67 protein-coding genes (1 of these 67 cut by a window edge) are annotated in these 53,164 nt (G+C 64.4%); 48 read left to right on the top strand and 19 right to left on the bottom strand.

Going from position 1 to position 53,164, the window contains the following annotated elements; translation table 11 throughout:
* Positions 1-166: the 5' portion of a hypothetical protein gene (locus I6F24_RS08205; protein WP_035999655.1), read on the bottom strand. 233 nt of this gene lie to the left of the window's left edge; the window shows 166 of its 399 coding nt (coding positions 1-166); it begins with the start codon at positions 164-166; its stop codon lies beyond the left edge, outside the window.
* 182 nt (positions 167-348) lie between these two features.
* Here I6F24_RS08205 and I6F24_RS08200 point away from each other — a divergent pair, with 182 nt between their 5' ends.
* Positions 349-843, top strand: a complete 495-nt coding sequence (locus I6F24_RS08200) for an Lrp/AsnC family transcriptional regulator (RefSeq protein ID WP_035999653.1) — start codon at positions 349-351, stop codon at positions 841-843.
* A 45-nt stretch (positions 844-888) separates the two neighbouring features.
* Here the strand turns inward: I6F24_RS08200 and I6F24_RS08195 are convergent, their stop codons facing one another.
* Entirely contained in the window at positions 889-1,917 is a 1,029-nt protein-coding gene (locus I6F24_RS08195; protein WP_036027957.1) for an AraC family transcriptional regulator, read from the bottom strand.
* Between the two features lie 111 nt (positions 1,918-2,028).
* On the opposite strand from I6F24_RS08195, the gene I6F24_RS08190 reads away from it, so the two are divergent.
* Genes I6F24_RS08190 through I6F24_RS08175 form a run of 4 tightly spaced genes read left to right on the top strand, consistent with a single transcriptional unit; the run spans position 2,029 to position 7,751 of the window.
* Positions 2,029-3,201: an isovaleryl-CoA dehydrogenase gene (locus I6F24_RS08190; RefSeq protein ID WP_057029139.1), complete on the top strand. Its 1,173-nt coding sequence runs from the start codon at positions 2,029-2,031 to the stop codon at positions 3,199-3,201.
* 24 nt (positions 3,202-3,225) lie between these two features.
* Positions 3,226-4,830, top strand: coding sequence for a carboxyl transferase domain-containing protein (locus I6F24_RS08185; protein WP_225149586.1), 1,605 nt, complete (start codon positions 3,226-3,228; stop codon positions 4,828-4,830).
* A 4-nt stretch (positions 4,831-4,834) separates the two neighbouring features.
* Positions 4,835-6,838, top strand: a complete 2,004-nt coding sequence (locus I6F24_RS08180) for an acetyl/propionyl/methylcrotonyl-CoA carboxylase subunit alpha (protein ID WP_225149587.1) — start codon at positions 4,835-4,837, stop codon at positions 6,836-6,838.
* A gap of 1 nt (position 6,839) precedes the next feature.
* The gene (locus I6F24_RS08175; protein WP_225149588.1) at positions 6,840-7,751 is read left to right on the top strand and encodes a hydroxymethylglutaryl-CoA lyase; all 912 of its coding nucleotides are present in this window, start codon (positions 6,840-6,842) and stop codon (positions 7,749-7,751) included.
* Positions 7,752-7,856: 105 nt separating this feature from the next.
* Here the strand turns inward: I6F24_RS08175 and I6F24_RS08170 are convergent, their stop codons facing one another.
* The 4 genes from I6F24_RS08170 to I6F24_RS08155 form a co-directional block, all read right to left on the bottom strand.
* Positions 7,857-8,783: a dihydrodipicolinate synthase family protein gene (locus I6F24_RS08170; protein WP_036027961.1), complete on the bottom strand. Its 927-nt coding sequence runs from the start codon at positions 8,781-8,783 to the stop codon at positions 7,857-7,859.
* Positions 8,784-8,856: 73 nt separating this feature from the next.
* Positions 8,857-9,840: a TRAP transporter substrate-binding protein gene (locus tag I6F24_RS08165; protein ID WP_225149589.1), complete on the bottom strand. Its 984-nt coding sequence runs from the start codon at positions 9,838-9,840 to the stop codon at positions 8,857-8,859.
* A gap of 18 nt (positions 9,841-9,858) precedes the next feature.
* Entirely contained in the window at positions 9,859-11,124 is a 1,266-nt protein-coding gene (locus tag I6F24_RS08160; RefSeq protein ID WP_225140745.1) for a TRAP transporter large permease, read from the bottom strand.
* Positions 11,124-11,732, bottom strand: a complete 609-nt coding sequence (locus I6F24_RS08155; RefSeq protein WP_225149747.1) for a TRAP transporter small permease — start codon at positions 11,730-11,732, stop codon at positions 11,124-11,126. Before I6F24_RS08155 ends, I6F24_RS08160 begins: the two co-directional genes overlap by 1 nt.
* Before the next feature lie 231 nt (positions 11,733-11,963).
* Here I6F24_RS08155 and I6F24_RS08150 point away from each other — a divergent pair, with 231 nt between their 5' ends.
* Positions 11,964-12,647, top strand: a complete 684-nt coding sequence (locus I6F24_RS08150) for a GntR family transcriptional regulator (RefSeq protein ID WP_225149590.1) — start codon at positions 11,964-11,966, stop codon at positions 12,645-12,647.
* A 103-nt stretch (positions 12,648-12,750) separates the two neighbouring features.
* On the opposite strand, the gene I6F24_RS08145 is transcribed toward I6F24_RS08150, so the two are convergent.
* The 3 genes from I6F24_RS08145 to dctP are packed head-to-tail and all read right to left on the bottom strand — an operon-like array spanning position 12,751 to position 15,679.
* The gene (locus I6F24_RS08145) at positions 12,751-14,109 is read right to left on the bottom strand and encodes a TRAP transporter large permease (protein WP_225149591.1); all 1,359 of its coding nucleotides are present in this window, start codon (positions 14,107-14,109) and stop codon (positions 12,751-12,753) included.
* A complete protein-coding gene (locus I6F24_RS08140) occupies positions 14,106-14,660 on the bottom strand; it encodes a TRAP transporter small permease (protein ID WP_035999618.1) in 555 nt (184 codons plus the stop codon). The genes I6F24_RS08145 and I6F24_RS08140 overlap by 4 nt, the downstream gene beginning before the upstream one ends.
* A complete protein-coding gene (gene dctP, locus I6F24_RS08135; protein WP_225125469.1) occupies positions 14,657-15,679 on the bottom strand; it encodes a TRAP transporter substrate-binding protein DctP in 1,023 nt (340 codons plus the stop codon). The genes I6F24_RS08140 and dctP overlap by 4 nt, the downstream gene beginning before the upstream one ends.
* 325 nt (positions 15,680-16,004) lie before the next feature.
* Between dctP and I6F24_RS08130 the strand changes: the two genes are divergently transcribed.
* The gene (locus I6F24_RS08130; protein ID WP_035999609.1) at positions 16,005-16,250 is read left to right on the top strand and encodes a pentapeptide MXKDX repeat protein; all 246 of its coding nucleotides are present in this window, start codon (positions 16,005-16,007) and stop codon (positions 16,248-16,250) included.
* Positions 16,251-16,370: 120 nt separating this feature from the next.
* On the opposite strand, the gene I6F24_RS08125 is transcribed toward I6F24_RS08130, so the two are convergent.
* Positions 16,371-16,718 carry a DUF6481 family protein gene (locus I6F24_RS08125; protein WP_036027966.1) on the bottom strand — a complete coding sequence of 116 codons (348 nt, stop codon included), beginning with the start codon at positions 16,716-16,718 and terminating at the stop codon, positions 16,371-16,373.
* Positions 16,719-16,982: 264 nt separating this feature from the next.
* Here I6F24_RS08125 and I6F24_RS08120 point away from each other — a divergent pair, with 264 nt between their 5' ends.
* The 3 genes from I6F24_RS08120 to I6F24_RS08110 all read left to right on the top strand — a co-directional run bounded on the left by I6F24_RS08120 (position 16,983) and on the right by I6F24_RS08110 (position 18,466).
* Positions 16,983-17,219 (top strand): hypothetical protein, encoded by a 237-nt coding sequence (locus I6F24_RS08120; protein WP_035999592.1) that lies wholly within the window; start codon positions 16,983-16,985, stop codon positions 17,217-17,219.
* Positions 17,220-17,295: 76 nt separating this feature from the next.
* Positions 17,296-17,532 (top strand): hypothetical protein, encoded by a 237-nt coding sequence (locus I6F24_RS08115; protein WP_057029336.1) that lies wholly within the window; start codon positions 17,296-17,298, stop codon positions 17,530-17,532.
* 172 nt (positions 17,533-17,704) lie between these two features.
* Positions 17,705-18,466: a hypothetical protein gene (locus tag I6F24_RS08110; protein ID WP_225149592.1), complete on the top strand. Its 762-nt coding sequence runs from the start codon at positions 17,705-17,707 to the stop codon at positions 18,464-18,466.
* A 284-nt stretch (positions 18,467-18,750) separates the two neighbouring features.
* Here I6F24_RS08110 and I6F24_RS08105 read toward each other — a convergent pair whose 3' ends face one another.
* Positions 18,751-18,912 (bottom strand): hypothetical protein, encoded by a 162-nt coding sequence (locus I6F24_RS08105; RefSeq protein WP_225149593.1) that lies wholly within the window; start codon positions 18,910-18,912, stop codon positions 18,751-18,753.
* A 163-nt stretch (positions 18,913-19,075) separates the two neighbouring features.
* Here I6F24_RS08105 and I6F24_RS08100 point away from each other — a divergent pair, with 163 nt between their 5' ends.
* Positions 19,076-19,267 (top strand): hypothetical protein, encoded by a 192-nt coding sequence (locus tag I6F24_RS08100; RefSeq protein WP_074447952.1) that lies wholly within the window; start codon positions 19,076-19,078, stop codon positions 19,265-19,267.
* Between the two features lie 282 nt (positions 19,268-19,549).
* Here I6F24_RS08100 and I6F24_RS08095 read toward each other — a convergent pair whose 3' ends face one another.
* The gene (locus I6F24_RS08095) at positions 19,550-19,777 is read right to left on the bottom strand and encodes a DUF2171 domain-containing protein (RefSeq protein WP_025036201.1); all 228 of its coding nucleotides are present in this window, start codon (positions 19,775-19,777) and stop codon (positions 19,550-19,552) included.
* Between the two features lie 114 nt (positions 19,778-19,891).
* Here I6F24_RS08095 and I6F24_RS08090 point away from each other — a divergent pair, with 114 nt between their 5' ends.
* Positions 19,892-21,175: a hypothetical protein gene (locus I6F24_RS08090; RefSeq protein ID WP_035999576.1), complete on the top strand. Its 1,284-nt coding sequence runs from the start codon at positions 19,892-19,894 to the stop codon at positions 21,173-21,175.
* A 21-nt stretch (positions 21,176-21,196) separates the two neighbouring features.
* Here I6F24_RS08090 and I6F24_RS08085 read toward each other — a convergent pair whose 3' ends face one another.
* Positions 21,197-21,415, bottom strand: coding sequence for a hypothetical protein (locus tag I6F24_RS08085; protein ID WP_225112821.1), 219 nt, complete (start codon positions 21,413-21,415; stop codon positions 21,197-21,199).
* Between the two features lie 226 nt (positions 21,416-21,641).
* A complete protein-coding gene (locus I6F24_RS08080) occupies positions 21,642-21,854 on the bottom strand; it encodes a hypothetical protein (RefSeq protein WP_225149594.1) in 213 nt (70 codons plus the stop codon).
* Positions 21,855-22,064: 210 nt separating this feature from the next.
* On the opposite strand from I6F24_RS08080, the gene I6F24_RS08075 reads away from it, so the two are divergent.
* From I6F24_RS08075 to I6F24_RS08065, 3 genes are all read left to right on the top strand, one after another.
* Positions 22,065-22,853 (top strand): TIGR04255 family protein, encoded by a 789-nt coding sequence (locus I6F24_RS08075; RefSeq protein ID WP_225149595.1) that lies wholly within the window; start codon positions 22,065-22,067, stop codon positions 22,851-22,853.
* A gap of 250 nt (positions 22,854-23,103) precedes the next feature.
* Complete coding sequence (locus tag I6F24_RS08070) at positions 23,104-23,448, top strand: hypothetical protein (protein WP_225156219.1); 345 nt, start codon at positions 23,104-23,106, stop codon at positions 23,446-23,448.
* Entirely contained in the window at positions 23,402-23,857 is a 456-nt protein-coding gene (locus tag I6F24_RS08065) for a hypothetical protein (protein ID WP_225149597.1), read from the top strand. Before I6F24_RS08070 ends, I6F24_RS08065 begins: the two co-directional genes overlap by 47 nt.
* Before the next feature lie 777 nt (positions 23,858-24,634).
* On the opposite strand, the gene I6F24_RS08060 is transcribed toward I6F24_RS08065, so the two are convergent.
* From I6F24_RS08060 to I6F24_RS08035, 5 genes are all read right to left on the bottom strand, one after another.
* Positions 24,635-24,892 (bottom strand): hypothetical protein, encoded by a 258-nt coding sequence (locus I6F24_RS08060; protein WP_346656902.1) that lies wholly within the window; start codon positions 24,890-24,892, stop codon positions 24,635-24,637.
* Positions 24,893-24,894: 2 nt separating this feature from the next.
* Complete coding sequence (locus I6F24_RS08055; protein ID WP_225156217.1) at positions 24,895-25,473, bottom strand: hypothetical protein; 579 nt, start codon at positions 25,471-25,473, stop codon at positions 24,895-24,897.
* A 457-nt stretch (positions 25,474-25,930) separates the two neighbouring features.
* Positions 25,931-27,091, bottom strand: a complete 1,161-nt coding sequence (locus I6F24_RS08045; protein ID WP_225149599.1) for a tyrosine-type recombinase/integrase — start codon at positions 27,089-27,091, stop codon at positions 25,931-25,933.
* 640 nt (positions 27,092-27,731) lie between these two features.
* Complete coding sequence (locus tag I6F24_RS08040; protein ID WP_225149600.1) at positions 27,732-28,217, bottom strand: phospholipase; 486 nt, start codon at positions 28,215-28,217, stop codon at positions 27,732-27,734.
* 93 nt (positions 28,218-28,310) lie between these two features.
* A complete protein-coding gene (locus I6F24_RS08035) occupies positions 28,311-28,937 on the bottom strand; it encodes a S24 family peptidase (protein WP_225149601.1) in 627 nt (208 codons plus the stop codon).
* Positions 28,938-28,958: 21 nt separating this feature from the next.
* On the opposite strand from I6F24_RS08035, the gene I6F24_RS08030 reads away from it, so the two are divergent.
* The 33 genes from I6F24_RS08030 to I6F24_RS07875 form a co-directional block, all read left to right on the top strand.
* The gene (locus I6F24_RS08030; RefSeq protein ID WP_225149602.1) at positions 28,959-29,282 is read left to right on the top strand and encodes a hypothetical protein; all 324 of its coding nucleotides are present in this window, start codon (positions 28,959-28,961) and stop codon (positions 29,280-29,282) included.
* Complete coding sequence (locus I6F24_RS08025) at positions 29,279-29,671, top strand: hypothetical protein (RefSeq protein ID WP_225149603.1); 393 nt, start codon at positions 29,279-29,281, stop codon at positions 29,669-29,671. The genes I6F24_RS08030 and I6F24_RS08025 overlap by 4 nt, the downstream gene beginning before the upstream one ends.
* Positions 29,668-29,835, top strand: a complete 168-nt coding sequence (locus I6F24_RS08020) for a hypothetical protein (RefSeq protein WP_225149604.1) — start codon at positions 29,668-29,670, stop codon at positions 29,833-29,835. The genes I6F24_RS08025 and I6F24_RS08020 overlap by 4 nt, the downstream gene beginning before the upstream one ends.
* Complete coding sequence (locus I6F24_RS08015) at positions 29,832-30,080, top strand: hypothetical protein (protein ID WP_225149605.1); 249 nt, start codon at positions 29,832-29,834, stop codon at positions 30,078-30,080. The genes I6F24_RS08020 and I6F24_RS08015 overlap by 4 nt, the downstream gene beginning before the upstream one ends.
* Positions 30,077-30,259 (top strand): hypothetical protein, encoded by a 183-nt coding sequence (locus I6F24_RS08010; protein ID WP_225149606.1) that lies wholly within the window; start codon positions 30,077-30,079, stop codon positions 30,257-30,259. The genes I6F24_RS08015 and I6F24_RS08010 overlap by 4 nt, the downstream gene beginning before the upstream one ends.
* Positions 30,256-30,747: an HNH endonuclease gene (locus I6F24_RS08005; RefSeq protein ID WP_225149607.1), complete on the top strand. Its 492-nt coding sequence runs from the start codon at positions 30,256-30,258 to the stop codon at positions 30,745-30,747. Before I6F24_RS08010 ends, I6F24_RS08005 begins: the two co-directional genes overlap by 4 nt.
* Before the next feature lie 104 nt (positions 30,748-30,851).
* On the top strand, positions 30,852-32,579 hold the full coding sequence (locus I6F24_RS08000; protein WP_225149608.1) for a hypothetical protein: 1,728 nt from the start codon (positions 30,852-30,854) through the stop codon (positions 32,577-32,579).
* The gene (locus I6F24_RS07995) at positions 32,576-32,953 is read left to right on the top strand and encodes a hypothetical protein (protein ID WP_225149609.1); all 378 of its coding nucleotides are present in this window, start codon (positions 32,576-32,578) and stop codon (positions 32,951-32,953) included. The genes I6F24_RS08000 and I6F24_RS07995 overlap by 4 nt, the downstream gene beginning before the upstream one ends.
* The gene (locus I6F24_RS07990; protein WP_225149610.1) at positions 32,950-33,138 is read left to right on the top strand and encodes a hypothetical protein; all 189 of its coding nucleotides are present in this window, start codon (positions 32,950-32,952) and stop codon (positions 33,136-33,138) included. Before I6F24_RS07995 ends, I6F24_RS07990 begins: the two co-directional genes overlap by 4 nt.
* Before the next feature lie 86 nt (positions 33,139-33,224).
* Positions 33,225-33,356: a hypothetical protein gene (locus I6F24_RS37555; RefSeq protein ID WP_276573658.1), complete on the top strand. Its 132-nt coding sequence runs from the start codon at positions 33,225-33,227 to the stop codon at positions 33,354-33,356.
* A 52-nt stretch (positions 33,357-33,408) separates the two neighbouring features.
* Entirely contained in the window at positions 33,409-33,627 is a 219-nt protein-coding gene (locus I6F24_RS07985) for an ABC transporter substrate-binding protein (RefSeq protein WP_225156215.1), read from the top strand.
* Positions 33,628-33,701: 74 nt separating this feature from the next.
* Positions 33,702-34,877, top strand: coding sequence for a helix-turn-helix domain-containing protein (locus I6F24_RS07980; protein ID WP_225149613.1), 1,176 nt, complete (start codon positions 33,702-33,704; stop codon positions 34,875-34,877).
* On the top strand, positions 34,874-35,473 hold the full coding sequence (locus I6F24_RS07975) for a transcription termination/antitermination NusG family protein (protein ID WP_225149614.1): 600 nt from the start codon (positions 34,874-34,876) through the stop codon (positions 35,471-35,473). Before I6F24_RS07980 ends, I6F24_RS07975 begins: the two co-directional genes overlap by 4 nt.
* 457 nt (positions 35,474-35,930) lie before the next feature.
* The gene (locus I6F24_RS07970; protein WP_225149615.1) at positions 35,931-37,325 is read left to right on the top strand and encodes a DNA methyltransferase; all 1,395 of its coding nucleotides are present in this window, start codon (positions 35,931-35,933) and stop codon (positions 37,323-37,325) included.
* A gap of 17 nt (positions 37,326-37,342) precedes the next feature.
* Positions 37,343-37,921, top strand: coding sequence for a hypothetical protein (locus I6F24_RS07965; RefSeq protein ID WP_225149616.1), 579 nt, complete (start codon positions 37,343-37,345; stop codon positions 37,919-37,921).
* Complete coding sequence (locus I6F24_RS07960; RefSeq protein WP_225149617.1) at positions 37,918-39,885, top strand: terminase gpA endonuclease subunit; 1,968 nt, start codon at positions 37,918-37,920, stop codon at positions 39,883-39,885. Before I6F24_RS07965 ends, I6F24_RS07960 begins: the two co-directional genes overlap by 4 nt.
* Before the next feature lie 14 nt (positions 39,886-39,899).
* Complete coding sequence (locus tag I6F24_RS07955) at positions 39,900-40,142, top strand: DUF6148 family protein (protein WP_225149618.1); 243 nt, start codon at positions 39,900-39,902, stop codon at positions 40,140-40,142.
* Positions 40,139-41,761, top strand: coding sequence for a phage portal protein (locus tag I6F24_RS07950; protein WP_225149619.1), 1,623 nt, complete (start codon positions 40,139-40,141; stop codon positions 41,759-41,761). The genes I6F24_RS07955 and I6F24_RS07950 overlap by 4 nt, the downstream gene beginning before the upstream one ends.
* Positions 41,758-42,681 (top strand): S49 family peptidase, encoded by a 924-nt coding sequence (locus I6F24_RS07945; RefSeq protein WP_225149620.1) that lies wholly within the window; start codon positions 41,758-41,760, stop codon positions 42,679-42,681. Before I6F24_RS07950 ends, I6F24_RS07945 begins: the two co-directional genes overlap by 4 nt.
* Positions 42,682-42,709: 28 nt before the next feature.
* On the top strand, positions 42,710-43,255 hold the full coding sequence (locus I6F24_RS07940) for a hypothetical protein (RefSeq protein WP_225149621.1): 546 nt from the start codon (positions 42,710-42,712) through the stop codon (positions 43,253-43,255).
* Positions 43,256-43,313: 58 nt separating this feature from the next.
* A complete protein-coding gene (locus I6F24_RS07935; RefSeq protein ID WP_225149622.1) occupies positions 43,314-43,688 on the top strand; it encodes a capsid cement protein in 375 nt (124 codons plus the stop codon).
* A 106-nt stretch (positions 43,689-43,794) separates the two neighbouring features.
* A complete protein-coding gene (locus I6F24_RS07930) occupies positions 43,795-44,730 on the top strand; it encodes a capsid protein (RefSeq protein ID WP_225149623.1) in 936 nt (311 codons plus the stop codon).
* A 77-nt stretch (positions 44,731-44,807) separates the two neighbouring features.
* A complete protein-coding gene (locus I6F24_RS07925) occupies positions 44,808-45,158 on the top strand; it encodes a hypothetical protein (protein WP_225149624.1) in 351 nt (116 codons plus the stop codon).
* A gap of 3 nt (positions 45,159-45,161) precedes the next feature.
* The gene (locus I6F24_RS07920) at positions 45,162-45,488 is read left to right on the top strand and encodes a hypothetical protein (protein ID WP_225149625.1); all 327 of its coding nucleotides are present in this window, start codon (positions 45,162-45,164) and stop codon (positions 45,486-45,488) included.
* Positions 45,488-46,258 carry a hypothetical protein gene (locus I6F24_RS07915; RefSeq protein WP_225149626.1) on the top strand — a complete coding sequence of 257 codons (771 nt, stop codon included), beginning with the start codon at positions 45,488-45,490 and terminating at the stop codon, positions 46,256-46,258. Before I6F24_RS07920 ends, I6F24_RS07915 begins: the two co-directional genes overlap by 1 nt.
* A complete protein-coding gene (locus I6F24_RS07910) occupies positions 46,255-46,719 on the top strand; it encodes a hypothetical protein (protein WP_225149627.1) in 465 nt (154 codons plus the stop codon). Before I6F24_RS07915 ends, I6F24_RS07910 begins: the two co-directional genes overlap by 4 nt.
* A 44-nt stretch (positions 46,720-46,763) precedes the next feature.
* A complete protein-coding gene (locus I6F24_RS07905; protein ID WP_225149628.1) occupies positions 46,764-47,177 on the top strand; it encodes a hypothetical protein in 414 nt (137 codons plus the stop codon).
* 77 nt (positions 47,178-47,254) lie between these two features.
* Positions 47,255-47,689, top strand: coding sequence for a phage tail tube protein (locus tag I6F24_RS07900; RefSeq protein WP_225149629.1), 435 nt, complete (start codon positions 47,255-47,257; stop codon positions 47,687-47,689).
* A gap of 13 nt (positions 47,690-47,702) precedes the next feature.
* Complete coding sequence (locus tag I6F24_RS07895; RefSeq protein WP_225149630.1) at positions 47,703-48,065, top strand: hypothetical protein; 363 nt, start codon at positions 47,703-47,705, stop codon at positions 48,063-48,065.
* A gap of 95 nt (positions 48,066-48,160) precedes the next feature.
* Positions 48,161-48,391: a hypothetical protein gene (locus I6F24_RS07890; protein WP_225149631.1), complete on the top strand. Its 231-nt coding sequence runs from the start codon at positions 48,161-48,163 to the stop codon at positions 48,389-48,391.
* On the top strand, positions 48,392-50,404 hold the full coding sequence (locus I6F24_RS07885) for a hypothetical protein (protein ID WP_225149632.1): 2,013 nt from the start codon (positions 48,392-48,394) through the stop codon (positions 50,402-50,404).
* Entirely contained in the window at positions 50,404-51,216 is an 813-nt protein-coding gene (locus I6F24_RS07880) for a hypothetical protein (RefSeq protein WP_225149633.1), read from the top strand. Before I6F24_RS07885 ends, I6F24_RS07880 begins: the two co-directional genes overlap by 1 nt.
* On the top strand, positions 51,216-53,164 hold a 1,949-nt coding region (locus I6F24_RS07875), incomplete at its 3' end, for a hypothetical protein (protein ID WP_225156213.1). The genes I6F24_RS07880 and I6F24_RS07875, both read left to right, overlap by 1 nt.

The raw sequence follows: 53,164 nt of genomic DNA, 5'->3' as shown, positions 1-53,164 counted from the left end.
GCCGCTGGAATGCGTAGCCAAACAAGCCGACAAGCTGAGCAATAGTCAGCGTCAGAATGACGTAGTCTGCCAACGGGTAGATCGGGTGCGGCCCATCGACGAGGATAACGCCGACGCCCCCCAAGGTCGTAACGCCGAACAGCGCAAAGTAAAGTTTCCAAAGCATCCCGCAGACCGTGCATTGCTGCGGCTCCTATAGCTGCGGGCGATACGTTTCGCAATTGCATCTACCGCGCGAAATGCGTGCGGTAGCGCCACAAGATCGGCCAGGGGGTCCGTCCGGCCCTTGGCAGCCATTTCCCACCGTGCTTCGCTGCCTCGCATGACACGACCAGGACGAGGTGGGGGATGGCGGGGCGTGACCAGCTCGACGGCGTCGATCTGAAAATCCTATCCGAACTGCAGCAGGACGGGCGGGTTCGCAACAACGAGCTGGCGCTGCGCGTCGGCGTTTCCGCGCCGAACTGCCTGCGGCGGCTGAAGTCGCTGTTCAGCCGCGGCGTGATCCGGGCGGTTCGCGCCGTGATCGACGAGCGGCTGCTCGGCTACGAGGTGGTGTCGTTCGTCTCGATCCAGCTCGGCAGCCAGGCCCAGCCGGTGCTGGAGGCGTTCGAGAGCTCGATCGCCGCAATCCCGCGCATCCAGCAATGCTGGCGGATTTCCGGCGACACCGACTATCTGCTCAAATGCGTGGCCCCGAGTGTCGAGAGTATGCGGCAGCAGCTCCTGCATTTCGCCGCGATGCCTAACGTCAAGAACGTGCGCAGCTTCCCCGTGCTCGGGGTCGCCAAGGACGTGCCGCTGCCATTGCAGGAGGTCGCGGTGGCAGTGCCGGCGGGGTAGGGCTCCGAATATTCCACGATCAAGTCTGATTCTCAGAAAAGCGCCTCAGCGATACCGCCCCCGAAACTCGCGCGGGGAGGTGCCGGTCCAGTTTCGGAAGGCCCGCGAAAAGCTCTTCTCGTTGCGGAAGCCGGCGATCTCGGCGATGCGCTTGATCGGCGTGCGGCCGCGCATCAGCTCCTGTTTGGCCAGCTCGAATTTCGTCTCCTCCTTGAGATCGCGCAGCGAGGTGGACTCCTCGCGCAGACGGCGATGCATCGTGCGGGTGGAGAGCGCAAGCTCGCGCGCGACGTCCTCGGCGCCGAGGACCCGTCCGCGCGCTTCTCGCAGCACGCGGCGGACGCGCTCGACCAGCAGGCGGTCGCGCCGGTACGGCAGCACGGTGAGCCGGAGCGCGCCCTTGAGCATGTTGTCGAGATCGGCCGCGCTGCGCGTCAGCGGTAGCGACAGATAGTGCTTGTCGAAGACGATGGCCGCGCGGTCCGCGTCGAAGCGGACGTTCCGGCAAAAGATGGTCGGATAGACCGAGACGTGGCCGGGCTCTGAGTAAGGAAACTCAGCCGCGCGGAGCGCGATCTGGGAGTCGACAGCCCAGCATGAGAAGCCGAGGACGTAGCGGAACAGCGTGACGAGGCAGAACTCGCGGAAGGGCCCGAGGTCACGGAGCTGACGGATCGACACGACGGCGGTCTCTTCGCCAACCTCGAGATCGAGCAGCACATCCTCTGTGACCAAGCGGTGATGCCGGCACCAGCGCTTGAGCGCGACCTCCAGCGTCGGTGCGGTGATCGAGGCCCGGCACAGCATGCCGTAGGTGCCCCATGGCAGCCGGCGCGAGAACCAGCCAAGCGCCTCGTCATCGAGCTCGCGCATGGCATGGCCCGCCAGCGCTTCGAACTGGGCCGCGGTCACACGCCCATCAGGAGAATTCACAAGCTCCGGCGCGACCTGACCCCGGCTCAAGGCTTCGGCGGGATCGCGACCGTAATGCTCGTACGCGGCCACCACGCCGCGGACGAAGGCGGCGGGCGTGACGGCGCGGCGCGGAATCGCGGTGGCGGCTTGAAAAGGCATCGGAATTCCTTTCGGAAATCCTCGCCAAGTTTGGCGGAAAATGCAACCTTTTCGACTGCAAGAGGGCCGGGACCGGGCTAGTTTCGGAGCCCAAAATACGGAGGACTCGCCTTGAACATCCCGAGCATCGATTTCGATCTGGGCGAAGACATCAGCCTGCTGCGCGACACCGTTCGTTCGTTCGTGGAGGCGGAGATCACCCCGCGTGCCGCCGAGATCGAAAAGGCTAATCTTTTCCCCGCAGACCTCTGGAAGCGCTTCGGCGACCTCGGCCTGCTCGGCATGACCGCGCCGGAGCAATATGGCGGCTCCAATATGGGCTATCTCGCCCATATCGTCGCCATGGAGGAAATCTCGCGCGGTTCGGCGGCCGTGGCCCTGTCCTACGGCGCCCATTCCAATCTTTGCGTCAACCAGATCCGCCGCAACGGCAATGACGCGCAGCGGCAGCGTTATCTGCCGAAGCTGATCTCAGGCGAATATGTCGGTGCGCTCGCGATGTCCGAGCCGGGCGCCGGCTCCGACGTGGTCTCGATGAAGCTGCGCGCCGACAAGCGCGGCGACCGCTACGTGCTCAACGGCTCCAAGATGTGGATCACAAACGGCGGCGATGCCGACGTGCTGGTGGTCTATGCCAAGACCGATCCGGAGGCCGGCCCGCGCGGCATGACCGCGTTCCTGATCGAGAAGGGCTTCAAGGGCTTCACCCATGGCCAGCATCTCGACAAGCTCGGCATGCGCGGCTCCAACACCTATCCGCTGTTCTTCGACGATTGCGAGGTGCCGGAGGAGAATGTGATGGGCAAGGTGGGCGAGGGCGTCAAGGTGCTGATGTCCGGCCTCGATTACGAGCGCGCGGTGCTCTCGGGTGGCCCGCTCGGCATCATGGCGGCCTGCATGGATGCGGTGGTGCCCTACATGCATGAACGCAAGCAGTTCGGCCAGCCGATCGGCGACTTCCAGCTGATGCAGGGCAAGCTCGCCGACATGTATGCGACCTGGCAGGCCACGCGCGCCTATGTCTATGCGGTGGGCCGCGCCTGCGACCGCGCCGACCACGCGCGCAGCTTACGCAAGGACGCGGCTGCTGCGATCCTCTATTCCGCGGAGAAGGCAACGTGGATGGCGGGCGAAGCAATCCAGGCGCTGGGCGGGGTCGGCTATACCTCCGAATTCCCGGTCGGGCGCCTGTGGCGCGATGCAAAGCTCTACGAGATCGGCGCGGGCACCTCGGAGGTGCGCCGCATGCTGATCGGCCGCGAGCTGATGGCCGAGACGGCTTAAGTCCTTCACCCCATTGGAAACACCATGCCGCTTCATTCCAGCATCGATCCGTCGTCATCAGATTTTGCACGCAATTCCGAGGCCATGCGCGGCCTCGTCGCGGACTTGCGTGAGAAACTCAGCGAGGTCGCCGGCGGCGGTGGCGAGGCTTCGCGCAAGCGCCACACCGCGCGCGGCAAGATGCTGGCACGCGAGCGCGTCGACCTCCTCGTCGATCCCGGCACCTCGTTCCTGGAGCTGTCGCCGCTCGCAGCCTATGGCCTCTATGGCGGTGACGTGCATTCGGCCAGCGTCGTCACTGGCGTTGGGCGCATCTCGGGCCGCGAATGCGTGATCGTCGCCAACGATGCCACCATCAAGGGCGGCACCTACTACCCGATGACGGTGAAGAAGCATCTGCGCGCGCAGGACATTGCGCGGCAGAACAATCTGCCCTGCGTCTACATGGTGGATTCCGGCGGCGCCTTTCTGCCGCTGCAGGACGAGATCTTTCCGGACGAGCGGCACTTCGGCCGCATCTTCTACAATCAGGCGCAGATGTCGTCGCAGGGCATTCCGCAGATCGCGATCGTGATGGGCTCCTGCACCGCCGGCGGTGCCTATGTGCCGGCGATGTCGGACGAGAGCATCATCGTGCGCAACCAGGGCACCATCTTCCTCGGCGGCCCGCCACTGGTGAAGGCCGCGACCGGCGAGGTCGTCAGTGCGGAGGAGCTCGGCGGCGCCGACGTGCATTCGCGGCAGTCCGGCGTGACCGATCACTACGCCCAGAACGATGCGCATGCGATCGGCATCGCCCGGCGTATCGTCGGCACGCTCAAGCCTTCCGTGCGGCCGAACCTGAACATGCATAAGCCGCGCGATCCGCTGTTCGCGGCGGAGGAAATCTACGGCGTGGTGCCGGTCGACGGCCGCAAGCCGTTCGACGTGCGCGATATCATCGCGCGCATCGTCGACGGCTCGGAGTTCGACGAGTTCAAGAAACTCTATGGCACGACGCTGGTGTGCGGATTCGCCCATATCTGGGGCTATCCGGTCGGCATCATCGCCAACAACGGCATTCTCTTCAGCGAGAGTTCGCTGAAGGGTGCGCATTTCATCGAGCTGTGCTGTCAGCGCGGCATTCCCCTGGTATTCCTGCAGAACATCACCGGCTTCATGGTCGGCAAGAAGTACGAGGCGGGCGGCATCGCGCGCGACGGCGCCAAGCTCGTCACGGCGGTTGCGACGGCGTCGGTGCCGAAATTCACCGTCGTGATCGGCGGCTCCTACGGCGCCGGCAATTATGGCATGTGCGGCCGCGCCTACTCGCCGCGTTTCCTCTGGATGTGGCCGAACGCGCGCATCTCGGTGATGGGCGGCGAGCAGGCCTCGATGGTGCTGAGCCAGGTCCGACGCGATAATATCGAGGCCAAGGGCGACAGCTGGTCCAGGGAAGAGGAAGACAAGTTCCGCGAGCCCATTCGCGCGCAATATGAGAGCCAGGGCCACCCGTACTACGCGACCGCGCGGCTGTGGGACGACGGCGTGATCGATCCGGCCGACACGCGTCTCGTGCTCGGCCTTGGCCTCTCGGCGGCATCGAATGCGCCGCTCGAGTCGACGAAATTCGGCCTGTTCAGGATGTGATGTGATGGACCGCTCAAAACTCTACCGGCGTTTCCGCACGCTCCTGATCGCCAACCGCGGCGAGATCGCCTGCCGCGTCATCCGCACCGCCCGTGCGATGGGCCTGCGCACGGTCGCGATCTATTCCGAGGCCGATCGCGAGGCGATGCATGTCGCGCTCGCCGATGAGGCCGTATTGCTCGGGCCCGCCCGCGCCCGCGACAGCTATCTCAATATCGAGCGCTTGATCGAGGCCGCGCGCAAGACCGGAGCGGAGGCCGTGCATCCCGGCTACGGCTTCCTCTCCGAGAATGCCGAGTTCGCGCAGGCTTGTTATGACGCCGGCCTCGTCTTCGTCGGGCCGACCGCCGGGATGATGACGGCAATGGGCTCGAAATCCGGCTCGAAAGAGCTGATGGAGAAGGCCGGCGTGCCGCTGGTATCAGGCTATCACGGCGAGGCCCAGGACGAGGCGACGCTCGCCAAGGCGGCGGACAAGATCGGCTTTCCTGTGCTGGTGAAGGCCTCCGCCGGTGGCGGCGGGCGCGGCATGCGCATCGTGCGGTCCGCCGATGAGTTGGCGCCGGCGATCGTCAGCGCCAAGCGCGAGGCCAAGGCCGCCTTCGGCGACGACCGCATGTTGATCGAGAAGTACGTCGACAATCCCCGGCATATCGAGGTGCAGATCATCGGCGACAGCCATGGCAATCTACTCTCGCTGTTCGAGCGCGAATGCACGCTCCAGCGCCGGCATCAGAAGGTGATCGAGGAGGCGCCATCACCGACGCTCAATGCTGCGCAGCGCGAAACCGTCTGCGCCGCCGCGCGAAAAGCGGCGGGCGCGGTGAACTATGTCGGTGCCGGCACCATCGAGTTCGTCTCCGACGGCAAGGACGTGTTCTTCATCGAGATGAATACGCGCCTGCAGGTCGAGCATCCCGTCACCGAGCTGATCACCGGCATCGACCTGGTCGAGTGGCAGCTGCGCGTTGCCTTCGGCGAGGCGCTGCCGCTCAAGCAGGATGAGATCAGGCTCAACGGCCATGCCGTCGAGGCGCGGGTCTATGCCGAGAACCCGACCAAGAATTTCATGCCGTCGGTCGGCAGGATCTCGACCTGGCGGTTGCCGGCGGAGACCGGGGGCTTGCGCATCGACGCCGGCTATCGCGAGGGCGATACGGTCTCGCCGTATTATGACGCCATGCTCGCCAAGGTGATCGCGTGGGCGCCGACGCGGGACGTCGCGATCGAGCGGCTGAACCGCGGGCTGGAGGAATCCGACGTCCGCGGCATCGTCACCAACATCCCATTCCTGTCGGCGCTGATGACGCATCCGAAGGTGCGGGCGAATGCGATCGACACCGGCTTCATCGAGCGCGAGCTGGCGGTGCTGACCGCCGCGGCGCCGGCGCCCGGAGAGCTCGAGCTCTGCGCCGCAGTTGCCGCTGTTATCAACGAGGAACAGCAGGCTGCGCAGCTAGAGGCGAGCTCGCCCTGGCGGACCTTCGGCTGGCAGCCGGTCGGCCGCCGCCAGCGCAGCTTCGCATTTCGTGTCGGCCATGGTCCGGAGCAGAAGATCGCGCTGAACTATGGCAGCGGACCGTCGACGCTGGTGATCGGCGACCGCGAGCTGGCGTTCACGATCGCAGCGAAGGATGGGGGCTTCGATCTGACGCTCGACGGCGTCAAATCGTCGGTGGCAGCGGTCATCGATGGCCATGAGCTGTACCTGCGCACGCGCAACGGCCGCTTCGACCTGCATTGGGTGGATCCGTTCGGCGGCGAGAGCGAGGAGCATGTCGGCGAGGACAAGATCGCAGCACCCTTGCCGGGCACGGTGGTTGCCGTGCTGGCCGAGGAGGGGGCCGAGCTGGAGAAGGGCGCGCCGATCCTCACGCTGGAAGTGATGAAGATGGAGCAGACGCTGCGCGCGCCCTATGCCGGCGTGCTGAAATCCATCAAGTGCAAGGTCGGCGACATCGTGCAGGAGGGCGTCGAGCTCGCTCTGGTCGAACCTGCAGGGGAATGAGATGAGCGATCCGGTCCGCATCATCGAAATGGGGCCGCGCGACGGCCTTCAGAACGAGAAGACGTCCGTCAGCGTCGAGGCGCGCATCGCCTTCATCGAGGCGCTCGTGGCGGCCGGGCTGGATACCGTGGAGGTCGGCGCCTTCGTCTCGCCCAAGGCTATCCCGCAGATGGCAAGCTCGGATGCCGTGCTGCGCGGCGTCGCGCATGTGAAGGGCGCCGAATTCCACGTGCTGGTGCCGAACGAGAAAGGCTATGACGCCGCGCGTGCCGCGGGCGCGAAAGTGGTCTCCGTGTTCGCGGCGGCCTCCGAGGGGTTTTCCCGGGCGAACATCAACTGCACGATTGCGGAGTCCATCGAGCGCTTCAAGCCGGTGTTGGCGCGCGCCAGGGAGGATGGCGTCAAGGTGCGCGGCTATATCTCCTGTGTGCTGGGCTGTCCGTTCGATGGCGAGATTAAGCCGAAGGCGGTCGCGGATCTTGCGAGCACGCTGTTCGAGCTCGGTTGTTACGAGATCTCGCTCGGCGACACCATCGGTGTCGGCACGCCAGCCAGGGCCAAGGAGATGCTGCGCGCGGTGGCCGCCAACATTCCCGCAGCCAGGCTCGCGATGCATTTCCATGACACTTACGGCCAGGCGCTCGCCAACCTCTATGCGGGCCTGGAGGAGGGCGTCCGGGTCATCGACGCCGCTGCCGGCGGGCTCGGCGGCTGTCCCTATGCGCCGGGCGCGACGGGGAACGTCGCGACCGAGGACGTCGTCTACATGCTGGAGGGTATGGGCGTCAGGACGGGTGTCGATATGGAGAAGCTGCTGGCGGCGACGAACGCGATGAGCGGCGTGCTCGGCAAGCCGCCCGTGAGCCGCGTGGCCTCCGCGCTGAACGCGAAGAAGAAGCGGGCTGTCACCTAGTTCTCCGTCATTGCGAGCGAAGCGAAGCAATCCAGAGTCTTTCCGCTGAGGCGGTCTGGATTGCTTCGTCGCAAGGGCTCCTCGCAATGACGACCGAGAGAGTTTTCAAGCCGCCTTCAGCCCGACATCCGGCAGGCGCGGGCGGTTCTTCAGCGCCTTGGCCATCAGGGCCTCGACCTCGGCCTTTTCCTGCGGCAGCAGTGCCAGGCGGGGCGGGCGGGTCAGGGCGGTGCCGCGGCCCATGATGTGCTCGCACAGCTTGATGCACTGGACGAGGTCCGGGCGGGCATCGAGGTGCAGGAGCGGCATGAACCATTCGTAGAGCGGCATCGCCTCGGCGAAGCGCCCGGCCTTGGCGAGGCGGAACAGCGTCTCGCCCTCGCGCGGGAAAGCGTTGGACATGCCGGAGACCCAGCCAACGGCACCCATCGCGACGCTCTCGACGATGACGTCGTCGAGACCTGCGAACAGCACGAAGCGGTCGCCGACCATGTTGCGGGTGTCGATGAAGCGCCTGGTGTCGCCGGAGGAATCCTTGAAGCAGACCACGGTCTCGACGTCGGCGAGCGAGGCGAGAATATCAGGCGTAACGTCGTTCTTGTAGATCGGCGGGTTGTTGTAGAGCATCACGGGAAGGTCAGTCGCGGAGGCGACGGCGCGGAAATGCGCGGCGGTCTCGTGCGGCTTGGAGGAATAGACCAGCGCCGGCATCACCATGACGCCGTCGATGCCGACGCGTGCGGCTTCCTTCGCGGTCTCCACCGCAAACGCGGTGGTGAATTCGGCGATGCCGCACAGCACGGGCACGCGGCCCTTCGCGACCGACTTCGCCGCTTCCATGATCGCGACCTTCTCCTTGCGCTCGAGCGAGGTGTTCTCGCCGACCGAGCCGCAGACGATCAGGCCGGAGACGCCGTCGCGGATCAATCCGTCCATGACCTTGGCGGTCGCGTCGATGTCGAGCGAGAGATCGTCGTGGAATTGGGTGGTGACGGCCGGGAAGACGCCTTCCCAGGCAACGCGGCGGCTCATGGTTTAACTCCAGGGGTATGTGCCGGCGGGGGGCTGGAGCCGCCGGCTTTTGTGAAAGGGATGGGGAACGGGATCAGAGCGTTGCGCCGACTTTGCGCAGCTCGGCGAGGACGGGGGCCTTGGGCAGCCAGATCTTGTCGAACTCGGCGATGACGGCCTCGGTGTCCTTGGCGTCGACCTGGCGGATCGGGATCGGTGCTTTCTTGAAATTCTCGATCAGCGTGGGCTCGTTGCCGGCGAGCTCGTCGATCTGCGCGTCCAGCGTCGTCTTGATCGTTTTCGTGACCAGCTCGCGATCGGCGGCGGGCAGCGATTGCCAGACGCGGCCGGAGACGACGGCTGCCATCGGCATGAAGACGGCGTTCATCTGCAGGATCACCTTCGACACCTTGTCGAAGCGCTGGTTCCAGGAGAACTCGAGATCGGCTTCGAGGCCGTCGACCTGGCCGTTGGCCATGGCGTCGAACACCTGCGGCGTCGGGATCGGCGTCGGCGCCGCGCCGAGCGAGGAATAGAAGTCGCGATAGACCGGGGTCGGGTTGATGCGCAGCTTCATGCCCTTGATGTCGGCGAGCGTGTTCAGGTCCTTGGAGGAGAACACCGCGCGCATTCCAGTGATGCCCCAGCCGAGCCCGATCGTGCCGGTCTCCTGCGGCAGCACCTCGAACAGCTTCACCGCCGCCGGATGCCGCACGAACTTGGCCACCGCCGGCGTCGAGCGCACGATGTAGGGCGCGTTGATTGCGGCGATGTGCGGCACACGCGAGCCGAGCTCGGCGGCCTGGATGAAGCCCATGTCGAGCGCGCCGGACTGCAATTGCTGCATCATCGCGGTCTCGTTGCCGAGCTGGCCGGCGTGGAAGACGGTCAAGGTCAGGCGGCCGTTGGTGGCGGCCTTGAGCTCGTCACCGAATTTGAGCGCGGCCTTGTTCCAGGAATGGCCGTTCGGCGTGATCAGGCCGAGACGGAATTCCTTGGCCTGGGCGAGCGCCAGCGACGGGGCGAACACCGAGGCGGCGGCACTGGCGGCGAGAAAGCGGCGGCGGGAAAGCGGCATCGTGGGACTCCTTTGGGCCTATTTGACGAGGATCAGCGAGAGCGATGGGTACAGCGAGAGCAGCACCAGGAGGATGCAGGCGATGACGAAGAAGGGCAGCGTCACCATGAACATCCTGCCGGGCTTGGCGCCGGTGACGGCGGCCGCGACGAAGAAGCAAAGCCCGACCGGCGGCGACAAAAGGCCGAGCACGAGGTTGATCACCACGACGACGCCGAATTGCCGGGGGTCGATGTGATAGATCTCGGTTGCGACCGGCAGCAGGATCGGCACCGTCATGATCAGGCCGGGAATGCCGTCGATCACCGTGCCGATCAGCAGCAGGATGACGTTGCAGATCAGCATGAAGCTGACCGGATCCTTGGCGACGGTCTGGATCCAGGCGGCGGTCTCCTGCGGCACCTTGCCGAAGATCAGCACCCAGGAGAACACCGCGGCGGCTGCGACCAGAAACAGCACGATCGCCGAATAGATCGCGCTGCGCAGCATCATCTGCGGCAGCTGCGAGAACTTGAATTCCTTGGTCCAGAACTTTCCGACCACGGCCGCAGCCACCGCGCCGACGGCCGCGGATTCCGTCGCATTGGCGAGGCCGCCGAGGATGGTGCCGACGATGACGATCGGGATCAGCAGCGTCGGCGAGGTCCGCAGGATGGTCATGACGCGCTGGCGCGGCGTCTGGTAGTCCGCGCGCGGATAGTTGTAGATGTAGCCCATCAGCGCGATGACGAGGCAGAACATCACGGTGAGGATGACGCCCGGGACGATGCCGGCGATCAGCATGTCGCTGACCGAGACCTGCGCCAGCACGCTGTAGACCACGAACATCACCGAGGGTGGGATGATCGGGCCGAGCATGCCGCCATAGGCGGTCAGGCCGGCCGCGAAGGTCTTGTCGTAGCCCTTCTTCTCCATCTCGGGGACCATGATCTGCGCCATGATCGCGACCTGCGCGGTCGCCGATCCCAGGATGGACGAGATGAACATGTTGGCGAGGATGTTGACGTAGGCGAGCCCACCCTTGAGCGAGCCGACGAAGGCCATCGCCATGTCGACGATGCGCCGCGTGATGCCGCCGCCATTCATGATCTCGCCGATCAGGATGAAGAGCGGGATCGCGATCAGGCCGTAGCTGTCGACGCCGCCGAACAGCTGCAGCGGATAGGATTGGAACAGCACCGGGTTGCCCGAGGCGGCGATGTAGACGAGGCCGGCGAGGCAGAGACAGAGGCCAATCGGTACGCCGACCAGCATGAAGGCCATGAAGGCTGCTGACGTGATCATCAATTGACCCCGTCGAGCTCGGAGAGCTGGAAGCCCTTCGGCGGCGTGCGCGGGACCAGCTCGAGATCTTCAAGCAAGTTGGCGAGACCATGAACGGTCATCGACACCGCGAAGATCGGCAGCGTCAGATAGAGCACCCAGGTCGGCCAATTCAGCGTCTGCGTGCGCTCGGTGTAGAGGAAGTTGAAGGTCTCGGCGGCAAGCTTGCGCCCGTCGAAGCCGGCGCGGGCGAGGCCGACCGGGTCCATCCAGAGCACGCAGGTGACGATCAGGGCGACGCCGAACACCACGACGAGGCCGGTCGAGATCACTTTTGCAAATTTCTGGTGCTGAGCGGAAAGTCGCTCCGTCAGCATGGACACGGCAAAATCGAGCCGCAGCCGCGTCATCGCGGATGCCCCGATGAAGGTCAGCCAGACCACGCAATAGACGGCGGATTCATCGATCCAGTAGATCGGGAAATGCGAGTAGCGGGTGACGACATTCACCAGGATCAGTCCGGTGAGCAGGTACATCAGGCCCATCAGCGCGAGCCGCTCGCAGGCCAGCAGGGCACTCGACATCCGGACGATCATGCGTTGGAGGCTGAGTGCGCGCGTGGCCGGCATGGTCTGCTCGATCATGAAAGAGGCCCCAACCCCCTGAAGATTTGTCGTGCGATTGCCAAATGTATAATTTATACATTTTGGGAGTCAAACGGAGTTTGCGGTCATTTCGGCGGCAGGGCGCGCGTTTGCTGGGCATTATGCTTGTGGCGCCCCGGCTTTTGCCGGACAGCTCGACATGCAAGACAGGGACCGCGTCGGCCGCACGAGTCGGGAAGGACAACGGACGATCAGATGAAACAGCCTCTGAAGCATCGCACCCTGTCGGCTGCGATCGTCGACCAGCTCCGCCAGGCAATCCTCGACGGCTCCTATCCGGCCGGATCGCAGCTGCGCCAGGACGCGCTGGGCGAAGCCTATGGCGTCAGCCGCATCCCGGTGCGCGAGGCGCTGTTCCAGCTCGAGGCGGAAGGCTTGGTGCGGATCGTGCCGCAGAAGGGCGCCATCGTCTCGGAGCTGTCGTTGGACGAGATCAACGACGTGTTCGACCTCCGTCGTATCCTGGAGCCGCGACTGCTGGCGCAGTCGGCGCCGCACTTCGCCACGCAGGATTTCGATGGGCTCGACGACATCCACCGGAGCTTCGAGAAGGCGATCAAGGCGCGCAACGTCAGTGAATGGGGCCAGCTCAATGCCGACTTCCACATGGCGCTCTACGTCCACGCCCCGCAGCCGCGCACGCGCGCGATCGTGCTGTCGCTGCTGCAGACCAGCGACCGCTACACGCGGCTACAACTCTCCAACACCAAGTCGATGGGCATTGCCGAGAAGGAGCACGCCCATCTGATCGCGCTCTGTCGTGCGCAGAAAGTAGAGGAGGCCTGCCGCTTCCTGGAGCGGCACATCGAAGCCGTGCGCAAAGACCTGCTGCAGGTGGTGGCGAACGCGCCGAAGTCGCGGCGGAAGGAGAAATCGTAGGGTGGGTTAGCCGAAGTCGTAACCCACCGCTGTTCGTCTCCGCTGCGACAGAAGACGTGGATTACGCCTTCGGCTAATCCACCCTACAGGCCGGCGATCGCTTCTACCTGCTCCCGTCCGGCCCCATCACGAGGTCCGGCAGCCAGGTCGAAATCCCCGGCACCAGGCACAGCAGCAGCACTGCAAGCATCATCAAGAGCACGAAGGGCAGCGTACCCCAGATCACCTCGCGCAGGGGAATATCGGGCGCGACGTTGCGGATGACGAAGATGTTGAGGCCGACCGGCGGATGAATCAGCCCCATCTCCATCACGATGGTCATGACGACGCCGAACCAGATGATGTCGAAATTGGCGGCGCGGAGCGGCGGCAGGATGATCGGTGCCGTCATCAGGATGATCGAGACCGGCGGCAGGAAGAAGCCGAGCACCACGACCATGATGAGGATCGCGAACAGCAGCTCCCAGCGCGGCAGATGCATCGCGACGATGGATTCGGCGACCGATTGCGAGATGTGCAGATAGCTCATCACGTAGGAATAGAGCAGCGACATGCCGATAATCATCATCAGCATGGTCGATTCCCGGATCGTCGACTTCATGATCGGCGCGAGGTCGCTCGGCCGCCACACGCTGTAGATCGCAGCGATCAGCGCCAGCGCCAGGAGGCCGCCGAGGCCGGCGGTCTCCGACGGCGTGGCATAGCCGCCATAGAGCGCGACCATGACGCCGGTGAGCAGCAGCACGAAGGGGATCACGCGCGGCAGCACGCTGAAGCGTTCGGCGAGCGTGTACTCGTCGCGGGTCAGGATCGCAGCCTCCGGCCCGCCGTTCTTGTAAACCGCTTCGGCCGCAGCATATTCCTGGCGGAAGCGGATGACGGCATAGATGCCGAACAGCGTGACCAGCAGCAGGCCCGGCCCGATGCCGGCGAGGAACAGCCGTCCCAGCGACTTTTCGGCGGCGACCGCGAACAGGATCATCGTGATGGAGGGCGGCAACAGAATTCCGAGCGTACCGCCGGCGGCGATGATGCCAGCGGCAAAGCCGCCGGAATAGCCGCGCTTGCGCATCTCGGGGATACCGGCCGAGCCGATGGCCGAGCAGGTCGCTGGGCTCGAGCCCGCCATCGCCGCGAACAGCGCGCAGGCGAACACGTTGGCGACGCCGAGCCCACCGGGCACGCGATGCAGCCAGGCATGCAGCGCCGAATAGAGGTCCTGGCCCGCGCGCGACTTGCCGATCGCCGCGCCCTTCAGGATGAAAAGCGGGATCGACAACAGCGTGATCGAGGCCATCTCCTCGTAGACGTTCTGCGTCACCGTATCGAGCGAGGCCGAGGGCATGAATATGGCCATGAACACCACCGCGACCGCGCCGAGCGCGAACGCAATGGGCATGCCCGAGAACATCACGAGCAGCGTCACGATGCCGTAGGCGAGGCCGATGCCGAAAACGCTCATGGCCGCTTGGCTCCGGTGAAGGGCAGCGCAAGCTGCACGAGGATCTGGAGGCAGAGCAGGCTCATCCCAAGCGCCATCAGCGAGTAGGGGATGGCGAGCGGCGGCGACCACATCGAGTTGGAGACCTGGCCGTCGACATAGGCTTCGTGCGCCAGTGTCCACGACTTCCAGGTGAAGAAGGCGCAGAACAGGAACGTGGCGGCATCGACCAGCCAGAGTCGGACCTGGTTCGCGAATGGCGAGAGCAGGCCGACGAAGGCCTCGATGCCGATATGACCGCGGTTCTGCTGCACATAGGCCGCCGTCATGAAGGTCGCGCCGACCAGCAGGAACACGGCGGCTTCGTCCTGCCAATAGTTCGCGGCCTTGTACAGCGCGCGGCTGAGCACGCTGTAGCTCAGGATTGCACAGGCCGCGACAAGTGCGATCGCGGCGAACACGACGATGATGCTGTTGAGGACGGCGAGACCGCGATCGATCGCCGCCGCAGGGCCGGTCCCCGCGGCAACGCTCGTCCGGTCGTCACGATCCGGAAGCGGACCGTGGCTCATGCTGCGACGTCGATGGCGAGCTTGAGCAGGTTTGCGGCGGTCGCGGTCTTGGCGCTGTAGTCCTTCCACGCGGTGTCGCGGGCGATGTCGCGCCATTTTCCGACGGTGGCGGCGTCGAGCGCCGAGACCTTGGCCCCGGCCTTCTCATAGACCTTGGCGACCTCGACGTCGTCATCCTGCGCGCCCTTGCGGCCGAAGGCTTCGAGCTCGGTGCCGACCGCGAGCAGGATGTCCTGATGGTTCTTCGGCAGCTTGTCGAAGATCGCCTTCGACATCATCAGCGGCTCGAGCATGAACCAATAGGAGGCGCCCGCGCCCGAGGTCAGCGACTTCGCGACCTCTTCCAGGCGGAACGAGATCAGGCTCGTCGAGGAGGTGATGCCGGCATCGCAGGCGCCGGTCTGCATCGCCGCGTAGATCTCGTTCGACGGGACCGACAACACCGAGGCGCCGGCGGTCTGCAGCACCATGTCCATCTCGCGCGAGCCGCCGCGCACCTTGAGGCCCTTGGCGTCCTCCGGGGCGACGATCGGCTTGGAACGGCTGGCAACGCCGCCGGCCTGCCAGACCCAGGTGAGCAGGATGATGCCCTTGTCGGCCAGGAAGTCGGTCAGCGCCTTGCCGACGGGCTCCTTCTTCCAGCGCAGACCCTGGTCGTAGTTGGTCACGAGGCCCGGCATCAGGCCGATATTGGTCTCCGGCACTTCGCCGCCGGCATAGGGCATCGGATAGAGGCTGATGTCGAGCGCGCCCTTGCGCATGGCGGAGAACTGCGCGTTGGTCTTGATCAGCGAGGAGTTCGGATAGATCTCGGCGGCAATGTCGCCATTGCTGCGCTTACTCACTTCGGCAGCGAACATGCGGCACAGCCGGTCGCGGAAATCGCCCTTGTCGATAGTGCCGCCTGGGAACTGATGCGAGATCTTCAGCGTGGTCGCGGCCTGCGCGGTGCCGGTGCCGAAGCGGAGAATGGCAGGTGCCGCGACGGCGGTCGCGAGCAGATGGCGGCGCGTGAACATGATGTAATCCCCTTGGGCGTTTCTTTGGGCGTTTCTCGGAGTGTTTTTGGCAGAGGTGATTTGAACTGGGTTCTTCGCGACCGGGGCCAATCCAAGCCGGTCTCCATCCGATGGTCTTTCATCTGATAGTTCGAGACAGAGTGCCGCGGCAAGTGCCGGTTGTGCTGCGCTGCAGCACATCCGATCCATGCGGGCTCGCCAATCAACGAGGGCGGCTGGCCGCAGAAATTTATCGATGGTCAGCGTAACAACGCCACACGGCTATCCGTCGAGACAGGATAGCGGCGTCCGTCGCTGACAAACAAATCACGAAGGAAGATGAACCATGACCATTCGCACCCGCATCGTGCTCGGCGTCTCGGCTGCCGCTCTCTCGCTAGGCCTCGCGTTTGCGCCGGCCGCCTTTGCTCAGGACAAGATGGGCAAGGATGATGGCATGATGAAAAAGGACACGATGTCCAAGGACGGCATGATGAAGAAGGACCACATGTCCAAGGACGACGGCATGAAGAAGGATCACATGTCGAAGGACGGCATGAAAAAGGACGACGGGATGATGAAGAAGAACTGATCCCGGGTCGTCATCGCGCAACGCCCCTTGGGCGGGCCGCGTCCTCTCGAATTCCGGCGGCATTTGAGGCCGCCGGAATGATGGCTCAGTTCAAGTTCAATTGAACGTGACCAGCGCGTTTTACTTGCGCTTAGCCTTGCGGGCGGCGTAGCGCGCATCGCGCTTGGCCTTCTGCTCGGCCTCGAGCGCAGCCTGCTTCTCGGCGGCTTCCTCGGCTTCCCGCGCGATCCGCGCAGCTTCGGCTGCCTTGGCCTCTTCCTCGAGGCGCTTCTGCTCAGCCTTTTCGGCCTCGCGCGCGGCCTTTGCCTCGGCGCGCTTGGCCGCGAGGGCCTCACGCTCGGCGCGCTTCGCCGCCACCGCGGGATCATCCGGCCCCGGCTGCGACTTGAACTTGTTCAAAAGATTTTTGCGGGCGTCCTGCGCCGCCTTTTGCCGGTCTGCAAAGCCGGGTTCCCTGAATCCACTCATCGACGAGCCTTGTCTTCCTCGCTTTCGATCCTACATCGGTGCCTGTTGGTAAGTCGGCTGGGCATAGCAGGCGCCACGCGACGCAGAAGCGTGTACATCGGCGCGCGTCGCGAAGCCACCCATAATCGCAGCCGATCAGGTCAACGAAAAATCGCCCCCCGACGATCTCTCGTAGCCCGAAAAAACTGCCGAATTGTGATGTCCCTCATAAGGGAGCACATGGGCGACGCCTAGCGTCCGCCCCGTACGAGACGGAGCACGGGCATGACAATCTCAAGACCAAGCCTGAAGGCGCTCGCGATTGCCGTCGCCCTGGCAGGCGTGGCCGGCGCCGCGCTGCTGCTGGCTCGTCCGCAGCCCATCGAAAGTGCCGTGCTGGGAGCGGATTGGGAATGCACCCAGACCGCATTCGTGCTCACGAGCTGCGCACCGCGCGTTCAGGAGGCAATTCCGGCGGTCGAAACCTTGCGCAAGGATGCAATCCAGCAGACCCGGGGCTGAATTGGGCCGGACGATCCGGATGTGACGCGACGCCGCAGAGGTGGTAAAGCCAGCGCGCCAGCGTGACCAGGCGGCCATGTCGAAGCCAGAGTCCAGATCCGAACCGGGCGAGGAGCCCCATCCTCGACCGAACCGTCAGCCCAAGCCTCCGTCCGGCGGCGACCGCCGCGGCGCGCTGGCAGGATTGATCATCGCGGTCGTGATCCTCGGCGTCGGCTGGTGGCTTGCCCGGGATCTGACGGCAGCCAGCAAGATGCAGGATTGTCTGATGTCCGGGCGAAGCAATTGCAATGTGATCGAGCCGGCTCGCTAGGCGCGCTCTACAGCATGGCCATGGGGCCGAAAAAATGCCCTGATCTTAATCATTTGTAACGGGACTTAGCCGATCAAGCAGGGCAGTGATTTCGGCCGGCATCAGCCCGGCGCGCGGCGATTCGCCGATCGCGCCCGGGATTCACGGCCATGAGAGCAGGGGGCGAGCACGCATGAGTGCGTCCAAACATCTGAAGATCTTCATTCCCTTGGTTTCGGCCACGTCGCTGCTCGCGCTGTCGGCGCAGGCGCAAGAGGCCAGGTCCCGGCAAGAGGTCTTCCAACCGCCGGCCGGGCCGGCAGCAGGCGCGCCGCCACAGGCCAATCCGCCCATGCGCAAGGGCCCTCCGCCGCAGCAAGCGACCAGGCCTGCGCAGCCCGGCGGTCAGCCCCATGCGGGTCACAACGCCGGGGGCCCGCCGCCCGGAAGTCACGTCGCGCGCGGTCCTGCTCCCACACGTGATTGGGGTGGGCACACCTATCGCGGCAACCTTGCCTGGGAGGGTGGACGCTGGCGCCACGACGTCCGCCATGGCCGATCCGGCTGGTGGTGGGACGTTGGCGGCGTCTGGTATTATTATCCGCAGCGTATGGCCGGCCCGCCCGCCTACATTTCAGAGGACTATATCGACGACGTGCCGGTGGTCTACGCCCGGCCTCCGGTGGCCTATGCACCGCCACCTCCGCCGCCGCCACCGCCGGCCGATCCCGGCGCCAGCGCGCTCGGCGGCGCGCTCGTCGGCGGCCTGCTGGGCGGACTGATCTCGGGCAATGCAACCGGGGCCGCCGCAGGCGCGGTTCTTGGCGGCGCGACGGGCGCGATTGCTGGCGCGACCGCGGCGTCCCAGCCCGGCTATTACTGGGCGCAGGGCACCTGCTACTACCGCTATCCGAACGGCCAATATGTGCAGGCCGATCCCCGCGCCTGCTATTGAGTTTTGCAGGCAGGATCGGACCATTGGAGGCGGGCTTCGGGCCCGCCTCATCCTTTTGCACGCCGGCGGTTGCTATGAATTGGCTCTGGTGCTCGTCGCCCCCTCACGTCAATTTCAAAGAAAAATGACGGGATGATTCGCGGGGGATGTGGTGCATGCTGGATGCCATCCAGATCAGCGTGGCGCTCTGGGCCATGATCGTTTGCGGCGGAATTAAACTCTCGCAGGCGTTGCCCTACCTGCTCTAAAACGGCGATCAGCTGGCAGGCCAATGCCTTGGTCGGTCAGGACACGAGCCAATCGAAGAATGCGATCGAGGCCCAGACCAGGCCCGCGATCCAGGCCACCATGACGACGCCGATGGTGCCGAGATAGGCGATGCCGAGCAGGTTCGCGCGATGTCGCTGCCTCGGGACGATGACTTCGGTTGCTGCTTTGCGTGTCATGACCGGACATCACCCATGAAGCCTGGACACGTAGTTTAGCGGAGATGTCGCGGACAGGCTGTGACGTGGTTCACAGACCGGTGCAGGAAGGCTGGTCGTTACCCCGCAATCATACGGACGAAATTGCCACGCACTCGTCCAGATGGCCGGCTAGAGTCTGCGCATGTACACCGAGTACGATCCGCAACATGAGGCCGAGGCCGCTATGAAGCGCGCAGCGGAGGCCGAGGGTGCCGACAGGCAACGGCTGATCCAGCTGGCCCTGGCGTGGCACGAACTCGCCCGCGATCTGCACGATGAGCAAGCCGGCCCCTCGCATCCAGCCGGGCGCAGGCCTTTGGCCCGAGAGCGCTGAGATGAGAAAAACCCCGTGCTCGGGGGACAAGCACGGGGTCCTTCAAAGCCGACCGGGGCTGGCGGGTCGGCACCACTCAGTTCGGTCATTCAACGCGCGGATCGCGCATTCGTTCCCGGTCAATCCGCAGCGCTGAAATCCGATCGCATTGCAGCGACCTTCCGCAGAAAGTCATCGTTAACGAATGCTCCGCGCAATCGAATTGCAGTCGCGATTCGTACTCGCGAACGAAGCGGAGTCGGACCGTGAACAAACAAAAAGCCCCCGCAGGGGCTCAGTGTTTTACGCAGCTTCGGTCTTCGGGACGGCGTCGGCATTCACCGACAGCTTGACCACGTCGCCTTCGACGGCGCCGACATATTTCGTGTCGATGTAGTGATGATGGTCCTTGTGACCTTCCGGGCTGTCCTTGCGCGTCAGCTTGATGCGGTTGCCCTCGAGACGATCGACGGTGCCGACATGTGCGCCGTCCTTGCCGATGATCTTCATGTGCTCTCTGATGTCAGCCATGCTGTCCTCCTTGCATGGCTTCAACTGCGAAGGCGCCGGTTCGTTGCAGCAGGCACGTTGGACCCGTTGGGATTTCCGGACGTTGACGCCTGATTGGATCTGTCAAGAAGCGCGATGGAGACCGTTCGGGCCTATCTGGAACGCAAGCACTGGGAACTCAGGCTGTTGAACGACGGCCTGAGAAACCCGCTCGATTTGGCGTCGCCGCGTTCCGTCGATGACGTCGTCAGGTCCAAATTCCAGATCACTGCCGCGCTCAGGGCGGAGCATGAATTACACGAGTGGAAGGCGACCGAGACCGCCTGGTCGCACACGGCCGATCCCGCCAGCGGGCCGTTCGAGTTCAGTTACGACTACCAGCGGGCCGATCTCACGGTACGCGGTCCGTCGTTCTACGAGCTCGACGGCGGCTGCACGAGCACGGCAATCTACACTGCCTCGGGGATGGCGGCGATCTCCGCGGTGCTGCTCGCCTCCGCGCGGATCGTCGCGAAGGCGGATATCCTGGTGCTGCCAGGCTGCTATGGCGAGACGCTGGAGCTGATCCGAAGCTTCATGCCGGATTTGCGGATCGAACCCTTGCCGCTGCCGCTCGGCGATGCGCTTGCACGGGTGAGCTCGCCGCGGATCCTGCTGCTGGATTCCTGCTCCGTCGCCGGCGCCATCGAGGCGGTGCTGCGCTGTGACGGCTCGGGCCTCGATCTCCTGATTTTCGATACGACGTGCTTCGCCGGCAGGTCGGGCCGCATCAGGCGCGTCGTGGGGTGGGCCAGGCGACACGGAATTGCGCTGGTGCTGGTGCGAAGCCACAACAAGCTCGATTCGCTCGGAGCGGAATATGGCCGCCTCGGCTCGGCCGTCTTCGTGCGCGGGCATGAGCGTCCACCGCGGGCAGGGGACGCTGAATGGTCACGTCTCGCGTTCGAAACGCGCAACGCAGTGCGGCTGCTCGGCGGCGCGGCATTGCCGGCCCACTTCCCGCCCTTCGCGGGCAGCGCGGCGTATTGGGCGCTGACGAAGCGGCGCGTGGCGGCGATCTTGCGCAACGGCCGCAGCTCGGCGCGATGCTTTGCCGCCGAGATCCCGGCGCTCTCGGCTCAGCTTCGCTTCGCTCACGGCCTCTACGTGACTCTTCGCGGAAGGCGCGCGCTCGACGAGGCGGCAGCACGGCAGGCTGCCGAGGACATGAGCTGCGAATTGCGCCGCGCGGGCTTTCCCATCCGCCACGCCGGCAGCTTCGGCTTCGATTTCGCCGCGACCGAGTGGTTTCACGACGCGACGACGGACCAGTACAGCGTCCGGGTGGCGGTGCCGGACCTGCCGACGGAGGTGTGGGACGATCTCACCGCGGCCATTGCGCGGTGGTGGCGGGGTCATCAGCGGGCAGGCTGTGGATAGACCGGAGGGCGGGCGCGTCGATCAGTCGACCGCCAGGCAATATTCGAGTCGCGGCTTGTCGTGACCGCGGCGCGCCCAGTCCTCAACTGCAAATGCAGGCTGACGTTGTCCCGTTGCGGCGCCAAGGATCGAGGCCTGGACCACCTTGATGGGCCTCGTGACCGCATTGGTGCTCACCAAGCCCGCGTCGACCGCCAAATACGAGATCGCAACGACCGCGACCGCAGATGCGATCGCCATTCTCGTCAATTCGGATTGCTGCATTCCCAAACCTATCGGGCGCGTCTCACCCGGCGCTTAGATAGGGCTGATCGGCGCCGTTCAAAGGCCGGCATATGGTTACCCACGCGTTCGTGAAGAGCGGCGGCGAGGCAACGAGCTGGCGATCCCGGCAGGACTCGAACCTGCAACCCGCGGAGTAGAAACAATCAGGGCGCGAAGGCAAAATCTGCTACTCAGCAAAGACTTAGCCGCCGCCCGCGCCGCGCTCCGGGGTTTTCTCCGGGATCAACCCGTCCAGGTAGCTCGTCAGGTTGCGAACCTTGACCTCGGCTGGCCATGATCCGTGCAGGACCTCGCTGACGTGCGCCAATAGCCTTGCGTATCTGTCTCGCTCGTCTCGCGCCAAATCGCGCTCCGCCGTCCTCAGCTCTAGTTCGAGGGCGCCGTAGTCCTGCACAGGGCCTTCCTGGTGCGTTATTTCGCGTTGGGGGGCTACCTCGGTGGGGGCGAGGTCCTTCGGGCGCATGGACGGGCCTCATGGCGGGTTTCCGGGCGGTTGGCGGCCCGTCCTGCCATTATAGCGGTCTCCATCTGTTAGGCGTAGTCCACAAGTGTCCTTGCCGTAGCCCAAGCGGAATGCTTTGGTTCGACGAATTGGAGAGTTTCGATGGTCCAGGCTCTAAGTGTCGCGCCCGCGGCCACCACGACGTTGCAAGAATTCATTTTGGCCGCTCATTTTCGGGCACCGCTGCCGCTTGGTGTGATGGACCTTGCTAACTGGGTTAGCTCATTTCCGGACTTTCCTCTGCACCAGGAATTGCCGCCACTTACCACTGCCAACATGCCGGCGATTGGCGCGCCCGAAATGCCGGCCATCGAGTTCGGCATGGGAACTATGCTTCCCCGAATGCTGCTGCGGTCCCACGATGGTCGGTACACATTGCAGCTACAGAACGACAGGCTGGCTTTCGGCTGGTCGCGAATCGAGCCGATCGGTGTAGCCGCAGAATATCCTGGCTTCGAAACGATGCTGGCCCAATGGACCGAAATGCGCTCGCGGGTCGAGGATTGGGTCGAGGGCCGTTTCCGGGCCAGGCCGCTGTACCGACTTGTTGAGGTCAATTATCTCAACGCGGCGCCTCTGGAGGTTGGCGGCAAGCAAAGACGGATTTCGGAAATCTTGAGATTCGGTCCGCCCGCGGGGCGCCTTGTGCATGGCTTCAACGTGCAGTGGGGCGAGCGTGTCTACCAAGATCCGGAAGGTGAGCCGCCGAGGGGAATCGTAAGAGCTGCCGTCGGGCTGGCTCAGGCGCCACCGGCAATTCCCGTTCTCACCTTCAATTTCTCAGGTATGGCGGCGGTTGCAGATGGTCAGGAAAGCAATCATATTATAAATGATCTTCATGCGAAGATTCGCGAGATCTACCAGAGCGCGATGATTTCAGATGCCCATTAATCAATTTTTAGCCGGTTCGTTGACGAGCATTTTGCTCGCGAATCCTGCGAATTTGCCGCCACCGGAACCATTGGTCACGCTGAGCGACAGATTCGGGTGGATCGATGCTTCTCACGCTGCGCCACCGCCTCCAGGTGCTGCGCCACCTTCTCGCCTCGAGGAGGGGCGCGCGACCTTATGGGCTAACCAGCTAGCAGCTAACGCCCGCGGCGTGTCCGCACTAAAAGCCGGTTGGGACGGTCCTGGCTCCGTGGCAATCTCTCCCGAGATTTTGGCTCGCGCGCTATTTTATGTCGATACCGCGCTCAAGGACGGGGCGAGCGACTTAGTTGCGCCCCGTCTTGTACCTGGCGGTGACGGCAGTCTCCAAATCGAATGGCACACCCGACGTGGTGAGCTGGAGCTCGACATTGACACTGATGGGTCAATGTCGATCTGGGTTCGGGATCATGCGAGTGGTGCGGAGTTCGACGGTGACGACGAGGAAGCGTTTGCTCTCTTTTATCGTTGGGCGCCCTGGATTGCTTCGCGTCTGCACGATGCCCCTCATGTTGCTGCTTCGACGCAAATGGCCTTCTTCGAAGTTGCAGCCTGAGTTTCGGTTTATCCGCGCACTGCGGTCGCCCTATCATGTCTCTTGGGATGAGCGCGGTTTCTACAGGATCTCCTCAAAGGCGTTTGGTCCGTCGAGCACTGATAAGAAGCTTTCCGGGGATCTCGAGGAAGTTTTGGCGCACGATGGGCTAAATCCTGACTGCATGTATCCGGCAGTCCGCGACCCCGTAGGGGCGGCATCCGTGACAATCGGTCAGATGCGAGAAGCTGGCGCACTGGTTGAGCATGATCCTACGACCTTCAATTGGTATCACGGCGCCGCGTCTGGCACCGGAAAAGACAAGGTCAAGCGAAAGCTCGCTAAGGTCGCTGTCGAATTCATCAAGATTGATCAGGCCCTGGCGAAGCGCCTGCACGAAGAGGCGGACGCAAAGCAAGTCTCGGCTTAGCCTGAAGCACTTGCTCGCGGCCGTTGTTGCTGCGATGTGGTCATAGCGAGCCTCCCGCCGGTATCAGCACAAAGCGGCGGCTGCGCAATTTAGACTTAGCCAGATCGACTTATTTCCCCCGACGAATAGCGTTGAGCCACAAACGCTTAGCGCGCTCGAGCTGCGCGCTCCGGGGGTTTCTCCGGGACTCGCGCTCGGCCTGACGCGCAATCCGCTTCTCATCCTCGAGGTCAGCCCACAGAACCCGCTCGCGAACGAAGACCGCAAACGTCTCGCTATAGTCGCTCGCATAGTGGCGCAGCAAGCCGGTACCAGCGCCGGTCGCGGTTTACTAGCGCAGCCGCCATTTCCGCTTCCGTGTACAGGCGGCCCACAGCGCCGCGCTGGTGCGTTATTTCGGCGTCCGGGCTGTCTGTGCTCGTCGCCGGGGCGCTTGGGCGCATGGACGGGCTTCCTAGCGGGTTTCGGTGTCGGTAATGATCCGGCCCTTTACAACGATCTGCAGCTCGCTACCGTGCCGCTGCTCCGGTGGTGATGACCAGATCGTGCGGACCTGGTCATCACCGTGCGGGAGTAGCGCCCGAGGGGGCAGGGCCGGTTTACGTTCCTGTGTCAAAGGACCCGGATTCCTGTCCCCTCTGGCCGAACCGCCATTGCGACTCGGTTGGCGGCAAATCTGCCATGCTCCGTGACTCCAGCGCATCCGTGCCTTCACGGGCCAAGTGAGCTATCCTTCCTTTGCACAGCCTCTGTGGATTGCGGGGATGAAGGAATTCATCATCGTCGCAGCGGCTGATCGAAATCCGGGCGCACGTCGGCGCCGCGATGGCCGCATTTGCTGCAGGTCAATTGGGGCTCGAGGTCGGAGAGACGCATCTCGTCCGCCCAGCGGTCGACTTCGGCGGCCGCCAAGCGGACCATGTGACCGCAGCGAAGATAATCGCCGCAATAGACCAGCAGGCCACGCGTGCCGCCGCGGCCGCCTTCCGGATTTCGCATCTGGCCGAGGCTAATCTTTCGCTCCGCCGGCATCATCCTTAGTTTCTGCGCAGGGCCCGTTCGAAGTCGTTGATGAAATCATCAGCTCGGTTCGCCAGGCTCCGCAGGCGATTGAATGCCTCAGCGAAACTCGGAGACTGGAAAAGTATGGTGTTGAGTTCCCCCACGAATGCGTCGATGTCGAAGGTGACATTGGCGGTTCTATCCAAGTTGGCGGCAACCAAGTTCGATTGAACGTGCCTAGCATATTGTCGCACGTTCAAGACGGCCGCATCAATCTCATGTAGGTACCGTTGCACCTGGTGGAACGGTTGGTCCGCTAGCCTAATGCCTCGGCCAAATCGAGGTTGCTGTGCCAGTACGGCCTCGCTGTTGGTGACCGTCTGCTCAAGGACTCTGAGGGTCCCATTTACAGCCTCAACACAATCTTCAAGTGACCGGCGCAGTTGACGGAGTTGCTGCCGCACGCTGTCATCGATCTCGTGGCGTTGCCGATCGCGCCGATCCCGAAAATCCAAAAAGGTGGACGCCATGGTTGCAATAGCCGAGAGACCCGCGAGAGATTGCAGTAGGATGTCGATCAGCTCGGGATCTAATTCTTCTTGTTCGAAAGCCATCATTAGCTCCGCTACCAGTCATTTGCTTTCAGGGACTACTTTTTGCACGGGAACGCTTCGGCGAGTGCAGTTTGCACCAAGGGTGCGCCCGACAAGTGCCGTTGAGCTGGATTTTGGTTGAGCCATTTGCAGACAACGTCCTTAACCTGCTTCAACGTCGCAGTCTCCGGCAAACAAAACGGCTTTATGGCGCGAGAAACAAACCCAAGGTTTGGGTTTCTGTCAATCTCGGACGACGGTATGTGAAAGTTAGCGATGGCGTGATCAGCCAACGTCTTATCGAACACGCCAGCCACATAAGCGCTAATGCCGGACTGATTGTTAAACGAGCATGACGTGTGCAGCTCATTTCCGTTGAAAAAATCAGCCCTGGCGGCAGATGTCCACATCAATGCTAAGAGTACGCAGCACCGCCTACAGACAGAAGCGGAGATTGAGACAGTCTCCTCATTGACTTTCATTCGCCACCCTTATTGATCAGCTTCTCCCGCGCGACCTCGCGGGCTCCGTGCGTCTCCTCCATGCCGGCGCGCAGATCCTCGATCAGCACGTCCGCGTAAAAGTCGGCCGTGGTCTTGATGTCGGAATGGTCCAGCATGGTCTGCACTAGCTTGAGATTGCGCGTCTTGCGCAGGGTGCGCCGCGCGCCAGTGTGCCGCAAATCGTGGATGCGCGCCTCTACGCCAGCTTTGTGCCAAGTGCGGTCTTTGTGCGAGGAGAAGCCATCCTTGGTGATGGGGTAGCGCTTGCCGACCTCGCGAATGTCGTCGGGATTGTGCGGGTTGCGCCATTTCTTCTTGCAGACCGTGGTCCAGACGAATTCCGGATGGTGGCCGCGGCGCCGCCAGAGCATCGCATAGGCCTCTTTCGTCAGCGGCTTGGTGATCGCCTTGCCGCCCTTGCCGATCACGCGCACGATGCCGAGCTCGAAGTCGACTTGTGGCCAGCGCAGAAACCAGTTGGATAGGCGCAGGCTCATGATGGTGCCGAAGCGGCGCAGCTCGGCATAATCGAAGTCGCCGGCCTCGATCTGATCGAGCGCGGCTTCCTGTGCGACGCTTAGCTCCGGGGTGTGCTTCTTTTCAACCTTGAGCTTGTGCTTTTTCCAAAGCGGCACCTTGCCGAGCGCGGCGTTCCAGTTGTCGCGGGCGCGATACATCACCTGGCGCAACAGGTCGATCGTGCGATTGACCGTGCGTGGGGTGATAGGCCGATAGATGATCTTGCTGCGGCCGTCGATCTCGACGGTGGAATCCCGCCGCTTGTCCTTGCGCCGCTCCGCGACCATCTTACTGACGTCGTCGTCGCTGATGGCGTGCAGCAACGTCTCGCCGCCCATGATCGCGATTAGGCGATCGAGTACTGCTTTGATCTTGATGTCGGATAGGTGCTGGCCGTGCTCGTCCCACCATCGCGCTGCCGCGCGGCCGAGCGTCAGGGGGCCGCGCTGCTCGGCGATCCAGCGGGCGACTTGCTGACCGGCTTCGGCGCGCTTTTGCTTCTCGACCTCGCCGGCCTCACGTTCATCGTCGCACTTTGTCGAGCCGTAAAAGCGATAACCTTTGATCTGGAACTCGTATTGGAAGTAGCGCGAGCGCTTGTCGCGGTAGACGGACATGCCCCTCGGTCCCCTGTCAAAAGTGCCTCAATGTCCGCGCGGGTAAAACAGCGTCGCGGCTTGTCCCGGCCCAAGCCCTTGCTCCGGTCGGGCAGACGGCCGGCGTCAATATGGCGCTTGATGGTTTTCCGGTCCATCGGGAAGAGGCGCGCCAGCTGGGGAACGTCGATCGTCACGAAGGCGGCGAAATGTGATTCGAGCGCGGGGGAAAGGGCATTCATGAGCGGCTCTGGGGCGGTTCGCAGGGGTGCAGCCGCTGGCCCCTCACTTCCGCGCGGCCGCTGGCGACCAGGCGGGCGACGAGGGAGTCGCCAATCCGCCGCGTGCCGAACCGCCAGCCGCCGCGCGTGGCCCGCTCAAAGGGGCTGAGTTTGAGCAGGCGTAGGTGTGTGTAGAGGTGGGCGGGGAGGCGCCGAGCCATGTCAGCTGCCCCTGAACGCCGGAGCGGCGAGCAGCGGCGCCTCGAGCGCGCACCGGATCCTCAAGGGTAGGGCCTCCAGCGCGAAGTCGCGCGCACGTGCGGTCGGGCGGTTGATCGCGCTTCGTTCTCGGTTTCTGGAAAGCTTCTGCCCTTTTTTGAAAAGACCCTGCACGACGTTCTGACTTGACAGAACAGGTTGTGGCGCCCGCCTTAATTGCCTCATGCGGCCGCTCCGTTTTGTCGGGAATAGGCCAGGGCACGTGCCGCATCGGCGTGCTCAAAGATCTGAGACTTCCGCCATCCCATCCGCACCAGGTCCGGCAAGGCGGCGCCCTCGTTGCGAGTGGTGATGGTGATGAAGTCGTCCGCAAGCTGGGCGATGGCTGCCGGCCCCTCAAGGCCCGCCCGGGCTCCAGGAATGGCCTGCGGGGCAATCAGGCCGGCCACACGCTCCCGTTCGGCCTGAGCGGCCTCCTGGGCCGCGGCGGCGTCCTGGCGTGCCTTACGGGCCGCGAGGAGGGCGCTCATGGTGGCTTGGCGGTTGATCCGCTTGCCGCGCATTACCGGCCCCGTGCGGGGACAGCCCTTCAAGCGGACGTCCGCGAATTGACCTTCGGCCGGCAATCGGAAGAACCCGTGGAGGCGCAGCTGGGCGTCGAATTCGGAGGCGGTTAGATCGGCGGGGGGCGAAGTGCGACGCGGCAAGGTGAGTCTCCCGTAGAGTGTTTCACGGGAAACAATATCGTCGGAAATTTCCGACGGTCAATCTGTAAAGTTGGAAATTTCCTACAAAACTGTCTAGAGGTCTAAAATTGTCCGTTTGACCCTGCCAATAACCTCCAGGTCGCGGGCCTTAAAGAATACCGGTTTGTTAAGGGGGTTGGTCGAGAAGGGCGCCAGGTGCGGATTGGAGCCGCCTTGCCACATCTTGTAAGTCGTCTCGCCCTTGACTGAAAACACATAGCAGCGCCCGTTTACCAGAGATCGTTCGGCCTTGTTGACTACGATGATGGACCCCTCTGGCGAGTACCGGTCCATGGAATCGCCCTCTACTGTCAAAGCAAAAAACTCCCCGCGGCCGAGATCCGCAAAGGCCAGCAGAGGTACATCGTCCAGGGGGATTTGACTTGCCGGGCTTCGCAGACGGCCAGCTGTGACCCGATCCAGCAGAGGGACCATGGCAAGCTTCGGAGCGCCGTGGCTGCTACGTCGGGGAGGGGGGCCGATGAGATCGGGGATGGTCCATTGCAGGGCTGCGGCCACCAAAGGCTGCTTTCCCGCGCTGAAGGACTGTTTCTTGCCCTCTAAAAAATCCCGGATGTAATTCCGCTCCAGGCCAGGAATGGCTTTTGCGGCCTCAATGGGGCTGAGGCCCAGCTCGGCTAGGCGCGCCTTAATCCGTTGTCGGAGTTCGTTCTTTTCCATTGCGGAAATATCCGACGCGCCTTGTTCGAAAGCGAATGGGATGTTTCCGACGATTGTTTGTCGACGAATCGGAAATTTCCGACTATTCGTCGACGCATGGAGCAAGAGCTGAGTCGTAACCTGACCGCGGTCGCCGAGGCGTTTCGCTTCGTTCGGCCGCTCACGCTTCCCACCCTGGGGCGCTTGGCTGCCGGAGATTGGCGCTTCTTCGATCATTTGCAGGATGGCTCGAAGACCTTCACGGCGCGGAAGTACGACCAAGTCATGGACTGGTTCTCCGAGAACTGGCCCGGAGGTGCGATTTGGCCTGAGGGCATCGCGCGTCCCGAGCGGGTGACGTCATGAGCCCCATCCGCTCCGAACAGTCAAAGCACCGGTCCGATCAACCGATCGGCAAAGACCGATCAGTTGATCGCTGGTTTTTGCCCATCGCGCTGACATTCCGAAAGAATTTCCCGAAGAAAACCGCCGAGGTTCTGGCCGACATGGCGGGTCTTCGCGATGTCCGTCCAGCCGAGCTTTGGCTTGATGGTAGCCGCGCGCCGAGCGGGGAAGCGCTCGCCCGGATGATTGCCTCGGCCCATGGCGACCTCGTCATTCGCGCGCTCACCCAAGGGTCGGGTCAGACCTGGGTCAAGCGCCACCGGCGCATCGAAAACTTGGCAGCCGCGCGGGCTGCGGTCGAGGCCGCGCAGCGCCGTCTTGCCGAGGCCGAAAGGGGCATTGAGCCATGACCGAAGCTGCCACGCGTCTTTCGAATCCCGACGATCTGCGCTTCCTGGTCATGCTAGCCGCCGTGCTGCTCGCCGGCGCCGGCCTCGCTGTCCTGGTCGGCCTCCAGCCTTTTCTGCATCGACAGGATGGTGGGTTCGGCTTTCGCTGGGTCAAGCGCCAATGAGGGCGGCCCGCGCCATCCTGTTCGGGCTCGACCGGCAAGTTATCGTCGGCGCTGTCCGCGTCGTCATCGCTGACGAGACCCCCAAAGTCATCCTGTACCAGGGCGATCCATTCCTGCCGATGCCGGCGCCGCCCGGCTGGGATGCAAAGGCAGTGCTCGCCTACGGGCAGGAGCGACCGTACCGCGCCGATGACGGCCTGCTCGAGGTTGCCGGCGCCTCGTTGAAGGGCGAGGTCGCATCATGACGACGACCGAACACGCCCGGCGTCGAGCCCTCATGCGTAACGCAATGATCGGCGCGGTGACCTACCGCGCCGGCCCCAGCAAGGCCGAGTTGCAGGCGCAGCTCGCAGAGGCCGTGCGGAACACGCTGGCGATGGCCACGCCGGACGATGAACTTCTGAACGAGCGCAAGTCCAAATGATGTACGCACCGATCAACATCATCGGGGCGCGCGCAGTCGATTTCGAGCGCGACTTGCCGGACCTGTCCTGGACGCCGTGGCGCCGGATCTGGCTGTCATCGCGCGATCCGGTCTGGACCTTGGTCGACGCCGACGATTTCGAATGGCTGTCGCAGTGGCAATGGAACGTTTGGCATGCCGGGCGCGGCAAGGAATGCTTCCTTTACGCCAAGCGAAACACGGGCGAGCGGCGCGACACTCTCCGCATGCATCGCGAGCTTCAGATCCGTAACGATCCGCGCGATGGCGAAGTCGTGGCCGCCCACGTTGTCGACCACATCAACGGCCAAACTCTCGATAACCGGCGCGCCAACCGACGCTGGTCGACCAAACGGGACAACAGCATCAACCGTCGCACGCGCGGTGAGGCGCCAAGCCTGGATCAAATCCTCGCGGACTTGCTCGCCGGCCTGCCGGCGCGCCCTCAGCTCGAGGAGATCCCGTTTTGACCGCCCTGGTGCGATACGAAGCGGCGCGAAGGGCGCTGGCCGAGGCGGTTGCGGTCGACGAGGTCATGGCGATCCACGACCAGGCCGAGGCGATGCGGCATGCGATGCGCATCGCGGGCGACAAGGCGCTTGAAATCCAGGCCGCTCAAATCCGCTTCCGGGCCGAGCGGCGCCTTGGCGAGCTAATCGCGGCGCAAAAGCAGACAATAGGCATGAACCGTGGCGCGCTTCGCCGCGGTTCTCAATCAGAACAGCGGGACGAGCGGCCGACGCTGGCCGAGGTCGGCATTGATCGCAAGCTTTCCTCGAAGGCACAGCGCCTGGCGGCAATGGACGCCGCGGCTTTCGAGCAAGCCCTTGAGCAGCACGCCGAGCAGATGCGCGCCGGTGTTGGGCGCATCGCCATGGATCTGCACAAGATCGGTGCCGAGGAGCGGGGCCGCGAAGCCCGGCGCGAGCTGGCGATCGCGCTTTCGGCGAAGTCCGCCGAGCTGCCCTCCGGGCGGAAATACGCGGTCATCTATGCGGATCCGCCCTGGCATCGCGACCAGGGCGTGACCTCGCGCTCATACGAGAACCATTACCCGACCATGTCCTGGCGTGAGATCTGCGCGCTGCCGGTCGCCGAGCGCGTGCTGCCCGATGCTTGGCTGTTCCTCTGGATCCCGCGCGCGCACGCCTTCGCGTTGCACGAAGTCGAGATAGAGGTCGAGGTCGTCGAGACCGGTGAGATCGTCCGCGCCAAGGTCATGCTGCCGCTCGGTTGGGCCGTCGCGCAGTCGTGGGGCTTTGATGCCTATTCCACCGCATTTGTCTGGACCAAAACCGACGAGGATCATCCCGACGAGGGAGGCGGCGCCATCCTCGTGCGCGACCAGGACGAGCTGCTGCTGATGTTCAAGCGCGGCAACGGCCTACCGAAGCCGGAGAAAAAATTCGGCTCAAACCACCGCGAGCGCTCGCGGCCGCTCGGCCATTCCACCAAGCCGCAGCATTACCGGCGCATGATCGCTGAGATGGCCGGCGCCAACGTCCCAGCTCTCGAAATGTTCGCGCGCTTCGACCCGCGAAATCCGGCGCCTGCCGGCTGGGACCTCTGGGGTAACCAGGCGGGGGAGGAGGCACCGCCAAAGGATCTCCCGGAGCCTTCCGGTGAGGCCGCGGCGGCCGCGGCGGAAGCAACTGACGGGGCCAGCGCCGCTGCGGCTGTCGCGGAGCCGCCATATGACGCCTGCGAGGTCGTCGTCATCGATCAGCGCGCCGGTTCCGAATGGCTGCAGCCTGCCGAGCTGGATGCGCTCGAGCTGGCCGAGCTGGAGCAGCTGCGCATCCTATCGGATTTCTGTCACCCAAAGCGTGGCGCCATGCAGAACGTGCTCGGCCCACATTGGGCCGCGCGCGAAATGGCTTATCTCTCCGGCGGTCAATGGCAACTGCGCGAAGCCGGTAAGGTGCGCCTGGGCGAGTTGATCGACTCCCTAGCACCGCCAGCGCCGGCCGCTCTGACCGAGCCATATCGCGCGCCGCAGATGTCGCTGTTTGATGTGGCGGCGCCGCTGCTGGATTGTCCGGCTCCCGAGGTGGTCGATGGCGCGCTGCAAACGCGTCTGCCGATCGATGTCTATGAACTGGCCGAGCAGATCGCGCTGATCGAGATCGCCGCAGGCAATTGGCGAAACGTCGATCCCGAAATGAGGCGCCACCTAGTCGGAGCGCGCGAGTACGCGCACTGCACGACCGACGATCGCATCCTCATCACCGACGAGGGCAGGGCCTTCCTGGCCCAGCTGGTGGCGCCGGCATCACTTCAACAGCAGGGGGTTCCAACGTGACAACGATCTTGCCGCATCAAACAATCCCACCGCACGCGATGCGTCGCGTGGTGCTGGAGTCGCCGTTTGCTGGCGATATCACCGCCAATGTTGACTATGCCCGCGCCTGCATTCGCGACAGTCTTTTGCGCGGCGAGGCACCGATCGCGTCTCATCTGCTCTACACCCAGCCGGGCATCCTCAATGACGACGACCGCAGTGAGCGCGCACACGGCATTAATGCGGGGCACGCGTGGATGTACGGCGGCGGCGTCCAGGCCGTCGTGGTCTACGTCGATCGCGGGGTCTCCACCGGCATGGAAGCCGGCATTCGCGCCGCTGAATTCCTTGGCCTTCCGGTGGAGCGCCGCTCGCTCAATGGCGGTGCCGCATGATCCGCGATCAGATCCTCATCGGTGCCGGCTTCGTCGTGCTCTTTGCTGGCTTCATGGCCGGCTACACCATCGCTTGGTGGCAGCGCGGCCGTCTGGCCGAGCGAGTCCTTGCCTACGTCTCGGGCCCTGAGACCACCGTGATCCTTGGAGACCTCGAGGCGCGCGTGCGGAGGTCGCAGGCGTGAAACACAAATGGAGCAAGAAGGTTCACAGTGATGACGGCCGCTCATCACGAAAGTGCTGCGAGCGCGTGGGCTGCGAGATCGTCTGCGTGTCGCGCCACGAAACCGACGAGCGCGGCTGGCCGGCGCACTGGAAGGAATGGTTTCGCGGGACTGTGCTGATCCGCCGTGGCGGCAACACGCCCGCGTGCGAGGCGGCTGAGGCCTGCGCCGATGCCTGACACCAGCCTCATTGTTTCGACAATCGCCGCCGGCGGACGTGCTGGGCTCAAGTTGGCCGACGTCATCACCGCGCTGGTCCGCAAAGTGGCCGACCGCGAGGTTGATGGTCTCGACAAGTACCAGGTCGTGAGCTTCGGCCGAACGGTCAATGGCGCGCGCTTTCCAGATCGATGGTGGCCGCGCCTGGCTAAGGCGATCGAGACCGGCGCTTTCGATTACATGTCGGAGCAGGCGATCGTTGATGTGATGATCGACCACGACAGCCCGTAGGCAGCGGCAGTTTCTCTCTCTCGTCCTGTTGCTTACCGCGTCCAGTTGACTCGAATTCTCAAGAAAGCATCACCGTGTCTAATCCTCGTCTGTCGATCATTCCCGCGGGGGCGGTGACTGATCGCTCCCTCGAGCCGCGCGACTTGCAAACGCTGTGTCTGCTCGGCCGCCACATCGATCGCGCCGGCTGGTGCACCCGCAGCCAAGTCCGCATGGCGGGCGAGCTGGGCTGCGGTCGCGCCACGCTGCAGCGCTCGCTTGATCGGCTCTATGAAGCGGGCTGGGTCGAAAAGAAGCGCCGCGACGTCTGGCGCCCGGAAGATTCCGCGCCATCGTCGAGCTATGCGTATCGCGTGAAGCTCGACCGCGACGATTTTGACCTGAAAAGCCTCGCGCGCGAGGCCGATGACGGCGACGACGAGAGCCATGCAGAAAATGCGGAAGTACCCGAAAACGGGGAGGGGGTGCCCGCTGGTGGGCAGGGGTGCCCGCCCCTGGGCAGGGGTGCCCATCCTAGCGCGGGCACGGGTGCCCACACATACGCGGGCACCAAGAACGACCCCTTAGAACGACCCCTCAAAACGATTGAGAGAGACGCGGGCGCGCGCGCGCGGGATCGCAAGGAGCGCTTCAAGGCCGAGTTCCGCAAGCGTTGGCCGACCGCGGTCGCCGACGACCGCAATCGGACCGACTACGCTGCCGATGCGCTGACGGCGGATGAGGAGAAAGCGGCGCTCGATGGGATCGATCCGTTCCTCGAGGAGCTGAAGCGCGCTGGACGCAAGGTGGTTCCAGCCGGCTGGCGCTACCTCGAGGAAAAACGCTGGACCTTGCTGCGCGGCGCTGGCGAAGGCTCAAGCGAGCCCGCTGCCAGATCCTCGGCGATCGAGGAGGCGTCAGACGCGGGCAGGGCTGTTCTTGCGCTCTACGCTGTCGCCAAGGCGCGGCCGTTCGTCAATCGCGGGCAGGTGATCTATCCCGGCGCCGTCACGCCGCAGCTGCTGGCGTTTGCAGGCCGTGCCGACCGGGCGGCCTGGCGCTGGATCTCAGACCGACGGCAGATCGCCGCATGGCAGGCGTTTCTCGGCGCGCACGTGTTCGGCGCGCGCGTGACCTTGCTCGAGCAGCGCGGCGAGGAAACCGGCTTCTTTGCGCCCCACGACTGGCCGCCGCGCGTCGACGGCACATGGTCGGAGGCGCCGGAACAGCAAGCATCAGCGGAAGCATCACAGGTAGGGGGAGACGAATGAACATGCAGCTGCAGCGGGGGGAATTGCTGGCCGCCGAGCCCGTGCCATCGTGCTGGTATCTGCTCGACGTCTACCCGGGACGCGAGCGCGACGTCATGCGCTGGTTTGGCTACTACGGCCTGTCGGGCTGGTATCCGCTCGAAATCACCTACGTGAAGCGGCATGGCGGCGGGCCGGCGCGCAAGCCGCATCTCGGCCGCAGGGTTGTGAAGCCGCTGGTGCCGGGCTTGATCTTCATTCCCTATGAGTGTCTCAACGACGCCATTGCCGCCCGCATGCTGTCGATCCCCCACGTTGACGGATTCCATCGCATCGGTGAGTGCATGGCTCGGCTCTCGGCGGCCGACATGGCGAAGCTGCGGGACATCGAGGCCTATCTCAACACGCCACGTTCTGAGCGTCGGCAGCGCGGTAAACTGTCGATCGGGGAGATGGTCCGGGTTGTGGATGGCCCGTTCGCTTCGTTCGTTGGTCGACTCGAGCGGCTTGACTCCAAGGGCCGACTCACGATTCTCCTAGACGCGTTCAAGCGCGGCGTGTCGGTCCGGATGGACGATACGCAGGTCGAGCAGATCGGCAGTACGCCACGCGGCTGAGGTTGCTCGATGTCAGGCTTAAGGCCCTGATGCGCAGCACCTGATTCCAGGTAGCCGCGCGAAGCGTCCCAGCATCATCGGTTCGCAGTGGAATAGCCCGGCCATCGTGCCGGGCTTTCTCATGCCTAGGGTGTGCGGCGGCGTCAACCGATTGGCCCTGCCGTTGCCCTCCTTGGGCGTTTCCTCCCTAGACTTGGGCCGCTTGTGGCAACGCAAGCGGCCCCTTCTTTGGGTGGGGCAAGGAAGGCCTTGCCATCTCCACTTCCGAACATCGCTGAATTCCCCACGAAAGGCCGATCGCTCCGCTGCGATCGGCCTTTTCGTTTCGCGGGTCCCTCTGGCATCGCGGGCCACCGCGGGTAATTCGGACCCCGGCGTTTCGCTAGCCGGAGGGGCCTGAAAGTTAGGTTGACACGGTTGACATGGTTGACAGCCCTCAGTTGACAGCGACGCCACCTTGGAAATTCTCAACCACCTTCTGCAGATCGAACATCGCGCCATCGCGACGATCTCGCTCGACCCGACAAATCCGCACCAGCATTCGGACGCGCAGGTCGCTGCCGTTGCGGCGTCGATCAAGGCATTCCGCCTCAACAAGCCGATCGCGGTCGACCTTGAAGGGGTAATCATCGCAGGCGAAGCCATCTTTCTGGCCGCAAAGTCGCTTGGTCTCACCGAGGTGCCGGTCGTTGTGCTGGGGCACCTCAATGAGGCCCAGCGGCGCGCCTACAGGATGGCGGATAACCGGATCGCGGAGGACGCGACCTGGGACGAGGAGCGCCTCGCCCGCGAATTCGCGTTTTTGCAGCAGTCGGGTGCAATCGACCTCGATGTCGTCGGCTTCACGAAAAAGGAAGTGGAGCGGCTGCTCAAAGGGGCGCACGGCGGTATGCCTGGCCGCACAGAGCCCGATGCGCCTCAGCTGGCGGCCAAGGCGGCGGTGTCCCGGCTCGGCGACACCTGGCTGCTCGGCGGCCACCATCGCCTGCGCAACGGGTCGTCGACCAATCCCGACGACGTCGCGGCCCTGCTCGTGGGTGAAAAGCCGCACCTGATGGTCACCGATCCGCCCTATGGCGTGAGCTACGACCCGTCCTGGCGGCAGTCGGCCGGCCTCAACGGCGCCGGCGCGGCCGCCGGGAAGGTGCTCAACGACGACATCGCCGATTGGACCGAGGCTTGGCGCTTGTTTCCCGGCTCTGTCGCCTACGTCTGGCATGGCGGGTTGCACTCGGCGACTGTCCAGAGCTCGCTTGAGGCTGCTGGCTTGATGCTGAAGGCGCAGATTGTCTGGATCAAAAACAAGGCGGCAATCGGCCGCGGCGCCTATCACTGGAAGCATGAGCCGGCGTTTTACGTCGCGAGGGATGGTGCCGACGACGGCTGGCAGAATGAACGGTTCGAGGATCAGCACGAGATCGCGTCCTACGCGGTGAAGGACGGCGCCACCTCGCAGTACCATGGCGGCCGCAAGCAGACGACCGTATGGGAGATCCCGATGGTCAAGAACGATACCGGGCACGGCACGCAAAAGCCCGTCGAGTGCATGCGCCGGCCGATCGTCAACAATTCGCGCGTGGGCGACGCGATCTATGAACCCTTCGACGGCTCGGGCTCAACCATCATCGCCGCGCATGTCGCCGGCCGTCGCGCCTTCGCGATGGAGTTGAACCCGGCCTATGTCGATCTCGCCGTGCGGCGCTGGCAGGACTTCACCGGCGGCGTTGCCATCCTCGACGGCGACGGCCACACCTTCGCGGAGGTCGCGCGCGCTCGCGGCGTCGAGCTGGCCGAGGCCGAGCAGTCGGTCAAGGCCGCAGCCCGCAAGAAGAAACCCGCGGCAGCGGCGTAGCGTGACCTATGACCGGAATGACGCAAACCGAGTATGCCGCGCATCGCGGCGTGTCCCGGCAGGCCATCTCCAAGCTGGTCAAGCAGGGTAAGATCCCTGCGTCGGCGTTCATCGACGGCAAGATCGATCCGGCCGCGGCGGACTTCGCGCTCGGCGAAACCCGCGAGCGCATCCTGTCGGCGGACGATGACGGCGAAGACTTCGGCGGCGCCGATCCGACCTTTGGCAGCGCCGCCGGCACGCGCCAGGTCGCGAGCGACTCGAGCGTCGCGCGGCTGACGCAGGCCAAGACCGCGACCGAGATCTACCGGGCTCGCACGGCCGAGCTGGAATACGACCAGCGTGTCGGAAAATTGCTGTCGACCGAGGACGTCACCCGTTCGATGGAAAAGTGCGCAGCCGTGATCGTCCGCGAGCTGGAAGGCCTGCCAAATTTCGCCGACGAGATCGCCGCGGCCATTGCCAAGGATGGCCTGCCCGGCGCCCGGCAGGCGCTGAAGAACATCGCGCGCAACGTCCGTCTGGCGCTCGAGCAGAACATGCGGGTTGTCGCAACTCAAGACGACGAGGCCGGGAAGGAGGGTGTGACGTCATGAAAACGATTCCGCGCGCTCTCCCGATCATTGCCGGCATTTTTGCCGCCGTGTTCTCGCCGCCGGCGCCGATCACGCCCTCGGCTTGGGCCAACCAGCATTTCTATCTGCCGGACGGCGAGCGCAAGAGTCAGTTGATCGACCTGTCGCGCACGCCGCACCTGGTCGAGCCGCTCGATGCGCTGGGTCCCGACGCGCCCGACAACGAAATCGCGGTGATGAAGTCCGCGCAATCGGCCTTCACCACGCTGCTGCAGATCGCGGCCTGCCATTCCATCGACCGCGACCCTTGCGACATGATGATCGTGCAGCCGACCGACTCGGCGCTCGGCGATTTCAACTCGCAAAAGCTCGGCCGCGCGCTCGAGCTGTCGCCGATCATGCACAAGAAGGTGTTTCCGCAAACCGCGCGCGCCGGCAACGCCTCAAAAACCTACGAGAAGAAGTTTTCGCCGGATTGCTCGCTGTTCCTGTCGCTAGCGTCGTCGACTGCGGATCTGCGCTCCAAGACGATCAAGAAAGCGCTTTGCGACGAAATCGACGAGTATCCCGCCGATTTGAACGACCAGGGCGACCCGCTCGACATGATCCGGGCGCGTCAGATTTCGTTCCTGCGCTCCGGCACATGGAAGCGCGCCTATTTCTCGACGCCGACCATCAAAGGCGCGTCGTCGATCGAGTCCAAGTTCGAGGCCGGCGACCAGCGCCGCTGGACCATGGTCTGCCCGCACTGCGGCGACGACAATTTGCGTTTCGAGTGGTCCGACAAGGCACCGCGCTTCGAATTCGACAAGGAGCCGCCCTACAACGCGCGCTATATTCCGGCGTGCTGCGGCACCGTGATCGAGGGATGGCAGAAATTCGCCGTCTATGGGACCGGCCGCTGGGTGCCGACCGCGCCTGGCCCCGGCAAGTTCAAGAGCTACCACTTCGATGCACTGTCCTCGCCCTTCGTGCCCTGGGATGAGATCGCGAAGGAGTACCTGCAGGCCGGCGACAATCCGACCAAGCTCAAGACGTTCTGGAATCTGACGCTCGGCCTGCCGTTCGAATTGAAGGGCGACGCGCCGGATTATGAGCGATTGCTCGCCCGGCGCGAGGATTACCAGGCCGGCGTGGTGCCAGCGCGCGGCTTACTCCTGGTCGCCGGCGCCGACGTGCAGCATTCCGGCATCTGGGTCGAGGCCGTGGCCTTCGCCGACAACGGCGAGTCCTGGTCGGTGCACCACGAATTCTTCGAAGGCGAGACGACCGATCACAAGGCCGGCGCCTTCGCCAAGCTCGCCACGTTCTATGAGCGCCAGTTTCCCGATGCGTTCGGTGGGCATCGCGTCATCGATTGCATGGCAATCGACGCCGGCGACGGCGGCCGCTCCAACCAGGTCTATGCGTTCTGCCGCTCGCGCCCGCGCGCCTATGCGACCAAGGGTGTCTCGGGCTGGAGCGCGCCGGCGATCGGCACGCCCGTGCCGGTCGACGTCAAGCTCTCGGGCAAGAAGATCAAGAAGGGCGCGACGCTCTGGCCGGTCGGTACGTGGGCACTCAAGGCCACCTTCTACACCAACCTACAGAAGGACGGCCGCAAGGCTGGAGCCGAGGTCGATCCGGACGGCTACTGCCACCATCACCAGGGCTGCGACGAGCGCTATTTCAAACAGCAGACCGCCGAGTACCTCAAGACCACAACGGTCCGCGGCCGCACGGTCAAAGTCTGGCAGGAGACCGGGCCGAACCATCTGCTCGACTGCCGGATCTACGCGATGGCGATGGCCGAATATCTCGGTCTGTCGCGCCTGTCGCCGGAGCAATGGGCGGTGCTGGCGCGCGAGCGCGGCGTGCCGCCCGTCCTTGCCGAGCCGGATCTGTTCGCGCCGGAGCCGGTCAAGATCGCTGCAAAGCCGGCGCTTGTCGGTCGCCCGAAAAAGCCGGTTCGCGGCCGCCGCGTTCTGTCGAGCGGCATAGGGTAACGAGGAGCAACCTGATGGCAGGCATCACGCTCGCGCAGGCGCAGGCGCAACTGACGCTTTGGCTGGCGGCATCTCAAGCCGTTGCTGCGTCGCAAAGCTATGAGATCGAAACCGGCAACGGGCGCCGCAAGCTGGAGCGCGCCGACGCCGCCGAGATCAGGCAGCAGATCGAATTTTGGGACTCGCGGGTGAAAGCCTTGACGCCGGCAGCGTCGGGCGGTCGCCGGCGCACGCGCTATGTGGTGCCCTTCGGATGAGCGATTTTCGGCAGAATTTCATCGATCGCGTCGTGTCGGCGTTCTCGCCGGCGGCTGGCCTTGCGCGCATGCACGCACGCGCGCGGCTCGATGCATCCTTCGGCGGCGGCGGCCGCTTTGGATACAACGGCGGTCGCCGAGATCGGCGCTCGCTCAAGGCGTGGTTTCCAGGCCAGGGCAGCGCGGATACGGATTCGCTGCTGGATCTGCCGCAGCTTCGCGGGCGCTCCCGCGACCTTGGTCGCAATGCTCCGCTGGCTGCCGGTGCGGTGTCGACCACCGCGATTGGTGTCGTCGGCGATGGCCTCAAGCTTGAGGCTTCGATCGACAGTAAGGCTCTGGGCCTAACGCCGAAGCAAGCCGACGCCTTCGAGGCGGAGCAGGAGCGCGAGTGGGGCGTTTTCTGCGCGACGGCTGACTTCACGCGCGTGCAATGCATGGACGAGATGCAGCAGCTGTCGCTGCGTTCGGCGCTCGAGTCAGGCGACGTCTTCGCCGTGCGCCGCTACCGGAAGGACCCGGGCGACGTCTACGGCACGAAGGTGCAGCTGCTCGAGGCGGACCGGGTCTCCAATCCGAATTGGGCGCAGGACAGCGACCGGGTGTCAGGCGGTGTTGAGTTCAACGCCGACGGCGTGCCGGTCGCCTATCACGTCTCCGACAAGCACCCCGGCGCTCGCCGCATCGCGGGGATGAAGTGGGAGCGCGTGCCGGCGTGGAGCGAGGGGGGTGTCAGGGCGGTGTTGCACGTCTATGAACGTCTGCGGCCGGAGCAGTCGCGCGGCATTCCCTATCTCGCCGTCGTCGTTGAGCACCTGCAGCAGCTCTCGACCTACAGCACGGCCGAGGTTGACGCAGCGGTCGTGTCGTCGTTCATCACCGGCGTTATCCAGGCGCCGGCCGATGATGACGCCAGCGATCCTATGGTCGGCGAAAAGGACGCGGGGCTTGCCGACAACGAGGTCAAGCTCGGCGCCGGCGCGATCATCTCGACGGGGCCGGGCGAGACGTTCACCTCGTTCAATCCGCAGCGGCCGAACGCCAATTACGACGCGTTCGTGAAGGCGTTCTGCCGCGAGGTCGGCGTGGCGCTCGAGCTGCCGGTGGAGTTGCTGCTCAAGAGCTTCACGGCCTCCTATTCGGCGTCGCGCGCCGCACTGGAGATGGCCTGGCAAGCATTCCGCCGGCGCCGGTCGTGGTTCGCGGGTCGCTTCTGCCAGCCCCTTTACGAGTGGATGATGGAGGAGGCTGTTGCATCCGGCCGTCTGAATCGTCCCGGGTTCTTCAGCGACCCCGTCATCCGCGCAGCCTGGTGCGGCGCGCAGTGGGTTGGCCCGCAACGCCAGAGCCTCAATCCCTATCAGGAGGCGCAAGCGGACGCGCTCGACATCCAGACCGGGGTCAAGAGCCGCGAGCAGGTGTGCATGGAGCGCACCGGCGGCGAATTCGACAAGAAGAACGAGCAGCTCGGAAAAGAGCAGGCCGCGCGGAAGGCCGCCGGCCTCGGCGCGCCCCCGACGGCGCCCGCGGGGGCGGGTGACGCGCGGAATGAAGGTCCGGACGAGACCGACGACACGTCCGACGAAGAAACCGAGTCCCAGCTGAGCAATGCGCCATGACGCTCTTGATGCCTCATATCGCCAGCCGCGTGTTCGGCGCGGAGCTGATGGTGGATCCCGGCAAACTGCAGGCTTTCCTGATTGGACTAGGTGCGCGCATCGTCGACGGCGGGGTGTCGCTGCCCGGCATCTCCGCCGTCAATCACGTGGCCTTCGAAAACGGCCGGCCCTCCGATGCAATGGGGAAGGTGGGCGATCCCATCGGCCGCGTGTTCGAGAGCAAGGGGCGTGGCGCCGATCTGGTGCAGACCGTTGACGGCGTCGGCATTATCGGCATCGAAGGCACGCTTGTGCACAAGGGTAAGTTCATCGGCCAGTCGTCGGGCGAAACCTCCTATGAGGGCCTACAAGCGCAAATCGCGCGCGCGACCCGCGATCCAAAGATCAAAGCCGTCGTTTTTGAGGTCGATAGCTTCGGCGGCGAGGTCAATGGTGCATTTGAAACCGCATCCATGATTTCGCAATTGTCGGCCCAGAAGCCGACTTTGGCGATCCTGACCGACTTCGCGCTCTCGGCAGGATATTTGATGGCGTCCGCGGCCCGCCAGATCGTGATGCCCGAGACTGGCGCCGCCGGCTCGATTGGGGTCGTCACCATGCATGCGGACCTCTCTCGGAAGCTGGAGCAGGATGGCATCAAGGTGACCCTGATTTCGTCGGGCAAGCACAAGATCGACGGCAACCCGACGACGCCGCTCGATGACGCCGTGCGTGCGGACATGCAGGCGCGTGTCGATCGCCGGCGCGAGCAGTTTGCGGCCGTCGTCGGCGCTGCGCGCGGTTCGCGGCTTCCTGCCGCAAAAGCGATGGAGACCGAGGCGCAGGTCTATCACGGCGAGGATGCCGTAAGGGCAGGCCTCGTCGACGGGATCATCGATCCGCAATTCGCCTTCACCGAATTCGTGAAGAGCGTTCACTAGGCCAATCGGCCATCACAAGGAGAAGACCATGAGTGGTTCTGGACTGGCTGCCGTGCATCTCGCAGCCGCCGCGACGACGACTGCCCTGCAGGCTCCGCCTATGCCGCCGCTGGTGCCGGCACAGAGCGCCACTGCCGCTGCGCCCGCCACCTCGGTTGCGGATCTCGCCGCGGCCTATCCCGATCTCTGCACGCAGCTGCGCGTCGAGGGCGCCACCGCCGAGCGCACCCGAATTCTCGCGATCGAGGCCGCGGCTCTGCCGGGGCACGAGACGCTTGTCGCTTCGATGAAGGCCGACCCGACCGTGACCGCGGACATGGCGGCAGGCCGTTTGCTCAACGCCGAGAAGCAGCTCCGCGCCGGCCAGCTGCAGGCGATCAAGGATGTTGAAGGCGCCACCGGCAAGGTAGCGGCAGCGCCGGCGGGCACTGCGACGGCGAAGACTGAAGACCCGCCGAAGGAAAGCGCTCATCAGCTCGCTGCGCGTGCGCGGACGTACCAGGACGAGCAGGCCAAGCTCGGCGTCAAGATCTCGGTCGCGCAGGCCGTCGCTCACGTCGAAAAGAACGGCTGACGCCGCGCGGGCCAGTCATCCTGCAACTCGAATTCCCAAACATCCTAAGGAGCAAGCCATGGCCAACAACGGCTTCACGAAGTCCTACACCGCCGAGGGTGCGATCTCGGCAAACTCCATCGTCAAGGTCGGCGCCAACGATTACGGCATTCTGCAAGGCGCCGCCGCTACCGACAAGCTGATCGGGATCACCACTGAGGTTGCCGCAGTGCTCGGTGAGCGGGCCGACGTCGTGCTCGAAGGCATCGCCGATCTGAAGCTGGGCGGCGCTGTCGCGCGCGGCGATTTGCTGACCTCCGACGCCACGGGGCAGGGCGTCACGGCCGCGCCCGCGGCGGGCAGCAACAATCGCATCATCGCGATGGCACTGATCTCCGGCGTGGCCGGGGACGTTATCCCGGTCAAGGTTGCGCCAGGCTCGCTGCAGGGCTGATCCCCGGCGCTCCTCCACAAGAGTGCGTTTTCTTCAACCGTCATCAAACTCCCGAAGGAGAACAGGTTAGATGTCTCAGGCTCCCTTTGTTATCCAGCAGCGCCTCATGGCTATTACGCTGGCCTATCGCAACCAGGCGTTCATCTCCGACCTGGTGCTGCCGCGCGTGCCGGTCGACTCGTCCGCTTTCAAGTGGTCAAAATATGCGATCGCCGACGGCTTCACGATTCCGGATACCCGCGTCGGCCGCAAGTCGGCCCCGAACGAGATCGACTGGTCGGCGACCGAGCAGACCGACTCCACGATCGATTATGGTCTCGACGACCGTATCCCGCATGCCGATATCGCCAACGCGCAGGCCGCACAGGCCGTGCAGGGCGTGATGCCTATCGATCCGGAGGCGCGCTCGACCGAGCTGTTGACCGATCTGGTCGCGCTCGATCGCGAGAACCGCGTCGCCTCGACCCTGTTCGCGCTCGGCACCTATCCGGCGGCGCAGAGGACGACGCTCGCGGGCACCACACAGTGGTCTGACTTCACCAACTCCGATCCGGTCCAGGCGATCATCGTGGCGCTTGATACCTGCGTCATCCGGCCGAACGTCGCTGTGTTCGGGCAGGCGACCTGGTCGAAGCTGCGGACGCATCCCAAGGTGACGGCGGCGATCTATCCGAACGGCGGCAATGCCACCGGCGGTGGCACTCCCGTCTCGCGCCAGGCGGTTGCCGACCTGTTCGAGCTCGAGGAGGTGCTGGTCGGATCGTCCTGGTACAATTCGGCAAAGCCGGGCCAAGCCGCTTCGCTGACGCGCCTATGGGGCAAGCATGCCTCGTTCATCTACCGGGCGCCTCAAGTCGTCTCGCCGACTGGCACCGTGACTTTCGGCTTCACTGCGCAGTGGGGCGAGCGTATCGCCGGCACGATCGGCCAGGACCCGAGCGTTGGTCTGCGCGGGGGATCGCGCGTGCGCGTCGGCGAGTCGGTCAAGGAAGTGATCGCGGCAAACGATGCCGCGTACTTCTTCCAGAACGCGGTGGCCTAAGAGGCAAGCGGAATAAGCGGCCTGCCTGGAGGCAGGCGGGCCGCAAGCTTCCCATTCTCAATCAAAGGAGAACGAACGTGGCAAAACGTCCGAAGGCGGCCGGCGACATGATCGCAATGAGTCGCATCGAGCACGGCGAAGTGGTTGACGGAAAGAACGTCGTCAAGACCTTCGAACCTGGCGAGGTCGTGGATCTCGACCAGAAGGTCATCGAAGGGCTTTCCGCGATTGGCGCGGTCGCCGCTTTCACCGCGGAAATGATGTCGCCGGAAGCTCGCCTGAAGGCGGCCGAGGCCAAAGCATTGGCTGATGCTGACGCGAAGGCCAAGCTGCAGGACGAGGCTCGCGCCAAGTGGAAAGCCGACGCGGATCTCCAAAGGCAGTTTCCGCAGGTCGAGGCTTATCTCGCTTCGCTGGATCTCGCCTGATCCATGCCGATCGAGACGGACGCCGACCGCTTGGCCTTCCTCGACGCCGATGAATTCGGCGCCGAGGGCGTCTACACGCCGGCCGGCGGCATCGCCAGCGAGCTGTTCCCTGGCATCTTCGATCGTCCGACGATCGCGACCGCGCTCAATGACGCGGCCTCGCTCGATGTGCGGCCGACGTTTCTCTGTCGGCAGGCCGATCTGCCGGCCGCCGCCGATGGCGATGCCGGCGACCAGCTGGCCGTCGCCGGCATCGGCACGTTCGAGGTGACCTCGATCGAGCCGGACGGCCAGGGCATGGCGCTGCTGCGGCTGGAGGCGCGGGTCTGATGCCCGTCGGCGTCCACTACCGCGTCGAGGTTGACGATGTCCGCCGCGCGCTCCGTAACCTGTCTGAGCGCGATGCGCCGTTCGTCACTGCCTATGCGCTGACGCAGACGGCCAAGGACATCAAGGCGGCCGAGGTCGAGACGATGCAGAGCGTGTTCGACCGGCCGACGCGCTTCACGCTGAACGCGCTCTATATCAAGCCGGCGACCAAGCAGGACCTGGTCGCCGAGGTCTACTTCAAGGACGGGTTCGGATCGGTGCCGGCGTGGCGCTACCTGGGGCCCCAGGTCGCGGGAGGTGCGCGCGTCCACAAGGCGTTTGAGCGGCGGTTGATCCGAGCCGGGCTGATGCAACCGGACGAATTTGCTGTGCCGGGCAGCGGCATCAAGCTCGATTCCTCCGGCAACATCTCCGGTTCGACCATCGAGCGGATTCTGTCGCAGCTCGGCGCTGCCGAGCAAAAGGCCGGCGCGCAGGCCAACCAGACCAAGAAGTCGCGCGCGCGGGCGAAGAAAAAGGGTGTTGGGCGCTATTTCGTGCTGCGGCCCGGCGGTCCGGGCAATGCCGATCGCAATGTCGCGGCCGGGATCTACTACCGCGCCGACCTGCAGGCGATGGTGCCGGTGATCATGTTCGTGCGCGCGCCACGCTACCAGAAGCGCTTTCCGTTCTATGAGCGCGCGGCGGCCGTGTTCGATCAGAAGCTTGTCGCCAATGCGCGGCTCTGCTTCGAAAGGTTCGTGCTCTCCAAGCTGCCGAAGGCTGCATGATGGCTGACCACGTCCGAAAGCAGATTCGCGATGCGGTTGTAGCGCGCCTCACGGGTTTGCCGTCCACGGGGAATCGCGTCTATGTCGGGCGCACGCGGCCGCTAGGTGCTGCCCATAAGCCGACGCTGCTGATCTATACGCGCTCAGAAACGGCGTCACGCACCGTCAAGGGCGTACCGCCGAAGCTCGACCGCGTCATGATTCTCGACGTCGAGGGACGGGTGTCGCTGGCGGATGTCCCCGATGACACGCTCGACCAGATCGCCGGCGAGATCGAGGCCGCCATGTGGGATCTGTTCGATGGGCGCGGAACGTTCATCAATGGGCTCGCGATGGACATCAAGCCGGTATCGACCGAGCTGATCGCGGAAGCTGCCGGAGAGCGGCATATCGGCGGCGTACGCGTCGAGTATCTCGTGACCTACCGAACGGCGGAAGGCGCGCCAACCGCGGCGGTCTGACGGCGGAAATTTCCGAAACCCTCTATCGTCACAAGGAGAATGCAATGGCTGATCTCGCAATTACTGCATCGGCGGTCCTTGCCGGCACCAACGCCCGCACGGAGCAGGGCGTCGCGGGCGAGACCATTACGGCGGGCAAGCTGGTCTATCGCGACGCGACGACCGGCAAATACATGATGTCGGATTCGAACGCGGCATCGGCCTCGGCGCGCGTGGTGCGCGGCATGGCGCTCAATGGTGCCTCCGACGGCCAGCCGCTGCAGATCGCGCGGCCCGGCTGCGACATCACGATGAACGCGGTGCTGACGGCGGGCGTCACGTACTATCTGTCGGATACGCCGGGCGGCATCTGTCCGCTCGCTGACGTCGGCACCGGCGAATATTTCCAGCCGATCGGTGTCGCTAAGTCGACCACGCAGCTCGCGTTCAACCCGACGCTGTCGGGCGTGCCCGGTTAAAGGGTGGTCGACGCACCTCCCGCTGCCGTGCCTTTCCTGGTGCGGAATTTTAAAGCATCAACAGGAGATCTGCCGCAATGTCTACCGACGCAATGATCGGCTGGAGCACGTTGTTCAAGACCGGCAACGGCGCCACGCCTGAAGTGTTCACGACCTTTGCCGAGGTCACCGGCATCACGCCGCCCGCGATGTCGCGCGACACGATCGATGCGACGCATGAGCTGTCACCGGAGGCTTGGCGCGAGTTCATCGCGGGACTCAAGGATGGCGGCGAGGTGTCGTTCGACATGAACTTCGTCCCTAACAGCGTCGAGGCGGCCGCGCTGATGGCCGAGCTTGACCTCACGGGCTCGTCGGCCAAGAAAAACCGGCAGATCGTCTTTCCGGACGGCTCCTACTTCAGCTTCGCCGCGATCCTGACGGGCTATGAGCCCGACGCGCCGATCGACGACAAGATGGCGGCCGCTGTCACCCTCAAGGTGAGCGGCAAGCCGACGCTCGTCCAGGCCTAAGCGGAACGCCGTCATGGGAGGCAATCCATTGAAGGGCGAGGTAGCGTTCGTCGGGTCGGATGGCGAGCGTCGCACGCTCTCGTTCTCGGCCGAGGCGCTGTTCCGGCTCGAGGAGCAGCTCGGCAGGAAGATGGGCGCGATCGAGGCGGACATGCGCAATCCCGAGAATTTCGGGCTCGGCGTGATCCGCACCATGTTCTGGGCCGGTCTGCTCGACACCCATCCCGACCTCGAGCTGAAGGATGTCGGCCGGCACTTCTCCAAGGTCGATCCGGTCGAGGCCTGCAGCCTGGTGGTGCGCGCCTTCAATGGCGCGTTCGGCACCCTGACAGAGGCGGCGCCGGCGAACCCTCCGGAGCCGGGTCAGACCCCATAGGTTGGGACTGGCTCGGCCTGCTCGAGCAGTGGATCTCGCTCGGCCTTGATGACGATGCGTTCTGGCGCAAGACCCCCCGCCAGATCGTCCTGGTCATGGCCGGCCAACAGCGCCGACTGGTGCGCGAGCACAACGAACGCGCCTGGTCGGTATGGACTGCCGAGGCGCTACGCCGAAGCAAGAAGCTGCCGCCGCTGCGGCGGCTGCAGGCCCGTCTGCCGCGCGAGCAGCGCAAGCGGCAGAGCTGGCAGGACATGAAGGCCGTCGCAAAGCTGCTCACGCAGGCGTTCGGCGGCCAGATCATTGCGAAGCAGGATGCGTCCTAGATGTCGGTGATCGGACAGCTCCGCGTCATTCTCGGCGGCGATACGTCGAGCCTCGACAAGAGCCTTTCGGAATCGCAGAGCAAGCTTGCCGGCTTCGGCAGCAAGCTTGCGCTTGGCTTTGCGGCCGCGGCGGCGGCTGCCACGGCCGCGGCCGTCGCCGTGACGTCGCAGGTGCATTCCGCGATCGAGGCGGCCGATCAGCTCAACAAGATGTCGCAGTCGACCGGGCTCTCGACCGAGGAGCTGTCCAAGCTCAAATATGCCGCGGATCTCTCCGACGTCTCGACCGAGGCGCTCGGCAAGTCCATGGGCAAGCTGTCCAAGGCCATGGTGGCCGCGGCGACCGAGGGCGCGAGCCCGGCGGCGAACGCGTTCAATGCCATGGGCGTGTCGGTCCGCAACAACGATGGCACGCTGCGCGAATCCTCCGAAGTGCTGAAGGATGTCGCCGACAAGTTCGCCTTCTACAAGGACGGCGCGGAAAAGACCAATCTCGCCATTCAGATTTTCGGGAAGTCCGGAGCCGCGCTGATCCCGCTGCTCAACCAGGGTCGCGATGGACTCGAGCAGGCCGGCGAGGAGGCGGCGAAGTTCGGCCTGGTGCTCGACAAAAAGACCACCATGGCCGCGGAGGCCTTCAACGACAATCTCAAGCGGATGGACTCGATCAAGCAGGGCATCGTGATGACGGTGACTGCGAAGATGCTGCCCTCGTTCGAGCAATTGTCCGAGGTGATGCTCGAGACCCGCAAGAACACCGAGCTGTGGAATTCGGTCGGCGACGCGCTTGCCAACACCATGAAGGCGCTGGTGACGGTCGGCGTGACGCTGGTCACGACCTGGCAGCAGATTTTTGCGACCGCCTCGAACCTCAAGCAGGCGTTCGGGCTGCTCGCGTCCGGCGAGGTGTCGGCGGCGTTCGAGAAGATGAAGGCCAGTACGGCGCAGACGGTCGAGGCCTTTACCGGGCTCAAGCAAACGGTGTCGTCGCTGTGGTCTGACATCCCGACCTTTTCGTGGGATAGTCAGGCGCTTGGCATCAAGCAGCTGAACCGCGAGGTGATGGAGTACGGCAAGGCCTGGGCCTTGACCTCCGCGCCGATCGTCAGCGCCGCCGACACCTCGACCAATGCCGTTGAAAAATTCCTGGCGGCGCAGGCTAAGGCCACGGCGGGCCACCTGGCCGAGGCGAGCGCAATCGGCAAGACCATCGGCGAGCAGGAAAAGCTCAAGATCGTGATGCAGGCCGATGCGATTGCGAAGTCGCAGAACGTCATTGTCACGGAGGCCCTGCGCGCCAAGATCGAGGCGGCTGGCGACGCCGCGGCCATGGCGGCGATGAAGGTGGCCGGTGCGCAGGCGACAGTTGCCGCCATGAGCCCCGTGCAGCAATTCGACATGCAGATGACGCAGCTCAATCAGCTCTACGCCGCCGGCGTCATCTCGGTCGAAGCCTATGCGGCACGTCAGCAGCAGATCGCCGAAGCCGCGCAAGCCACCTGGGGGCAGGCCGGGGCCTCGATCGCGGGCAGCTTTGCCACCATCTCCGCGGCGTTCGGCAAGGAAAGCTCTGGCATGGCCAAGGCGGCCCAGATCTTCGGCGCTATCCAGGCGACCATTTCGATGTTCACGGGCGCCGCCAAGGCGCTCGAGCTGCCGTTTCCGGCCAATATCGCTGCCGTGGCCGCCGTGCTGGCCAAGGGCGCCACCCTGGTTGCGCAAATCAAGAGCCAGTCCGTTCCGACTGGATTCAAGGACGGTCTGTCCATGACCGTCCCGGGCGGCATCGGCGGCGGCGACAGCAGGTTGTTTCAGGCCATGGTCGAGCCTGGCGAGCAGATCGACATCACGCCGAATCGCGGGGGTGGGCAGACCGGGCGCGAGCGCAATGCGCCGACCGTCGTCAATCTGACGATGGGCGCGGTGTCCACGCGTGAAGGCTTCAAGGCGATCATCGACGGGCTGAACGACATGGTGGCCGACGGCTACCGGCTCAACGTGGTGTCCGCCTGATGTCGCTGGTCATCTCGCAAAACTTCGTCCTGACCGATTCCACGCCGGAGTTCCCGGTCACGCTCGATCATCCCGTGATCGGCTGGCACAGCATCGTAACGCCGACGAATATCGTTGCCGACAATGAGGACCCGGACTTTCCGGCCTCGAACCTCGCCAACCCGGCGACGCACGAGGAATGGCGATCGGACGCCGACGGCGATCAGTATCTGGTCGTGACGACGGGCTATGTCGACGACATCGATTATGTCGGGATCGCCCGGCACAATTTCGGCAGCGAGCAAATCCCGGTCACCATCCTGGACGGGTCGGACAACGTCCTGGTTGAGGAGGTGATGCTCCCCGATGACAGCCCGGCGCTGTTCCGCTACACGGCGCAGTCGGTGGCAACCATCAAGATCAAGATGGCCGCAGGCATCGACAAGCGGCCGCGTGCCGCTGTGGTCTACGTCGGCAAGCTTCTGGTGCTCGAGCGCAAGATCTATGTCGGCCACACGCCGCTGACGCAGGCGCGCAAGATCAGCGTGCAGAACGGCCGCAGCGAGCGTGGCAACTTTCTCGGCCGCATCGTGCTAGGGGCCTGGCGCGAGACCACCATTCCGCTCTCGCTGCTGTCGCCGGCCTGGTATCGCGACCATGGCGGCGATGAGTTTCTCGCGGTCGCTGCCGAGACGCCGTTTTTCTTCGGCTGGCGGCCGGAGAGCTATCCGTATGAAATCGGCTATTGCTGGACGGTCGACGACCCGATGCCGGTACCGCAGTCGCCGTCCAATCGCATCGCGTTCGATCTCAAGGTGAGCGGGATCGTCTGATGACGCAGTCCTTGACCTATATCGAGATCGACATCCCGTTCTGTTCGCTGACGTATGGCGTCGCGCCTTGCACCGCGTCGATCCCGACGACCGGCGATGCCAAGTGCTTCAACTCGATCAAGACCTGCCAGGACCGCGACAATTTCACCGAATCCGAGGTGACGCTGCGCTTCGCCAAGCCGACCGAGTACCTGCCGCGGGAGATCGACTGCATCCCCTCGATCGTGTCGGTGGACTTCTCGCCGGCGACGGTCTCGCTCGGCAAGGATCTCGGCCAACGCGCGTCGCTGACGGTGACCTTTCAGGACCATCCGCATTCCGACACCGGTCAGGGTTATGACAAATACCGGACCGAGCGGGCCTATGATGCGTATTCTCAGGGCTCCTATTGGGGCAAGTTTCGTGCGCGCCAGCCGTTTCTGCGCGGCCGGGCGTTGCGCTGGATCAACGGCGTGGTTGGCGAGGCGCTCGCCGACATGGAGACGTGGAATTTCATCATCGAAAGTTTCAACGGTCCGACGCCGGATGGCAAGTTCACCATCGTCGCAAAGGATCTCTTGAAGCTTGCGGATGGAGATCGCGCGCAGTGCCCGGTTCTGTCGAATGGCTTCCTGGCCGCCGATATCACGGCTGGGGCGACGACGGCGACGCTGCTGCCGGCGGGCATCGGCAATGCCGAATACCCTGCCGGTGGCACGGATTATCTCTGCATTGGCGGCAACGAGATCGTGCAATATAGCCGCGTCGGCGACACTCTGACATTCAGCGCGCGCGGCGCGCTCGGCACCACCGCCAGCGCGCATCGGGCGCAGGATCGCGTGCAGGTAGTCAGGCACTACGCCTCGCAGGATGCCGCAGATATTCTCTACGATCTCTTGGTGAACTATGCCGATGTAGACGCCAGCAAGATCACGCTGGCCAATTGGCAGGACGAGACCGGAACGTTCCTCGGCAACGTCTACACCGGCACCGTTACGGAGCCGACCTCGGTTGCGACGCTATGCGCGGAGATCATCGAGCAGGCGGCGCTCGCGGTCTGGCACGATGCGCAGGCTGATCAATTGCGCTTGCAGGTGCTGCGCGCCGTGCCGACCGACGCCAACACCTTCACGCCTGAGAACACCATCGAGAAATCACTGACCATCAAGGAGCAGGAATCCAAGCGGATTTCGCGGGTTCAAGTTTACTTCGGTCAGATTGACCCGACCAAGCCGCTATCGAACCAGGACAATTATCGGTCGACCTCGCTCATCATCGACGAGGACGCCGAGGCGGATTATGGGGTCTCATCGATCAAGACCATCCAGTCGCGCTGGATTCCGCAGGCTGGCCGGGCGGTCGCCGATCGTCTCGGTGCCGTGCAGCTCGGCCGCTACCGCGACGCGCCGCGCCAGGTGCAGCTCAGGTTGCAGCGCCGCGCCTCGACCGACGTGCAGCTCGGCGTCGGCTATCGGGTCGAGGCGGACTGCGTCCAGGACGCGACCGGCGCTGGGGCCGACATCGCCATTCAAGTGACGCGGTACAACCCGTGGATTGATGGAACGTCGACGATCGAAGCTGAGGAGATGCTGTGGAGCGCGCCTGTGGCGGACACCGGCACGCGTTACGTCATTTTCGATGCCAACAATTTCAACATCAACCTGCGCACCTCGCACGATTCGATCTATCCGCCGGCGCAATCCGGCGATGTCGTCAACTGCATCGTCAATGCGGGCGTGATCATCGGCTCGACGTCGGTCGAGACCCCGGGCTTCGATGTCGGCTCATGGCCTGCCGGCGTCACCGTCAACCTCATCGTGAAGGGGCGCTTGCAAGGCGCTGGTGGGCGCGGCGGTCGCGGTGGCACCCAGGCCGAGCCGGATGGTGAGGCTGGACGGGCCGGCGGGCGCGCGCTCTACACGCGGCAGGCTATCACGCTGGATCTGTCGAGCGGCGGGGAGGTCTGGGG

Origin of the sequence: Bradyrhizobium sp. BRP23 (assembly GCF_020194135.1) — a bacterium.
GTDB lineage: Bacteria > Pseudomonadota > Alphaproteobacteria > Rhizobiales > Xanthobacteraceae > Bradyrhizobium > Bradyrhizobium yuanmingense.
This window is presented reverse-complemented; position numbering and strand designations above follow the sequence as displayed.

Bases quoted from the DNA above. Each gene is read 5' to 3' on its own strand.
- I6F24_RS08200 (WP_035999653.1), top strand. From the start codon at position 349: ATGGCGGGGCGTGACCAGCTCGACGGCGTCGATCTGAAAATCCTATCC.
- I6F24_RS08195 (WP_036027957.1), bottom strand. From the start codon at position 1,917: ATGCCTTTTCAAGCCGCCACCGCGATTCCGCGCCGCGCCGTCACGCCC.
- I6F24_RS08185 (WP_225149586.1), top strand. From the start codon at position 3,226: ATGCCGCTTCATTCCAGCATCGATCCGTCGTCATCAGATTTTGCACGC.
- I6F24_RS08180 (WP_225149587.1), top strand. From the start codon at position 4,835: ATGGACCGCTCAAAACTCTACCGGCGTTTCCGCACGCTCCTGATCGCC.
- I6F24_RS08175 (WP_225149588.1), top strand. From the start codon at position 6,840: ATGAGCGATCCGGTCCGCATCATCGAAATGGGGCCGCGCGACGGCCTT.
- I6F24_RS08170 (WP_036027961.1), bottom strand. From the start codon at position 8,783: ATGAGCCGCCGCGTTGCCTGGGAAGGCGTCTTCCCGGCCGTCACCACC.
- I6F24_RS08165 (WP_225149589.1), bottom strand. From the start codon at position 9,840: ATGCCGCTTTCCCGCCGCCGCTTTCTCGCCGCCAGTGCCGCCGCCTCG.
- I6F24_RS08160 (WP_225140745.1), bottom strand. From the start codon at position 11,124: ATGATCACGTCAGCAGCCTTCATGGCCTTCATGCTGGTCGGCGTACCG.
- I6F24_RS08155 (WP_225149747.1), bottom strand. From the start codon at position 11,732: ATGCCGGCCACGCGCGCACTCAGCCTCCAACGCATGATCGTCCGGATG.
- I6F24_RS08150 (WP_225149590.1), top strand. From the start codon at position 11,964: ATGAAACAGCCTCTGAAGCATCGCACCCTGTCGGCTGCGATCGTCGAC.
- I6F24_RS08145 (WP_225149591.1), bottom strand. From the start codon at position 14,109: ATGAGCGTTTTCGGCATCGGCCTCGCCTACGGCATCGTGACGCTGCTC.
- I6F24_RS08140 (WP_035999618.1), bottom strand. From the start codon at position 14,660: ATGAGCCACGGTCCGCTTCCGGATCGTGACGACCGGACGAGCGTTGCC.
- dctP (WP_225125469.1), bottom strand. From the start codon at position 15,679: ATGTTCACGCGCCGCCATCTGCTCGCGACCGCCGTCGCGGCACCTGCC.
- I6F24_RS08130 (WP_035999609.1), top strand. From the start codon at position 16,005: ATGACCATTCGCACCCGCATCGTGCTCGGCGTCTCGGCTGCCGCTCTC.
- I6F24_RS08125 (WP_036027966.1), bottom strand. From the start codon at position 16,718: ATGAGTGGATTCAGGGAACCCGGCTTTGCAGACCGGCAAAAGGCGGCG.
- I6F24_RS08120 (WP_035999592.1), top strand. From the start codon at position 16,983: ATGACAATCTCAAGACCAAGCCTGAAGGCGCTCGCGATTGCCGTCGCC.
- I6F24_RS08115 (WP_057029336.1), top strand. From the start codon at position 17,296: ATGTCGAAGCCAGAGTCCAGATCCGAACCGGGCGAGGAGCCCCATCCT.
- I6F24_RS08110 (WP_225149592.1), top strand. From the start codon at position 17,705: ATGAGTGCGTCCAAACATCTGAAGATCTTCATTCCCTTGGTTTCGGCC.
- I6F24_RS08105 (WP_225149593.1), bottom strand. From the start codon at position 18,912: ATGACACGCAAAGCAGCAACCGAAGTCATCGTCCCGAGGCAGCGACAT.
- I6F24_RS08100 (WP_074447952.1), top strand. From the start codon at position 19,076: ATGTACACCGAGTACGATCCGCAACATGAGGCCGAGGCCGCTATGAAG.
- I6F24_RS08095 (WP_025036201.1), bottom strand. From the start codon at position 19,777: ATGGCTGACATCAGAGAGCACATGAAGATCATCGGCAAGGACGGCGCA.
- I6F24_RS08090 (WP_035999576.1), top strand. From the start codon at position 19,892: ATGGAGACCGTTCGGGCCTATCTGGAACGCAAGCACTGGGAACTCAGG.
- I6F24_RS08085 (WP_225112821.1), bottom strand. From the start codon at position 21,415: ATGGCGATCGCATCTGCGGTCGCGGTCGTTGCGATCTCGTATTTGGCG.
- I6F24_RS08075 (WP_225149595.1), top strand. From the start codon at position 22,065: ATGGTCCAGGCTCTAAGTGTCGCGCCCGCGGCCACCACGACGTTGCAA.
- I6F24_RS08065 (WP_225149597.1), top strand. From the start codon at position 23,402: ATGTTGCTGCTTCGACGCAAATGGCCTTCTTCGAAGTTGCAGCCTGAG.
- I6F24_RS08060 (WP_346656902.1), bottom strand. From the start codon at position 24,892: ATGATGCCGGCGGAGCGAAAGATTAGCCTCGGCCAGATGCGAAATCCG.
- I6F24_RS08055 (WP_225156217.1), bottom strand. From the start codon at position 25,473: ATGGCTTTCGAACAAGAAGAATTAGATCCCGAGCTGATCGACATCCTA.
- I6F24_RS08045 (WP_225149599.1), bottom strand. From the start codon at position 27,091: ATGTCCGTCTACCGCGACAAGCGCTCGCGCTACTTCCAATACGAGTTC.
- I6F24_RS08035 (WP_225149601.1), bottom strand. From the start codon at position 28,937: ATGGAAAAGAACGAACTCCGACAACGGATTAAGGCGCGCCTAGCCGAG.
- I6F24_RS08025 (WP_225149603.1), top strand. From the start codon at position 29,279: ATGAGCCCCATCCGCTCCGAACAGTCAAAGCACCGGTCCGATCAACCG.
- I6F24_RS08020 (WP_225149604.1), top strand. From the start codon at position 29,668: ATGACCGAAGCTGCCACGCGTCTTTCGAATCCCGACGATCTGCGCTTC.
- I6F24_RS08015 (WP_225149605.1), top strand. From the start codon at position 29,832: ATGAGGGCGGCCCGCGCCATCCTGTTCGGGCTCGACCGGCAAGTTATC.
- I6F24_RS08010 (WP_225149606.1), top strand. From the start codon at position 30,077: ATGACGACGACCGAACACGCCCGGCGTCGAGCCCTCATGCGTAACGCA.
- I6F24_RS08005 (WP_225149607.1), top strand. From the start codon at position 30,256: ATGATGTACGCACCGATCAACATCATCGGGGCGCGCGCAGTCGATTTC.
- I6F24_RS08000 (WP_225149608.1), top strand. From the start codon at position 30,852: ATGCGCATCGCGGGCGACAAGGCGCTTGAAATCCAGGCCGCTCAAATC.
- I6F24_RS07990 (WP_225149610.1), top strand. From the start codon at position 32,950: ATGATCCGCGATCAGATCCTCATCGGTGCCGGCTTCGTCGTGCTCTTT.
- I6F24_RS07975 (WP_225149614.1), top strand. From the start codon at position 34,874: ATGAACATGCAGCTGCAGCGGGGGGAATTGCTGGCCGCCGAGCCCGTG.
- I6F24_RS07965 (WP_225149616.1), top strand. From the start codon at position 37,343: ATGACGCAAACCGAGTATGCCGCGCATCGCGGCGTGTCCCGGCAGGCC.
- I6F24_RS07960 (WP_225149617.1), top strand. From the start codon at position 37,918: ATGAAAACGATTCCGCGCGCTCTCCCGATCATTGCCGGCATTTTTGCC.
- I6F24_RS07955 (WP_225149618.1), top strand. From the start codon at position 39,900: ATGGCAGGCATCACGCTCGCGCAGGCGCAGGCGCAACTGACGCTTTGG.
- I6F24_RS07950 (WP_225149619.1), top strand. From the start codon at position 40,139: ATGAGCGATTTTCGGCAGAATTTCATCGATCGCGTCGTGTCGGCGTTC.
- I6F24_RS07945 (WP_225149620.1), top strand. From the start codon at position 41,758: ATGACGCTCTTGATGCCTCATATCGCCAGCCGCGTGTTCGGCGCGGAG.
- I6F24_RS07940 (WP_225149621.1), top strand. From the start codon at position 42,710: ATGAGTGGTTCTGGACTGGCTGCCGTGCATCTCGCAGCCGCCGCGACG.
- I6F24_RS07935 (WP_225149622.1), top strand. From the start codon at position 43,314: ATGGCCAACAACGGCTTCACGAAGTCCTACACCGCCGAGGGTGCGATC.
- I6F24_RS07930 (WP_225149623.1), top strand. From the start codon at position 43,795: ATGGCTATTACGCTGGCCTATCGCAACCAGGCGTTCATCTCCGACCTG.
- I6F24_RS07920 (WP_225149625.1), top strand. From the start codon at position 45,162: ATGCCGATCGAGACGGACGCCGACCGCTTGGCCTTCCTCGACGCCGAT.
- I6F24_RS07915 (WP_225149626.1), top strand. From the start codon at position 45,488: ATGCCCGTCGGCGTCCACTACCGCGTCGAGGTTGACGATGTCCGCCGC.
- I6F24_RS07910 (WP_225149627.1), top strand. From the start codon at position 46,255: ATGATGGCTGACCACGTCCGAAAGCAGATTCGCGATGCGGTTGTAGCG.
- I6F24_RS07905 (WP_225149628.1), top strand. From the start codon at position 46,764: ATGGCTGATCTCGCAATTACTGCATCGGCGGTCCTTGCCGGCACCAAC.
- I6F24_RS07900 (WP_225149629.1), top strand. From the start codon at position 47,255: ATGTCTACCGACGCAATGATCGGCTGGAGCACGTTGTTCAAGACCGGC.
- I6F24_RS07895 (WP_225149630.1), top strand. From the start codon at position 47,703: ATGGGAGGCAATCCATTGAAGGGCGAGGTAGCGTTCGTCGGGTCGGAT.
- I6F24_RS07890 (WP_225149631.1), top strand. From the start codon at position 48,161: ATGGCCGGCCAACAGCGCCGACTGGTGCGCGAGCACAACGAACGCGCC.
- I6F24_RS07885 (WP_225149632.1), top strand. From the start codon at position 48,392: ATGTCGGTGATCGGACAGCTCCGCGTCATTCTCGGCGGCGATACGTCG.
- I6F24_RS07880 (WP_225149633.1), top strand. From the start codon at position 50,404: ATGTCGCTGGTCATCTCGCAAAACTTCGTCCTGACCGATTCCACGCCG.